Source organism: Methylocystis sp. (genome assembly GCF_050246715.1).
Classification (GTDB): Bacteria; Pseudomonadota; Alphaproteobacteria; order Rhizobiales; family Beijerinckiaceae; genus Methylocystis.
In genome coordinates, this window is sequence record NZ_JBFWVN010000019.1 from 1 (window position 1) to 49,753 (window position 49,753).

General features: G+C 60.5%; 49 protein-coding genes, 2 tRNA genes and 1 pseudogene. 42 read left to right on the forward strand and 10 right to left on the reverse strand.

Going from position 1 to position 49,753, the window contains the following annotated elements; all coding sequences use genetic code 11:
- Window positions 1-122 precede the first annotated feature (122 nt).
- Window positions 123-230 (forward strand): annotated as a pseudogene (locus AB7I51_RS08265) (IS5/IS1182 family transposase); the annotation flags it as partial.
- Between the two features lie 196 nt (window positions 231-426).
- Window positions 427-1,164, forward strand: a complete 738-nt coding sequence (locus tag AB7I51_RS08270; protein ID WP_428405021.1) for a hypothetical protein — start codon at window positions 427-429, stop codon at window positions 1,162-1,164.
- A gap of 116 nt (window positions 1,165-1,280) precedes the next feature.
- Here AB7I51_RS08270 and AB7I51_RS08275 read toward each other — a convergent pair.
- Together AB7I51_RS08275 and AB7I51_RS08280 are read right to left on the reverse strand one after the other, a co-directional pair.
- Window positions 1,281-1,357: transfer RNA gene (locus tag AB7I51_RS08275), tRNA-His, on the reverse strand.
- An 84-nt stretch (window positions 1,358-1,441) separates the two neighbouring features.
- Complete coding sequence (locus tag AB7I51_RS08280) at window positions 1,442-2,005, reverse strand: DUF721 domain-containing protein (protein ID WP_428405022.1); 564 nt, start codon at window positions 2,003-2,005, stop codon at window positions 1,442-1,444.
- Window positions 2,006-2,068: 63 nt separating this feature from the next.
- On the opposite strand from AB7I51_RS08280, the gene AB7I51_RS08285 reads away from it, so the two are divergent.
- Window positions 2,069-3,130: an A/G-specific adenine glycosylase gene (locus AB7I51_RS08285; RefSeq protein ID WP_428405023.1), complete on the forward strand. Its 1,062-nt coding sequence runs from the start codon at window positions 2,069-2,071 to the stop codon at window positions 3,128-3,130.
- 26 nt (window positions 3,131-3,156) lie between these two features.
- A complete protein-coding gene (locus AB7I51_RS08290) occupies window positions 3,157-3,423 on the forward strand; it encodes an Imm74 family immunity protein (protein ID WP_428405024.1) in 267 nt (88 codons plus the stop codon).
- Between the two features lie 6 nt (window positions 3,424-3,429).
- Here AB7I51_RS08290 and glpK read toward each other — a convergent pair whose 3' ends face one another.
- Window positions 3,430-4,926 (reverse strand): glycerol kinase GlpK, encoded by a 1,497-nt coding sequence (glpK, locus tag AB7I51_RS08295; protein ID WP_428405025.1) that lies wholly within the window; start codon window positions 4,924-4,926, stop codon window positions 3,430-3,432.
- A 96-nt stretch (window positions 4,927-5,022) separates the two neighbouring features.
- Here glpK and AB7I51_RS08300 point away from each other — a divergent pair, with 96 nt between their 5' ends.
- The 3 genes from AB7I51_RS08300 to bfr all read left to right on the forward strand — a co-directional run bounded on the left by AB7I51_RS08300 (window position 5,023) and on the right by bfr (window position 6,416).
- The gene (locus AB7I51_RS08300) at window positions 5,023-5,379 is read left to right on the forward strand and encodes a hypothetical protein (RefSeq protein WP_428405026.1); all 357 of its coding nucleotides are present in this window, start codon (window positions 5,023-5,025) and stop codon (window positions 5,377-5,379) included.
- A 294-nt stretch (window positions 5,380-5,673) separates the two neighbouring features.
- Window positions 5,674-5,910, forward strand: a complete 237-nt coding sequence (locus AB7I51_RS08305; RefSeq protein WP_409980284.1) for a (2Fe-2S)-binding protein — start codon at window positions 5,674-5,676, stop codon at window positions 5,908-5,910.
- Window positions 5,911-5,936: 26 nt separating this feature from the next.
- On the forward strand, window positions 5,937-6,416 hold the full coding sequence (bfr, locus tag AB7I51_RS08310) for a bacterioferritin (RefSeq protein WP_428405027.1): 480 nt from the start codon (window positions 5,937-5,939) through the stop codon (window positions 6,414-6,416).
- A 72-nt stretch (window positions 6,417-6,488) separates the two neighbouring features.
- Here the strand turns inward: bfr and AB7I51_RS08315 are convergent, their stop codons facing one another.
- Entirely contained in the window at window positions 6,489-7,106 is a 618-nt protein-coding gene (locus AB7I51_RS08315) for a helix-turn-helix domain-containing protein (protein ID WP_428405028.1), read from the reverse strand.
- 188 nt (window positions 7,107-7,294) lie between these two features.
- Between AB7I51_RS08315 and AB7I51_RS08320 the strand changes: the two genes are divergently transcribed.
- The 3 genes from AB7I51_RS08320 to AB7I51_RS08330 all read left to right on the forward strand — a co-directional run bounded on the left by AB7I51_RS08320 (window position 7,295) and on the right by AB7I51_RS08330 (window position 10,163).
- Entirely contained in the window at window positions 7,295-8,188 is an 894-nt protein-coding gene (locus AB7I51_RS08320) for a UDP-2,3-diacylglucosamine diphosphatase (protein ID WP_428405029.1), read from the forward strand.
- The gene (locus AB7I51_RS08325; protein WP_428405030.1) at window positions 8,188-9,288 is read left to right on the forward strand and encodes a glycosyltransferase family 4 protein; all 1,101 of its coding nucleotides are present in this window, start codon (window positions 8,188-8,190) and stop codon (window positions 9,286-9,288) included. The genes AB7I51_RS08320 and AB7I51_RS08325 overlap by 1 nt, the downstream gene beginning before the upstream one ends.
- Before the next feature lie 95 nt (window positions 9,289-9,383).
- On the forward strand, window positions 9,384-10,163 hold the full coding sequence (locus tag AB7I51_RS08330; protein ID WP_428405031.1) for a HesA/MoeB/ThiF family protein: 780 nt from the start codon (window positions 9,384-9,386) through the stop codon (window positions 10,161-10,163).
- 67 nt (window positions 10,164-10,230) lie between these two features.
- On the opposite strand, the gene AB7I51_RS08335 is transcribed toward AB7I51_RS08330, so the two are convergent.
- A complete protein-coding gene (locus AB7I51_RS08335; RefSeq protein WP_428405032.1) occupies window positions 10,231-10,584 on the reverse strand; it encodes a RidA family protein in 354 nt (117 codons plus the stop codon).
- Between the two features lie 257 nt (window positions 10,585-10,841).
- Here AB7I51_RS08335 and AB7I51_RS08340 point away from each other — a divergent pair.
- Window positions 10,842-10,917, forward strand: a tRNA-Phe gene (locus tag AB7I51_RS08340).
- A gap of 771 nt (window positions 10,918-11,688) precedes the next feature.
- Here the strand turns inward: AB7I51_RS08340 and AB7I51_RS08345 are convergent.
- Window positions 11,689-11,916, reverse strand: coding sequence for a NepR family anti-sigma factor (locus AB7I51_RS08345; protein ID WP_428405033.1), 228 nt, complete (start codon window positions 11,914-11,916; stop codon window positions 11,689-11,691).
- A gap of 720 nt (window positions 11,917-12,636) precedes the next feature.
- Here AB7I51_RS08345 and AB7I51_RS08350 point away from each other — a divergent pair.
- From AB7I51_RS08350 to AB7I51_RS08375, 6 genes are all read left to right on the forward strand, one after another.
- Window positions 12,637-13,917: an APC family permease gene (locus AB7I51_RS08350; RefSeq protein WP_428406176.1), complete on the forward strand. Its 1,281-nt coding sequence runs from the start codon at window positions 12,637-12,639 to the stop codon at window positions 13,915-13,917.
- Window positions 13,918-14,106: 189 nt separating this feature from the next.
- Window positions 14,107-14,844 (forward strand): YfdX family protein, encoded by a 738-nt coding sequence (locus tag AB7I51_RS08355; protein WP_428406177.1) that lies wholly within the window; start codon window positions 14,107-14,109, stop codon window positions 14,842-14,844.
- A gap of 545 nt (window positions 14,845-15,389) precedes the next feature.
- Window positions 15,390-15,644: a hypothetical protein gene (locus AB7I51_RS08360; RefSeq protein ID WP_428405036.1), complete on the forward strand. Its 255-nt coding sequence runs from the start codon at window positions 15,390-15,392 to the stop codon at window positions 15,642-15,644.
- A 249-nt stretch (window positions 15,645-15,893) separates the two neighbouring features.
- A complete protein-coding gene (locus AB7I51_RS08365) occupies window positions 15,894-16,160 on the forward strand; it encodes a hypothetical protein (RefSeq protein WP_428405037.1) in 267 nt (88 codons plus the stop codon).
- Window positions 16,161-16,654: 494 nt separating this feature from the next.
- Complete coding sequence (locus AB7I51_RS08370) at window positions 16,655-19,282, forward strand: magnesium-translocating P-type ATPase (protein ID WP_428406178.1); 2,628 nt, start codon at window positions 16,655-16,657, stop codon at window positions 19,280-19,282.
- A 401-nt stretch (window positions 19,283-19,683) separates the two neighbouring features.
- Window positions 19,684-20,517 (forward strand): PAS domain-containing protein, encoded by an 834-nt coding sequence (locus AB7I51_RS08375; protein ID WP_428405039.1) that lies wholly within the window; start codon window positions 19,684-19,686, stop codon window positions 20,515-20,517.
- 145 nt (window positions 20,518-20,662) lie between these two features.
- Here AB7I51_RS08375 and cysN read toward each other — a convergent pair whose 3' ends face one another.
- The 3 genes from cysN to AB7I51_RS08390 all read right to left on the reverse strand — a co-directional run bounded on the left by cysN (window position 20,663) and on the right by AB7I51_RS08390 (window position 24,102).
- Window positions 20,663-22,549: a sulfate adenylyltransferase subunit CysN gene (gene cysN, locus AB7I51_RS08380; protein ID WP_428406179.1), complete on the reverse strand. Its 1,887-nt coding sequence runs from the start codon at window positions 22,547-22,549 to the stop codon at window positions 20,663-20,665.
- Complete coding sequence (gene cysD / locus AB7I51_RS08385) at window positions 22,549-23,451, reverse strand: sulfate adenylyltransferase subunit CysD (protein ID WP_428404765.1); 903 nt, start codon at window positions 23,449-23,451, stop codon at window positions 22,549-22,551. The genes cysN and cysD overlap by 1 nt, the downstream gene beginning before the upstream one ends.
- A gap of 273 nt (window positions 23,452-23,724) precedes the next feature.
- Window positions 23,725-24,102 carry an ATP-binding protein gene (locus AB7I51_RS08390; RefSeq protein WP_428404766.1) on the reverse strand — a complete coding sequence of 126 codons (378 nt, stop codon included), beginning with the start codon at window positions 24,100-24,102 and terminating at the stop codon, window positions 23,725-23,727.
- Window positions 24,103-24,401: 299 nt separating this feature from the next.
- On the opposite strand from AB7I51_RS08390, the gene AB7I51_RS08395 reads away from it, so the two are divergent.
- The 21 genes from AB7I51_RS08395 to AB7I51_RS08495 all read left to right on the forward strand — a co-directional run bounded on the left by AB7I51_RS08395 (window position 24,402) and on the right by AB7I51_RS08495 (window position 43,852).
- A complete protein-coding gene (locus AB7I51_RS08395) occupies window positions 24,402-24,839 on the forward strand; it encodes a hydrogenase accessory protein (protein ID WP_428404767.1) in 438 nt (145 codons plus the stop codon).
- Between the two features lie 3 nt (window positions 24,840-24,842).
- Window positions 24,843-25,700 carry a hydrogenase expression/formation C-terminal domain-containing protein gene (locus AB7I51_RS08400; RefSeq protein WP_428404768.1) on the forward strand — a complete coding sequence of 286 codons (858 nt, stop codon included), beginning with the start codon at window positions 24,843-24,845 and terminating at the stop codon, window positions 25,698-25,700.
- The gene (locus tag AB7I51_RS08405) at window positions 25,697-25,915 is read left to right on the forward strand and encodes a rubredoxin (RefSeq protein WP_428404769.1); all 219 of its coding nucleotides are present in this window, start codon (window positions 25,697-25,699) and stop codon (window positions 25,913-25,915) included. The genes AB7I51_RS08400 and AB7I51_RS08405 overlap by 4 nt, the downstream gene beginning before the upstream one ends.
- The gene (gene hybE / locus AB7I51_RS08410; protein WP_428404770.1) at window positions 25,899-26,423 is read left to right on the forward strand and encodes a [NiFe]-hydrogenase assembly chaperone HybE; all 525 of its coding nucleotides are present in this window, start codon (window positions 25,899-25,901) and stop codon (window positions 26,421-26,423) included. Before AB7I51_RS08405 ends, hybE begins: the two co-directional genes overlap by 17 nt.
- 14 nt (window positions 26,424-26,437) lie before the next feature.
- Window positions 26,438-27,505 (forward strand): nickel-dependent hydrogenase large subunit, encoded by a 1,068-nt coding sequence (locus AB7I51_RS08415; protein ID WP_428404771.1) that lies wholly within the window; start codon window positions 26,438-26,440, stop codon window positions 27,503-27,505.
- Window positions 27,498-27,839, forward strand: coding sequence for a hydrogenase maturation nickel metallochaperone HypA (gene hypA / locus AB7I51_RS08420; RefSeq protein WP_428404772.1), 342 nt, complete (start codon window positions 27,498-27,500; stop codon window positions 27,837-27,839). The genes AB7I51_RS08415 and hypA overlap by 8 nt, the downstream gene beginning before the upstream one ends.
- The gene (hypB, locus tag AB7I51_RS08425) at window positions 27,839-28,771 is read left to right on the forward strand and encodes a hydrogenase nickel incorporation protein HypB (RefSeq protein WP_428404773.1); all 933 of its coding nucleotides are present in this window, start codon (window positions 27,839-27,841) and stop codon (window positions 28,769-28,771) included. Before hypA ends, hypB begins: the two co-directional genes overlap by 1 nt.
- A 5-nt stretch (window positions 28,772-28,776) precedes the next feature.
- Window positions 28,777-31,059, forward strand: coding sequence for a carbamoyltransferase HypF (gene hypF / locus AB7I51_RS08430; RefSeq protein ID WP_428404774.1), 2,283 nt, complete (start codon window positions 28,777-28,779; stop codon window positions 31,057-31,059).
- The gene (locus AB7I51_RS08435; RefSeq protein WP_428404775.1) at window positions 31,050-31,280 is read left to right on the forward strand and encodes a HypC/HybG/HupF family hydrogenase formation chaperone; all 231 of its coding nucleotides are present in this window, start codon (window positions 31,050-31,052) and stop codon (window positions 31,278-31,280) included. The genes hypF and AB7I51_RS08435 overlap by 10 nt, the downstream gene beginning before the upstream one ends.
- Window positions 31,277-32,422: a hydrogenase formation protein HypD gene (gene hypD / locus AB7I51_RS08440; RefSeq protein WP_428404776.1), complete on the forward strand. Its 1,146-nt coding sequence runs from the start codon at window positions 31,277-31,279 to the stop codon at window positions 32,420-32,422. Before AB7I51_RS08435 ends, hypD begins: the two co-directional genes overlap by 4 nt.
- On the forward strand, window positions 32,419-33,471 hold the full coding sequence (gene hypE, locus AB7I51_RS08445) for a hydrogenase expression/formation protein HypE (protein ID WP_428404777.1): 1,053 nt from the start codon (window positions 32,419-32,421) through the stop codon (window positions 33,469-33,471). Before hypD ends, hypE begins: the two co-directional genes overlap by 4 nt.
- Window positions 33,472-33,500: 29 nt before the next feature.
- Window positions 33,501-34,943, forward strand: a complete 1,443-nt coding sequence (locus AB7I51_RS08450; RefSeq protein WP_428404778.1) for a sigma-54-dependent transcriptional regulator — start codon at window positions 33,501-33,503, stop codon at window positions 34,941-34,943.
- Entirely contained in the window at window positions 34,930-36,312 is a 1,383-nt protein-coding gene (locus AB7I51_RS08455) for a sensor histidine kinase (RefSeq protein WP_428404779.1), read from the forward strand. The genes AB7I51_RS08450 and AB7I51_RS08455 overlap by 14 nt, the downstream gene beginning before the upstream one ends.
- Window positions 36,309-37,316, forward strand: coding sequence for a HupU protein (locus AB7I51_RS08460; RefSeq protein ID WP_428404791.1), 1,008 nt, complete (start codon window positions 36,309-36,311; stop codon window positions 37,314-37,316). Before AB7I51_RS08455 ends, AB7I51_RS08460 begins: the two co-directional genes overlap by 4 nt.
- Window positions 37,313-38,764 (forward strand): nickel-dependent hydrogenase large subunit, encoded by a 1,452-nt coding sequence (locus tag AB7I51_RS08465; RefSeq protein WP_428404780.1) that lies wholly within the window; start codon window positions 37,313-37,315, stop codon window positions 38,762-38,764. Before AB7I51_RS08460 ends, AB7I51_RS08465 begins: the two co-directional genes overlap by 4 nt.
- Before the next feature lie 216 nt (window positions 38,765-38,980).
- Window positions 38,981-40,063, forward strand: coding sequence for a hydrogenase small subunit (locus AB7I51_RS08470; RefSeq protein ID WP_428404781.1), 1,083 nt, complete (start codon window positions 38,981-38,983; stop codon window positions 40,061-40,063).
- A gap of 24 nt (window positions 40,064-40,087) precedes the next feature.
- Window positions 40,088-41,950, forward strand: a complete 1,863-nt coding sequence (locus AB7I51_RS08475; RefSeq protein ID WP_428404782.1) for a nickel-dependent hydrogenase large subunit — start codon at window positions 40,088-40,090, stop codon at window positions 41,948-41,950.
- Window positions 41,951-41,961: 11 nt separating this feature from the next.
- Window positions 41,962-42,681: a Ni/Fe-hydrogenase, b-type cytochrome subunit gene (gene cybH, locus AB7I51_RS08480; RefSeq protein WP_428404783.1), complete on the forward strand. Its 720-nt coding sequence runs from the start codon at window positions 41,962-41,964 to the stop codon at window positions 42,679-42,681.
- Between the two features lie 3 nt (window positions 42,682-42,684).
- Window positions 42,685-43,368, forward strand: a complete 684-nt coding sequence (locus AB7I51_RS08485) for a HyaD/HybD family hydrogenase maturation endopeptidase (RefSeq protein WP_428404784.1) — start codon at window positions 42,685-42,687, stop codon at window positions 43,366-43,368.
- A gap of 4 nt (window positions 43,369-43,372) precedes the next feature.
- Window positions 43,373-43,504 (forward strand): hypothetical protein, encoded by a 132-nt coding sequence (locus AB7I51_RS08490; protein ID WP_428404785.1) that lies wholly within the window; start codon window positions 43,373-43,375, stop codon window positions 43,502-43,504.
- A gap of 21 nt (window positions 43,505-43,525) precedes the next feature.
- Entirely contained in the window at window positions 43,526-43,852 is a 327-nt protein-coding gene (locus tag AB7I51_RS08495) for a HypC/HybG/HupF family hydrogenase formation chaperone (protein WP_428404786.1), read from the forward strand.
- Window positions 43,853-44,104: 252 nt separating this feature from the next.
- Here AB7I51_RS08495 and AB7I51_RS08500 read toward each other — a convergent pair whose 3' ends face one another.
- Window positions 44,105-44,779, reverse strand: a complete 675-nt coding sequence (locus AB7I51_RS08500; RefSeq protein WP_428404787.1) for a DUF6156 family protein — start codon at window positions 44,777-44,779, stop codon at window positions 44,105-44,107.
- 248 nt (window positions 44,780-45,027) lie between these two features.
- On the opposite strand from AB7I51_RS08500, the gene AB7I51_RS08505 reads away from it, so the two are divergent.
- The 4 genes from AB7I51_RS08505 (at window position 45,028) to AB7I51_RS08520 (ending at window position 48,823) form a co-directional block, all read left to right on the forward strand.
- Window positions 45,028-45,849, forward strand: coding sequence for an aldo/keto reductase family protein (locus AB7I51_RS08505; protein ID WP_428404788.1), 822 nt, complete (start codon window positions 45,028-45,030; stop codon window positions 45,847-45,849).
- 72 nt (window positions 45,850-45,921) lie between these two features.
- Entirely contained in the window at window positions 45,922-46,401 is a 480-nt protein-coding gene (locus AB7I51_RS08510; RefSeq protein ID WP_428404789.1) for a hypothetical protein, read from the forward strand.
- Between the two features lie 233 nt (window positions 46,402-46,634).
- The gene (gene nifA, locus AB7I51_RS08515; RefSeq protein ID WP_428404790.1) at window positions 46,635-48,440 is read left to right on the forward strand and encodes a nif-specific transcriptional activator NifA; all 1,806 of its coding nucleotides are present in this window, start codon (window positions 46,635-46,637) and stop codon (window positions 48,438-48,440) included.
- Window positions 48,441-48,625: 185 nt separating this feature from the next.
- Window positions 48,626-48,823 (forward strand): 4Fe-4S binding protein, encoded by a 198-nt coding sequence (locus AB7I51_RS08520; RefSeq protein ID WP_409980230.1) that lies wholly within the window; start codon window positions 48,626-48,628, stop codon window positions 48,821-48,823.
- Window positions 48,824-49,753 lie beyond the last annotated feature (930 nt).

Genomic DNA, 49,753 nt, shown 5'->3' on the forward strand with positions numbered 1-49,753 from the left:
GGCGGGCGTGGCTGTGAGGTCGAAGCGGAACGGGTTGGTGTCAGCAACCGAATCCTACGCCGTTTCAGCCACCTATGCTATGCTCGCCAGCCTTCGAACGGCGCCGTCACGAATAAGATGGGCTAGTAAAAGACTATGAGCGTTATGCCGAGACCTTGGCAGGATTCCACGTAGTCGCCTTCGTCTGCCTCATGCTCAAACGCGCCGCAAACATCATGCAAGGTGCATAACACCCTCTAGCCCAATAAGCCATTTCTCTATCTCTTGCCAAACCGCGGTTACCGCGATGAGCAGTGGTCAAGAATGTTGCTGTAGCTGGTGGCTGGGGATGGGGCCGGGCCAAAATTTCGCTCGCTGACCCTCGCAATCACCCTCTCAAAACGAAATATGAAATTTCGGAAACCTGTCCCGCCTAGAAATCGCCGTATGGAATTTTCGCTGTTCTGGGGAGGGGCATATGACAATAGTTACATACGCCGTGTGGCTGATAGTGTGTGTTTTCTTCCAAAAAAGCTTGTGAGGGTTGAGATGTCTGCGGAGTCACTGCGTAGGTACACTAACCTCGCCGCAACGATTCATTTGCTCTCGTGCCGTAAAATAACCCTTCTCGACCCATCAAATTGGGATGATAAGAACGATGCGTTCTTTTTGGCGGAATACAAAAGACGAAAGAAAGTAAATACCGTATTAGCGCTTTGTTTTGCCAAGTCGCCTGAGACATACCATCACTGGCGGGTATTTTCGCATGGCTGCGACGGAGTCTGCATCGAGTTTGACAAAGAAGCTTTGACCGACGCTTTCAGCGGTGATGGGCGCGTTACGGCAGACTTCGTGAACTACAAAAAATTGAACGATTTGGATTCGCTTATGTCAGGCGCATCAGTTGATCATCTTCCGTTCCTGAAGAGATATCCGTTCAAAGATGAGCATGAATTCAGGGTAGTGTTCACGGACAAGCGCGCGCGAGACGAATTAAAGCAATATGAAATCGCCCTGGAAGGCATAAAACGCATCACTCTCAGCCCTTGGATGCCAAAGCCATTCATTGAGCCCGTAAAGGACACCATTCGTAAGCTCGCTCGCCAAGAAAGTATCCAAATCTACCGATCAACACTTATTGAAAACGAAAAGTGGAAGAGTTTCGCTTCTCACATCGGAACTTGATTCGATCTGTTGTGGGGATTGAGATATCCCGCAACGTCAAATTTTGAGCTGGTTGCTAATTGGTAGCTAAAGCCGCTGCGTTGACCGCGCAGATTTCGCTAATTATTTGATTTTGCTGGTACCGCCACCCCGGCTCGAACGGGGGACCCCCAGATCCACAATCTGGTGCTCTAACCAACTGAGCTATGGCGGCATGAAGCGGAGTTTACCTAAAAGCATGCGTTCGCGATTGCAAGCCTTTGCAAAGGCCTTTCCAAGGGCCTCGCAAAGCGCGCGGTCAAGCGTCGCGGGGCGCGTGGTTTGAGCCGGCAAGCGCGCGTTCGCCTAGCCTGACGAGCGCGGCGCGCAGGCCCGCTTCGGCGACGCCTTCGGTCGCCTTCATGGCGCGGGCGCGGGCGGCGGCGTCGGCCGCGGGCGGGCGGGTTGAGACCGGCCGCTGCGATGCGGGCGCCGGCGCCAGCGCCTCCTGCCGCAGCGCGATCCGCGCGACGCAGCGCCAGCCGAGATGGGCGTTCACCCGGTCGATGATGATCGGGGCGAAATGCTGCGCCTCAAGTCCGAAGCCGGGGTCGACCCGCAACACCAGCGTCGCCGGCTCGGGCGGCGTCTTGTCACGGCGTTTGGGTGTCGACGCGTCGATCGGCTTCGCCTTCGCCCGCACCGGCCATTTCAGAGCGTCCGGCGCGCAGATTCGCGCGATTCGCGCGCCGACGATCTCACGCCAGCATAAGAGCAGCGAGGCCTCGCTAAAGCCGCGAGCGGCGACGAGCGGGTCGAGTTCGCGCAGCACGTAATCGGCGAGCGGGCGCGCGAAGCCTTTGGCGCGCGAGGGAGCGCTCATTAGTTCTAGCGGCTAAGCCGCCTCCTTGCGAGGGCGAGGCTTCGCCCCCTATCAATCGCTCTCATGATAAAGCCTCGCGCGAGATCGACCAAACCGGCGGAAGCGCTCCTCGCCTGGTATGACGCCGAGCGGCGCGATCTGCCCTGGCGCGCGCGGCGTGGCGAAGCGCCGGATCCTTACCGAGTCTGGCTCTCGGAAATCATGCTGCAGCAGACGACCGTCGCCACGGTCAAAGACCGCTACGTCGCGTTCCTGTCGCGCTGGCCGACGGTCGAACAATTGGCGGGCGCGCCGCTCGACGACGTTCTCGCGCAATGGGCTGGGCTCGGCTATTACGCCCGCGCCCGCAATCTGCACGCTTGCGCGCGCGAGGTCGCGGGGGCTTCCGGCGGATTTCCGCGCGAGGAAGCGGCGCTGCGTAGGCTTCCGGGCGTCGGTCCCTATACGGCGGCGGCGATCGCCGCGATTGCTTTCGATCAGCCCTGCGTCGCCGTCGACGGCAATGTCGAGCGCGTCGTCGCCCGTCTCCATGCGATCGACAAGCCGCCGCGCAAGGTCGCGCCGCTGATTCGAGAGAAGGCTGCTGCCCTGGCGACGCCTTCGCGCGCGGGCGATTCGGTCCAGGCGCTGATGGAGCTCGGCGCGCTGGTTTGCATGCCGAAAAACCCCGACTGCCCCGCCTGTCCGCTGTCGTTCATCTGCGCGGCGCGGCGTCTTGGCGCGCCGCTCGACTATCCGGCGCGCCCGCCCAAGCCGCAAAAACCCAGACGCCGGGGCGCGATCTTTATCCTGCGGCGCGGCGACGAAGCCTTGCTGCGCCGGCTGCCGCCCAAGGGACTTTTTGGCGGCATGAACGCTTTTCCGTCGACGCCATTGACGCAGGATGTCCCGGCCGCGGCTTTCGCTGGTTTTGCGCCTTGCGCGGCGCGCTGGCGGGCGCTCGAACAGCCGGTGACCCATGTTTTCACGCATTTTGCTTTGGAGGCGACAGTGTTCGTCGCGCATACGCGCGCCAAATTTGCGCCTTCAGATTGCCGCTGGGCGGCGCGCGCCAATCTCGATAAAGAGGGATTGCCGACGCTCATGCGCAAGGCCGCCGCTCGCGCCGGGCTTGTCGATGCGTAAAATTTCGCAAGGCTGAAGGGGAAGCCATGGCGCGACGCTCAGGCGGCTATCAGGTTGAGGTGACGGAGGGCGCGATTCGCGTGCGCTGCGCCGGCAAAACGCTCACCATTCCCGCCGCGCCGCCAGACGCCGAATCGGGGGAAGACGCCGATTTCGTCGTGCGTCTTGACGATCTCGATCATTGGGACCCGCCCGACGACGAAATCCCCATCGACATCGAGGAACTGCACAAAATCCTCGACGCGGTCGAACAACAGCTCGAAAAACACGGTTTAAGCGTCGATTTCGATTAGCGCCGGTCAAATCGCCCAGCCCAGCGACCGCTCAACCGCTTTTTCCCAGGATGCGATGAGCCGCGCGCGCTCTTCCTTCGGCATATCGGGCGTAAAGCGACGAGACTCGCGCGCATGCGCCGCGATGTCGTCCAAGCTTTCGTAAACCCCGACGGCGAGCCCTGCCGCATAGGCGGCGCCGATCGCCGTCAATTCCAGTTGGTGCGGCCGAACGACGGGCGCGTCGATGACGTCCGCCTGAAACTGCATTAACAGGTCGTTCGCCGCCATGCCGCCGTCGACTTTGAGCGCGCCGATCTCAAGGCCGGAATCCGCTACCATCGCCGCCAGCACTTCGCGGGTCTGAAAGGCCGCCGCCTCGAGCGCCGCCCGCGCGATGTGGCCCCTGTTGGAGAATCGCGTCAGCCCCGCGATGAGCCCGCGCGCGTCGCCCCGCCAGCGCGGCGCGAAAAGCCCCGAGAAAGCCGGCACGAAATAGACGTCGCCATTGTCCGGCACGCTTCTCGCGAGCGCCTCGATCTCGCTGCTCTCCCCAATGATCCCGAGATTGTCGCGCAGCCATTGCACCAGCGCGCCGGCGATCGCGATCGAGCCTTCGAGCGCATAGCAGGGTTTGGCGTCGCCGAGCTTGTAGGCCAGCGTCGTCAGCAGACCTTTGGTCGAGACGCGCGGCGTGTCGCCGACATTCATCAAGAGAAAGCATCCGGTGCCATAAGTATTCTTGGCGTCGCCGGTCTTGACGCAAGCCTGTCCGAGGAGAGCGGCGTGCTGGTCGCCGAGCGCGCCCGCGAGCGGAACGCCGGCCAGCGCGCCGACACAGTCTCCATAGACTTCGCTTGAGGAGCAAATTTTCGGCAGGCAGTCCGCCGGAATGTCGAAGATTTGCAGAAGCTCTTCGTCCCAGCTCAGCGTTTCGAGATTCATCAGCTGCGTGCGCGATGCGTTGGTCGCGTCGATGATATGTCGGCCGCCGGCGAGGCCGCCCGTCAAATTCCAGACAATCCAGGAATCGATCGTGCCGAAAAGCGCCTCGCCTCGGGCTGCGCGGGCGCGGGCGCGGGGAATTTCATCTAAGAGCCAACGGAGCTTAAGAGCCGAAAAATAGGTCGCGAGCGGCAGGCCGGTTTTTGTGCGGACGAGGTCGCCTAAGTCTTGCGCCGCGAGTTGGTCGACTCCCGCCTGCGTGCGCGTATCCATCCAGACGATGGCGTTGTGAAGCGGCGCGCCGGTCGCGGCGTCCCACAGAACCGTCGTCTCGCGTTGATTGGTCACGCCGACGGCCGAGAGATCGCGCGCCGAGACTTTGGCCTCGGCGAGAGCCGCCTCGATTACGGTCTGCGCATTTCGCCAGATTTCCCCCGCGTCATGCTCGACCCAGCCGGGGCGGGGATAGATCTGGCGGTGCTCGCGCTGCGACTGGGCGATGACGTCGCCGCCAGCGTCGATGAGGACGAATCGGGTGCTCGTCGTGCCCTGATCCAGCGCGCCCAAGAGTTTCGACATTCATAACCTTCTGATGAACGCAAGTTTCAGCACCGGTTCAGCGCAGGCGTTTTAGCCTGAAAATCGTTCCAACATTTCTCCCAAGGAGGATGCTCCATGAGATCGGCAGCCGTCAAAATCCTTTCGGCGCCCGTCAAGCCGGCCGTCGTCGCGCTTATCTTCGTTGTCGCCGTCGGCGTCTTCGCGCCGGAGGCTTACGCGCTGCCGGGCGTCGACCGAGCACCTGCGGCGCAGGGGGAGCAGGGTCTCCAAAAAGCGCGCTGGGTTTGTGGGCCCTATCGTTGCTGGCGGCAGCCGAACTACGGCTGGGGACCCGGCTACGGCTACGGCTATGGCGGTTGGGGCGGCTCCGGTTATGGCGGCTGGGGCCGAGGCTACGGCTGGGGTTCCGGCTATGGCGGCGGGGGCCCGGGCTATGGTTGGGGTGGAGGCTCGCGGCGCGGCTATTGGTAAGGCGGCAGGACGAGAATGAAAGCTTCGAGCCGCGAAATTCAATCGCGGCTCATTTTTTTGCGCTTCCTGCCGCCGGACCGGTCCATCCGAACCTAAATTAGGTAAACCGGCACGGTCCTTGCCAATCAGACCGCGGCGGCGCGCTTTCTGTCGGAAAGCCGACACGCGGGAGTTGGCAAATCGGGGGAGATGTTGTAACTTACTGATAGGAAAGGTAGTTTGCAATCTTTCCAAAGAAGAAAGTTTGCCGCCTTTCCGAAAGTAGTTTGCAACCTTTCCAAACTAGGCTAAGCAATGATCGTCTGTTCGTGCAACGTCCTTTCGGACCGCGATGTGCGCGATACGCTCGGACCACGGAGCGACCGGCCTTCGGTCGCCGCAGTGTTCCGGCACATGGGTTGCGAGGCGAAATGCGGGCGCTGCGTGCGCAGTATCGTCGCCATCGTCGACCAGCACGCCGCGCGAGGACTGGATGAATGCTCCGGGCACGGCGATTGTGAGGGCTGTCGCGCCGACGAACTGGCGGCCTAGGTCGAATTCATGGAAAGGACGCGGACATGCGCGGTGACGCGAAGGTCATCGAGTATCTTAATCGCGGGTTGCGCGCAGAATTGACGGCGGTTAATCAGTACTGGCTGCACTACCGCATCTTCCACAATTGGGGCTTTCTCGAACTCGCCAAGAAATGGCGCGAAGAGTCGATCGAGGAAATGCATCACGCGGATCATTTCGCCGAGCGCATTCTTTTCCTTGAAGGCTTTCCCAATATGCAGGTGCTCGATCCATTGCGCATCGGCCAGTCGGTCGAGGAAATCATCAAGGCGGATCTCGCCACCGAGCTCGACGCCCGCAACCTCTATCTCGAAGCCGCGGCCTATAGTCTCTCGATCAACGATCGCGTTTCCGAGCAGCTTTTCGAGGGCGTGGTCAAGAGCGAGGAGCGGCACATCGATTTCCTCGAAACGCAACTTGAGTTGATCAAGCAGCTCGGCGTGCAGCTCTATTCGCAAAAGCACGTCGGCGAGCTGCATTCCTGACGCGTCAGGCGGCGCTCGACGCGTTTTCATCGACCGCCGCAGGCGCGCGTTGACGCCCTGCGGCGGCGAAGCTCATTCCATCACCGCGGCCTTCAGAATGCAGACCATCGTCGCCAGCGCCGGCGTTTTGCCGAGATTGCGGATGACATGGGGCTTGTCGCAACGATAGCGCAGGGTCTCGCCCGCTTTCACGCTCGACTTCGCGCCCGCCACTTCGACCTCCAGTTCGCCCTCGCGGACCGACAGGCTCTCAACCGATCCGCGCTGATGCGCGTCCGATTCGAGCGCGCCGCCGGGGTCGGCGGCGAATTCATAGCACTGCAGCCATTCGACGGTTTTAATCCAGCCGATGATCGCCAGGCGGCATTTGCCGTCGTCGGAGACCAAGATGGGCGTGTCCGCCTTGCTCGTCTTCTCGAGGAAGGGTTCCTCTTCATTCGTTTGCAGCACCCGCTCGATCGAGACATCCAGCGCCTGGGCCAGGCGCCAGATCGTGGCGAGCGTTGGATTCGTTTCGTTGCGCTCGATCTGGCTGATGATCGATTTGGCGACGCCCGACTGCTGGGAGAGTTCGGACAGCGACAAATTATAGGCCTTGCGCAGGCGCTGCACGGTCGCGCCAAGCTGACCCGAAAGCGCCAGTGCGCCCGCCTCCAGCATTTTCTGCTTATCCTGGCCTTCGACGCCCATACTTCCTGCGCGTTAGCCGCGCCCGTCTGTTCAGAATCGAACCGGCAAGATATCCGTTTTTGTTCGAAATATCGAACGCGGCGAAGTCAGCCCCGCTGCGGAATTATCGCCAAAGCTTCCGTGTCATCTCGCTGTGATCCGAATCTGGTCAATCAGCCCATGCGGCGAAGCGAGAGGCGAACAGGCTCATGCTCGACAGAAACGCCAGGGTGAATGTCTCCCAAGCGGCGCGCTCAGACAGGGCGCATTTGTCGGATCCAGCAGGCGAACATGCGGTCAAGCGCTATCGGACATTGTTTTTGTCCGATCTGCATCTCGGCGCGAGAGGCGCGCAGGCCGAACTGCTGGTCGATTTCCTCAAATATAATGACGCCGACACATTCTATCTCGTCGGCGACATCGTTGACGGTTGGCGTCTGAAGAACGGCTGGTACTGGCCGCAGGCCCATAATGACGTTGTCCAGAAGCTGCTCCGCAAGGCGCGGAAAGGCGCACGCGTCATCTATGTGCCGGGCAATCACGACGAATTCGCGCGTGACTATACCGGACTCAATTTCGGCGGCGTCGAAGTCGTCGAAGACGCGCTGCATGAGACCGCCGACGGCAAGACCATGCTGGTCATTCACGGCGATCAGTTCGACATTGTCGTGCGCAACGCCCGCTGGCTCGCCTTCTTCGGCGACTGGGCCTATGATTTTGCGATTGTCGTCAACACTTGGTTCAACCGTGCGCGCCGCATGTTCGGCGTCGGCTATTGGTCGCTTTCCGCCTGGGCGAAGCTGAAGGTCAAGAACGCCGTCAATTTCATCGGCGATTTCGAGAACGCTTTGGCGTCCGAGGCCGCGCGGCGCAATGTCGACGGCGTCATCTGCGGCCATATCCATCACGCGACGATCAAGACCATCGGTGGCAAGCTCTATGTCAATACCGGAGACTTCGTCGAAAGCTGTACCGCGATCGCCGAACATCAGGATGGCGCATTCGAGATTTTGCGCTGGCATAACACCGCGGCTGAACGCGAGGCGGCGGAGGCCGCATTAAGCGCCAAGGCCTTGCAGAACGAGAGAGCAGTGGCGGCCTGATGAGAATATTGGTGGCGACGGACGCTTGGCGTCCGCAGGTGAATGGCGTCGTCCGATCGCTTGAAACCATGGCGCAATCAGCCCGCGCGCTGGGCGCCGAAATCGACTTTCTGACGCCGCGCGACTTCAATTCGCTGCCGATGCCGACCTATCCCGAAATCGGGCTGGCGCTTGCCTCGCCGCGCGCGGTTCGACGGCGGCTCGAGGACGGCTATGATCACGTCCATATCGCGACGGAAGGCCCGATCGGGCTGGTGACCCGCGCCGTGCTGCTGAAGGCGCGCCGCTGCTTCACGACGAGCTTTCATACGCGCTTTCCCGAATATATTCAGGCGCGCTTCGGATTGCCCGTGGGACTCTCCTATGCGGCGTTGCGCCGTTTCCACAACGCCGGCGCCGGCGTCATGGTGTCGACGCCCAGTCTCTCGCGCGAATTGTCGGAGCGCGGATTCCGGCGGATTTTGCGCTGGTCGCGCGGGGTGGACCATGCGCTGTTCACGCCCGACGCGGAGACGCCGCTCCCCTTTGAGCGGCCGATTTTCCTTTATGCGGGGCGGCTGGCCGTCGAGAAAAACATCGAGGCCTTCCTGTCGCTCGATCTACCGGGCACGAAGCTCGTCGCCGGCGACGGCCCGGCGCGCGCCGGGCTCGAAGCGCGATTTCCGCAGGCGCAATTTCTTGGCGTGAAAACAAGCGCCGAACTTGCGGCGCTCTATGCCTCATCTGACGTGTTCGTCTTTCCGAGCCGCACCGACACATTCGGCATGGTGATGCTCGAAGCCATGGCCTGCGGCCTGCCGGTCGCGGCCTATCCGGTCATGGGTCCGCTCGACGTTATCGGCGCAAGCGGCGCCGGCGCGCTCGACGAGGATTTGCGGACGGCGGCGCTTGCCGCGCTCGACATCAGCCGGGAGGCGGCGCGCGCCCATGCGCTGACCTATACTTGGGAGAATTGCGCCCGGCTGTTCCTCGACAATATCCATTACGCCCGCGGCGCGGCCGCGCTCGGCGGCGTCGGTCTGGCGGCGCTGCGCGCGACAAACCATGATTCGTCGGGCGAGCGACGCTCCGAGAAAAAGCGCCAGCCCGTCCAGCCCTGAAGCTCTCCGCGTCTGCTGTCGTCAAACTGGAGGCGGGCGGGTGAAGCGGCTATGGTCGCCGGCGCTGCAATTCTGCCGCGCGCCGGAGCGCCTTGTTGAGCCTTTCGCCTGAAGAGATCGAACGCTACGCAAGGCATCTCGTGCTGCGCGACATCGGCGGTCCGGGTCAAAGCAGGATCAAAGAGGCGCGGGTTCTCGTCATTGGCGCGGGCGGCCTCGGCGCGCCGCTCCTGCAATATCTTGCAGCGGCCGGCGTCGGCGCGCTCGGAATCGTCGACGACGACGCCGTTTCGCTGTCCAATCTCCAGCGTCAAGTGATCCACGCGACGCAGGACGTCGGCCGCCTGAAGGTCGAAAGCGCGCAGGATGCTGTCGCCCGCATCAATCCGCATGTCGTCGTCGAGCCGCATGCCCTGCGACTCGATGAGACGAACGCGAGAGCGATTATCGCGCGCTACGATATTGTGGCCGACGGGTCGGACAATTTCGCGACGCGCTATCTCGTTTCCGACGCCTGCTTTCTTGAAAGAAAGCCGCTTGTCACTGGCGCGCTCGGCGGCTTCGACGCGTCGCTGACGACGCTGCGGCCCTTCGAACGCGGCCCCGATGGACCGAATCCAACCTATCGCTGCCTGTTTCCGACGCCGCCGCAAGCGGACGAAATCCCGACCTGCGAAGAGGCCGGCGTTCTCGGCGCGCTTGCCGGCGTCGTCGGCGCGATGATGGCGCTCGAAGTCGTGCGCGAGATCGTCGGTTTCGGCGAGGGGCTGGTCGGCCGCCTGTTGCTGATTGACGCCCGCGACATGCGCTTCGAGACCGTGCGTTACGCCTTTGACCCGCACAACCCTCTGAGCGGCGCTGGCGCGCATCTATAAATGCGCGCCGTATCCTAGTAGCGCATTTTCAGCGCAGAACCGGCGTCCCACTTCGGCGCAAAATGCGCTATAGCGCCGCGATGACCGCGATTTCGACCTTATAGGCCGGCGCGACGAGCTTCGCTTCGACGGTGGCGCGCGCAGGCGGATTGGCCTTGTCGACCCATTCGTCCCAGACGCTATTCATCTCCGCGAAGGACGAAATATCGGCAAGATAGATCGTCGCCGAGAGAATATTCGCCTTGGCGCTGCCGGCTTCGGCGAGCAGCGCGTCGATCTGCGCGAGAATTTCGCGAGTCTGGTCGGCGACCGAACCGCCCTTGGTCTTGTCGGCCACCTGGCCGGCCGTATAAACCGCGTTGCCGCGCACGACCGCCTGGCTCATGCGCGGTCCCGCGCCGATCCGTTTAATGTTGCTCATCTCGCCTCCCTCACTGCCGCGCTGGCATAGAGCGCGCCGCGAAAAAATGGAACCGGGCTTTTGCATCGAGCGCGCGGCGAACTCTCGACGCCGATCGCGCGCCGCTTGAGCGATCGCGCCCAAAGGTGGGGCGACCGTTCGGCTTCGGCCGTGGGGACCATGGAGCAGAATCGCCGGTCTCTTCCCTCGAGCGGCGCGCGGGTCTGGACAAGTCGCGGCGCGCTTTCTATAAGCCCCGACACATCGCGCCCGCGCGAGCCCAGGTAGCTCAGTTGGTAGAGCATGCGACTGAAAATCGCAGTGTCGGTGGTTCGATTCCGCCCCTGGGCACCAGAAATTCAAAATGAATCAATGTATTGCATAATCTGGCCTTGGTAAGGGGCGCGCTTGGTTTTCCAAGAATTTCGGAAAATCTTGCGAGACGCCGCAAAAAGCCCGTCGCTTGCGCCTTTCATAGAGTTTTGAGGAAGACGTCGCCGGCGCTGCGGGCGGCTCGATTTGCCATCGAGGCGTCGCCAGCGCAGTTCTCAATACGGCGGCAACATCGCCACGCTTGCCGCAGATGCATGACGAAGAGAGAGTTGGCGAATCTTCGACGTGTTGAGAGGCAATCCCGGTGGCGATCCATAAGCGTATTCTCGAATGGCAAGCGGCCCACCCCAACATCACCTGGATCGGCTGGGGTATCGTTTGGGCGATTGTGCTGGCGATCCTCTTTTGGCCGCGAACGGCTGGAGGGTAGGAGGCGTGATCGCATGCAACGCCAAAACGCCTTCAAAAGCCGTCAGAGGCCCGATGAGTTTCGATCTGTCGACGCTCGAGAGCTAGATCGCGCTCAGCCGCCAACTTCGATAACGATTTGGCTGTCGGCGTCTCTCCGTAAGGATGATCGTGGCGCTGCGTATGTTTCTTTCCGGCGTTGGCCAATGCGCTGCATTGATTGGTGGCGCAGTGAGCGTCAACGCGGGCAAAACACAAGTCGCGCGGGTAGACTCGCCAAGCCGGCGCATGCAGGATTACGCGGCGGCGATTTGTGTTGGTCTATTTCTTCGCCTGAGAGGCCTCTGCCTGAATCGCTAAAATAGTTCTCCTCTTAGCTCGCTTTCAGGCTGCGACGGACGACTCGGAATCCTGTTCCGTTGGAAAATTTATTGAGGCGTCGAAATTTTTTTGGCGGTCCGTAACGCGGAAAACCAAGACCCTTTCCGTTTCCAGCCTCTCCAAAAGATCAAGAAACCGATCTGGAAGCGGCTCGCTAAGGACGGAATCGTACATGGCGCGGAGTTCTTCGCCGATTGGGTCCTTTTGCGGGAGTAAGCGAGGTCGATGCATCTGACACCCTCAAGCGACATTAATTGGCGGTCTCACGGTCTGCTTGGGTTGCGGCCACAATATGGAGAAGCGATCGTGGCGGGTGAGCGAGCGTTGATTTTTAAAATTTATGGTAAATTGGCCACATAAGGATGCGCGCATATGTCAGGGCGCGGATACCCGCCGCCAGCGGAGTTGCGCCCCCGCCGCGGAAGCAACGGTGGGGGGTCATGATTTCAGTTACTTTGTCGCCGCTTCCAGATTCGTCTCAGCCTCTTCGGCGCGCTTCGTCGCAACTTCAGCGTGCTTTTACGTGCCGTGGTCGATCGCCGCCTCGGCATGGCTGATGGCCTCCGCCAAATGATCCTCGGCCAAAGCGAAGCGAGGCATAAGCAAGGCAGCGACATCCAGCCTCGCCGAAAGCGCAAGAATACGACGACTCAGTTTATGGCGCTCCCCAGTTCCGTTCTTCTGACAGGAATGTGAGCAGGATGACAAACGACGAATTGCGAGAGCCGATTGCGGCAATGGACGCGGCTTCGTTGTGCAAGGGGGCTTTGTGGCGGATGTAACAGTTGGGAAAGACATCAACCCGATCCGGATCACACATGGATGCCGTTGAAGCGCAGCGGGCGAACGTTAAGTTGCCGAAGACTGAAACCGAAGAGGCCGCTGCGCGCCGCTTGCGGCGCCCGCGAATGCGCAATGAGTGAAGTTGAAGCGAGGGCTGACGCCCGTAAATTGAACTTTGCCGAAGTGACTGCGCTCGGCGTTGGCGGAATGATCGGCGGCGGCATATTTGCCGTTCTCGGCCTAGCTATCGCTGTCGCCGGCCACGCAGTCGCGCTGACCCTCGCTGGCGGCGGCGCAATCGCATTATTGACAGGATTCTCATATGCTCATCTCGGCCTCGCCTTCCGCGGCGATGGCGGCAGTTTCACCTATATCGAACGGGCCTTCGCGGCGCCTGCGATCGCAGGGGTGGCGGGTTGGCTTTTGATCGTTGGTTATATCGGAACGCTTGCGCTGTATGCGTCGGCCTTCGGAGACTACGGCTTCGCGCTTTTGCGAGAGGCGGGTCTTGTGGCGCCTTCGGCAGACGCATTGGCGAGTCTGGTGATGGCGGCCTTCTTGGCGGTGAACCTAATCGGCGCGAAATTCTCGGGAGGCGTCGAGCTTGCAGTCGTGGCTGGCAAAGTGGCTATTCTCGGTCTTTTTGTGGTCGTCGCCGGAACTGGAATGGAGGCAAGCCACTTCATTCCGTTATTTGATCATGGGTGGTTCACGCCCCTGGCTGCGGTGGCGTTGATCTTTGTCGCATTCGAGGGATTCGAACTGATTCCCAACGCCATCTCTGAAATGCGGGACCCTGAGCGCAATCTCCGGCCCGCAATCCTTTGCGCCATTCTGGTCACGACGGCGATCTACATCTTGGTGGCGATCGTCGCCCTCGGCAATCTGACGCCCGCTGAGATTCAGCATGATCAAGAGTATGTCCTTGCCGTTGCGGCAAAGCCGAAGCTGGGTCACGCGGGCTTTGTGATGATCGCCGTCGCCGCCCTTTTGTCTACTGCCTCTGCGATCAACGCCACCTTATTCGGCGCGGCGCGGCTTGCCATGGTTATGGCCCAGGAGCATGCGCTGCCTCGCGTCTTCGCCCTTCGCGCCCGAAATCGCCCGGTGCCCTATGTGGCGCTGCTTGTTTTAACCATAGTGTCGCTGGCGTTTGCCGTGACCGCCAATCTCGCCGCCATCTCCACCTTGGCCAGCGTGACTTTCCTCTTGATATTCGCTGCGGTGAACCTCGCTGCTTTCCGCCTTTCCAAACGAATCGGACTGCACCCGCTGCTGTCATTAACGGGAACGCTGCTTACAGCGGGAAGCTGCGCGATCCTTCTCTGGAATTTATGGCGGACTGATCGGGGAAGCATCGGCTGGATCGCCGCGTTTTATGGAACGGCGATATTGATTGAGATGGCGCTGGTTTGGCGTCGAGGAGTGCGACGCGACAAAATGAATTGAGGCCGCGCTGGCCCAAATCGTTGTCAGGATAGGCGTAGACGAGCGCGACGCCATTGCCGGGCATCCCGGTTGTAACAGTCGAGAAAAGCGGCGGCAAAACTGCGATGCCAGACTTTAGCAGGCGGCGTTGGGACGAGTCACCGTCATTCAGCGCGCCTTCTTGAAATCAACAGCCGTAGAGAGATCGAGATGACGTTGAGCAATCAGACGAAAAAAGCGCTGTTCACGGCCGTTTTCACTATTTTCTGCTCATTCTCGCCATTCGCGCTCGCGCAGCAAGACAACGCCGCACAGAGCGGGAAGACCAAAGACTCGGTGGTTTCAGCCTCCAATCCAAAAAACGAAGCAGAAAAGACGCTGATGAAATTGTCTCAGGACGGGTTCTCCGCCATGCGCTCGGTGCGCGCAGCAAGAATCGCCCTGTTCAACGGGAAAACGGAATCGGTTTCGGAACTAATGAACGCTGCGAAGGTTTCCCTTGAGGCAGCCGAAAAGGAAGCGCCGTCCTTCGCGGTCAAGGTCAATGAGACCGTCAACGGAAAGAATGTGGAGAATGAAACTGAGACCGCGAAGGTCGATTTAATTCCGATTGATGCGACTTTGGCGGTCGCCGACGATTATGTTCCGACCAACGAAAAGAAGTTGCACATCGCCAAGGCGAACGAGCACTTCAAGAAGGGTGAACACAAGGAGGCGATGAACGAGCTGCGCCTTGCCGAGGTGGACCTCAATTACACCCGCACCTTGATGCCGATCAAGGCGACGATAAAGCGCGTCGATCAGGCAATCAAACTCCTTGCGGAGCACAAATATTACGAGGCCAACCTAGCCCTGAAGGCGGCAGAGGATGGGCTGACCGTCGAAACGGTCAACCTCGCGGAACCCGTCGCCAAACATAAGGCGCCGGCGAAGCCGGCAAAGAAGTAGCGGCTGTTTCTAAGCGGCGGCGGCGACACTTGCTGCTCAGTTCCAGGGCCGCGGCCGAGCTGGGTGAGAGGCGGAGGTTCCGGACAACCAATAAAGGTAGGAAAAACCATAAGGGAGGAGATCAAGTGAAAAATCATCTTGCTTTGTCTTGTCTCGCTGTTCTGTGCCTCTGCGCGCCATCCTTTGCTGGATCCTCCATTGCGCGAAGCGATCCTGTCGACAACGCTCGCGGAATGGAGACGCGGGTGACGATGCTGCTCAAAGGGGGATCGACCGTCAATTTGCCAAGCTACATCTTGGCGAAGGGAGGCGGCTCTTCCAATCTCGCCGCTTGCAAAGCCCAATGCCGGAAGGCCTATCGGCGCTGCTATAGTCAAGGAAATCAAATCGGCAAGCCATATGTCACGGGCGGCGAGCCGTGCAGCGAGCAAAAGGTAATGTGCCTGCGGGCATGCCAGCAACATTGATAGGATTGTGGCGAGAGCCGGAATCATGGGGGCATCCCGCTCCGTCATACGAAATCGGCGCCCGCTTTCACGTAAGCCATGATCGATAAAGCCAAACATATTGCAGCCGCGAGCGAGGCGGTTCGCATCTATCAACAAAGCTGCGGAACCATAGAAGAACATGTGATCGCGGACCTCATATGCGATCTCGGGCATCTGGCCGAACTGCGCGGTCTCGACTTTCTAGGCGAAGCCAAGCGCGGTGTGGGCCACTGGTTCGCAGAGCGTCACACGAACGATGGCGACTTGATGGGACCGGACGCCATCGTCGAAATAAGCGTTTGCGCTCGTTAAACTGGCTGGCTTCCCTGTTTACTTTCCTCGATCGCTTTCATCGTTGTGGATGACCGACCCGGCGAATTGTCGGCCACAGGCGACCCGTCGTGCTCGGGCGGAAGCGGCGCCGTCAGTCTTCGATAACGCCAATCCGACGTTGTCTTGTTGGGCGATCCAGCGGTAGAGCGAAGAGATCGCCTGCCTCGCTGCGAGGGGATATTGTCGTCTTTCGAGATAGGCCTTTGAGATGAGCAGGGAGCGCAATCAATGAACCACAAGCATCGGACAACCCTGCATGCCTTATTCGCGCATCCAATGAGCAGCAACATTGATCCAAAGATCGTCAAGTCAATGTTGGAAGAGCTTGGAGCTGAGATAACCCACACTCGGCACAACCATTTATTGGTGACGCTGAACGGCTATACCCATGGCTTCCATGACGTCCATCATAGTCTTCCAAAAGACGAGATTGCCGCCCTGCGCAAATTTCTGACGGATGCCGGGATCGATCCCGCGCGCGATTATCCCCTTTAAAAGTGTGATGCGGCGCATCCGGAGAGTTTGCGATGCAGCACAACTCGCCGCCGGAGCGGGGCGACCCGACATTAAACGTTGCTTGGGACGGCGACGCTTTGGCGCGTAAGCGGAGCTAAATGTTAATCGCTAGACGCCAAATCGCGTCTCCATCATCATGTCCCGCAAATCGTCCTCAATGGCGTCGACAACGATCGTCGTAGCTGGCCCCGATTTGACGGAGTCGCTCCCATTCACAAGATCAGCTCTCAAGGAGCTTGGATTGCGCTGGGCTGCTTTTGAGCTCAGGATTAAGAAAAATCGATTGACAACAGAATTGACGCAAGACCAGTAATTGCCTGAGAAAAAGGATAACGCCAGACGTGTGAGCAATTGGGTTCATGAACGACTCGGCCATGCCGTCAGGCATAGACTTTCTTCGCAGAGCGTCCGCGCGCATTCGACCCGACAACCAAGGCGCCGAGCACACTCGAGAATTGCTCGCAGTAGCGAGCATGGATGAGAACGAAGTTCTGGCGCATCTCAACGCCTCGCTTGAAGGTCTGGACGAAGTCGACGCAGCAATTCGACTTGCTGCAGTCGGCCCCAACGTCATCGCTCAACATCGCGCGCCAAGCGCGCTCAGCGAATTTATAGATCGCGCCCGCAATCCGCTCAACGCGCTGCTGCTCTTTCTCGCCGCGGCGTCTTATTTTCTTGGCGATCTCCACTCCGCCATCGTCATTCTCGTGATCGTCGCCCTCGCCGTTATGTTGGCGTTCGTCCAGGAACATCGTTCCAACGCCGCCGCGGCGCGGCTGCGCGCGATGGTGAAGATCACAACAAGCGTGCGACGGCGCGACGGCGCCCTTAATGGCGAGAGGGGAGCGACGGCGGAATTTCAGGAGTGCGCCAGCGCAAGCCTTGTTCCCGGCGACTTGGTGCGCTTGTCAGCCGGCGACATGATTCCTGCTGATATGCGGCTGCTCGCGGCCAAAGATCTGTATGTCGATCAATCAGCGCTGACTGGCGAATCCATGCCCTGCGAAAAGCGCGCGCAAGTTGGCCCTGATGTAATTCTAAATCCGCTTGAGGCGCCCAACATCGCGTTAATGGGCGCTAGCGTCGTGAGCGGGTTTGCCGTCGGCGTTATTATCTTTACCGGACCAAATACTTATTTGGGACAATTCGCGGATCAGCTCACCGGCCAGCGTCAACTGACAAGTTTCGATAAGGGCGTAAATCGATTCACTTTGTTGATGATCCGCTTCATGCTCGCACTCGCGCCGACTGTCTTTTTGATCAACGGACTGACAAAGGGCGATTGGGCGGAGGCGCTGCTGTTTGGGCTTGCGGTGGCGGTTGGCTTGACGCCTGAGCTGTTGCCGATGATCGCCACCGTCAATCTCGCCAAAGGCGCGATCGCCATGTCGCGCAAGCGCGTGATCGTAAAGCGGCTTAATGCAATTCAAAATTTCGGCGCGATGGACGTGCTCTGCACGGACAAGACCGGAACGCTGACGCGGAATAGGATTGCGCTCAGTCTGCATCTCGATATTCGCGGATCTCGATGCCAGAAGACGCTGGAATACGCCTATCTGAATAGTCATCATCAGTCTGGATTGAAGAGCCTGCTTGACGAAGCTGTGCTTCAATATGTCGAGGATAACCGCGTTTTCCCGCCAACAAATTACTATCGGTGCGTGGACGAGATTCCATTCGATTTTGAGCGACGACGATTGTCAGTCATACTTGAACGCGACAACAGCGCACAGGGCGCCTTACGTCGGGGAATCACCGGAATTATACAACGCGTCGCGACGCCGATGACCGGCGGCGCGCGCCTTTTGATCTGCAAAGGCGCTGTTGAGGAGCTATTATCAACATGCGTGCGTTGTGAGGTCGCAGGCCGTGTCGTAAAGCTCGATCAGGCCCGCCGCGAATTGGCGTTACGGAACGTGCAAGCGCTCAACGAGGATGGGCTGCGCGTTATCGCGGTTGCTTACAAGAAAATCGGTTTGATACGTGGTGGCTATTCCACAGCGGATGAGAAAGGACTCATCCTGCTTGGTTTTATCGCGCTTCTCGATCCACCGAAGGGAAGCGTCGGGGAGACGCTGGCGGCGCTTAAAAAATCGGGCGTCGTCGCCAAGATTCTCACTGGCGACAATGAGGTCGTTACTGGCAAAATCTGTCGGGACGTAAATCTGCGAGTGGATGGATTAGCTCTGGGCCCCGATCTGGATGAATTGAGTGACGAGGAGCTGGCCGAACTTGCCGAGCGCGTCACCGTTTTCGCAAAAGTCTCTCCGAAACAGAAAGCACGGATCATCACTGCACTGCAGGCTGGAGGCCATGTCGTCGGCTTTTTGGGCGACGGCGTCAATGACAGTCTCGCGCTACGAGCAGCCGACGTGGGGATTTCCGTCGACACCGCTGTGGATATCGCCAAGGAATCAGCCGACATTATTTTACTCGAAAAAAGTTTGCTGGTTCTTCATCAGGGGATCGTCGAGGGACGCAAAGTCTTCGGCAACCTGATAAAATATATTAAGATGGCGGCGAGCTCCAACTTCGGCAGCATGTTCAGCGTGATCGGAGCAAGCCTACTCTTGCCATTTCTCCCGATGATGCCCATTCAAGTTCTCGCTAACAATCTTCTCTATGATTTTTCGCAGACCGCTATTCCAAGCGACAATGTCGACGAGGAATATGTCGCAGTTCCAAGAAAATGGGACATCGGCAATATTTTTCATTTTATGGTGATCATTGGACCAATTAGTTCGATATTCGATTACACGACATTTTTTATTATGCTCACGGTCTTCGACGGCTGGAACAATCCATCGCTTTTTCAGACAGGATGGTTCGTGGAGTCGCTGCTAACGCAAACGCTTATCATTCACGTCATTCGCACGAATAGGATTCCGTTTCTCGAAAGCCGCGCCAGCGTGGGCTTGATCGCAACATCGGTCATCGTCAGTGCGATCGGCGCCGGCCTGCCTTATACGGAAATTGGCGACGCGCTGCACTTTACGCCCTTGCCGGCGCTGTATTGGCCGATCCTCGCCGCGACTCTTTTTAGCTACGGCTTATTGACGCAGTCCGTGAAGAATTGGTTTATCCGTCATTACGGAACATAGACGGCGGCAATTGCCGTCAGCGCGTTGCGACAGCGTGGCGGTTGGATTCGGCAGAGAGCGCTTGGCAAACATGGCGCCAGGATATTTTTTTCGCGGGCCAGTCGCGAAAGCGTCCGCTTCGACCCTGATTTCTCTATTCATGACCGTCCCTCCTTGGACGATCAATTCAATAAGAGGATGGATGCGGGCCTGTCGGGCAAAACCGCGCCGACCGTGGCGGGTCAATCCGGCTAGTCGATTCCACGAGAGGCGTTAAAGCGGAGCTTTCGCTGACAGTGCAGTATCGAACTCCAGCATAAACCACGAGCGCGCCACTCGCTGGGCAATAGCTTGATATTGCCCTACGATTCGCATTAACTGGATTTAATGGACGATCGGAAAACTGCTACGACAAAGCTTCGATGACGCAACTTCGGCGACAACTGAGTTTCGGATATACGGCAGCGCGCGACGAGCGGACGCGACGTAATCAGCTTGCGCTACGCTTAGCGTTGCGCATGGTTCCCGTAATAAGCTTCGAATGGGACATCGTGCGCGATATTGTGCGGCGGTTCGATCCGTTTGACTCCGACAATTCCTCGAGCACAGGCATGTTCAGCCGTTTCGCTGCAGTCCGAGATGCTGTGCATCCAGAAGATAGAGAGAAGTTTTGTACGGACATTAAAGCAGCGCTGCGCGGCGAGACTGAACGGTTTCAAACCGAGATCCGCGTCCTTAGTCCGGACGGAATAGTGACATGGTTTCGGGAGCTGGGGATCGTCGAGCGAGACCAACTCGGCCAACCGCTTCGGATGATCGGAGTCGCACACGATATTACGGCTCAGCGCTACAGGCATGCGCTCGAAACGGCGACCGCTCCGAACGACGAGACCTCAATACTGCAGCTCAAAGCTCTGGTCATCGATAACAATCGTGACGCCGCCGATCGGCTTGCGCTGCTCCTTGGGACGGTCGGAATCGGTGTCCGGGTCGCTTGCAGCGGCTCAGATGGCGTGGGCGCGCTTAATGAGTTTAGGCCCCAATTGGTGTTTGTCGAGATCGACACTCCTTACATCGACGTAATCGACATGATGCGCCGCATTCGAAAGTTGCCCGGCGGCAACAAGGTCTCTTTGATAGCCCTCGGCACGTCGCACGTGGAGACAGCGAGTCTTTCGGGATTCGACGGTCTGCTGACTAAGCCAGTTCGGTTTGGAGCGCTGCTTGACCTATTGGAAGAATTGCCTTTGTCATGAGACGGCGCAAGCGTAAAGGGGCGCGCCTCGTGTAGAGCGTTGGCGAAAAGTTCGGCCTCGCGACGCCCTTGTCGCCGACACGCCGGCAAAGCCAATTGAATGCAAATCGGCATTAAAGGCGGCGTCAATTCACGCTTGTGCCGAATCAGCCATGGATCACGTTTCTCGTTTCGAGTTCCTTAATGATCCGGTCCGCGATCTCTTCCGGCTTTTCATTCATGAATCGGACATGCATCTCGGGCGACGTCGGAAGTTCGTAGGTCTGATCGACGCCGGTGAAATTCTTGATCTCGCCCGCGAGCGCCTTCTTATAAAGGCCTTTCGGGTCGCGAGAGATACAGACGTCAAGCGGCGTATCGAGGAAAATTTCGATAAATTCGCCCTCGCTGACGAGCGAGCGGGCCATTTGTCGCTCGGCCCGGAAGGGCGAAATGAACGCGCAAAGCACGATGAGCCCCGCGTCGACCATCAACTTCGCAACCTCGCCAATACGGCGGATATTTTCGACGCGGTCGACGTCGGTAAAGCCCAAATCCTTGTTCAAGCCATGACGGATGTTGTCGCCATCCAGCATGGCGGTATGCGCATGACGCGCCAACAATTTCATTTCGACAAGATTGGCGATCGTCGACTTGCCGGCCCCCGAGAGACCCGTGAACCATAGAACGGCGGGTTGTTGATGCTTGATATGGGAGCGCGCCGCTTTTGAGACCAGTTGGGCCTGTAGATGAATATTTTTCGCACGGCGCAGTGGAAAGGCGATCAAGCCCGCGCCGGCCGTTGCATTGGTGAATCGATCAATGAGAATAAACCCGCCTGTCGCGCGATTGGCGTCGTAAGGGTCCACCGCAACGGACGAACCGAGAGCGATATTGCAAAATCCGATTTCGTTGAGGCTCAGCGTCTTGGTTGCGATATGCGCGTTATTATCAACGTCGAGCTTGTATTTGATCTCTGTCACGCTTCCCGCGAGGGAGCGGCCATTGATCTTCATGAAGTACGAGCGGCCCGGCAGCAGCTTCTCGTCGCTCATCCAAATGATGTGCGCCGCGAATTGATCGGCGACGTCGGGACGCTGCTTGGGATGGCACAGCACATCGCCGCGCGAAATGTCGATTTCGTTGGCGAGCGTCAGCATGACCGAATCGAACGCTGCGGCGCTTGTCGAATCGCCGTCCATAGCGACAATGCGCTCAACCCGAGACGTGCGGCCGGAGGCGGCGACAAGGATTTCATCGCCGACGCTCACGCGACCGGAGACAAGCATTCCCGCATAACCGCGAAAATCCTGCTGCAGACGATTGACCCATTGTACGGGCAAGCGCATCGCCTGATCGGCGACCGCGTTTTCGACATCGACCGTTTCGAGATAGGAAAGGAGATGCGGTCCCGAATACCACGGCATTTTGTCCGATAGGGAGATGACATTGTCGCCATAGCGCGCCGAAATCGGAATTGCGGCGATGGAGGCGAAATGCAGCTCAGACGCGGCATGGGTGAAATCCGCGACGATCCGATCAAACGTAGCCTGACTGTAGTCGACGAGATCCATCTTGTTGATTGCCAAGACGACATGGCGGATGCCAAGCAAAGACGCAATGGTGGCGTGGCGACGCGTTTGCGTGAGCAGTCCTTTCCGCGCGTCGACTAGCAGAATTGCGAGATCGGCGTTCGAGGCGCCGGTCGCCATGTTCCGCGTATATTGCTCGTGACCGGGCGAGTCGGCGACGATAAAGGCGCGCGCCTCCGTCGAAAAATAGCGATAGGCGACATCAATCGTGATGCCTTGCTCGCGTTCCGCCTCGAGTCCGTCAACGAGCAGCGCGAAATCGATTTCCTCTCCAACGGCGCCGTGCTTCTTGGAATCCTTCTCCAGCGTCGCCAGTTGATCGTCGAAAATCAGCTTGCGTTCATAGAGCAGACGCCCGACCAGCGTCGACTTTCCGTCGTCGACGGAACCGCAGGTAAGAAAGCGCAGAGTTGGGCATGACGATTTTGTTTCGACTGACGCGTCTCGAGTATTGGCCGACATCAGAAATAGCCCTCGCGCTTTTTCCTTTCCATGGACGCCGCTTCGTCGAAGTCGATAAGCCTGCCTTGTCGCTCGGACATCGACGACAGACGCATCTCCTCAATGATCGCGTCGAGCGTATCGGCCTCCGACTCGATCGCGCCGGTGAGCGGATAGCAGCCGAGCGTTCGAAAGCGTATGCGCCGTATTTCCGCGACCTCGCCGGGATTTAACGGCAGGCGCGCGTCATCAACCATGATGAGCGCGCCGTCGCGTCGCACCACCGGCCGCTTGCGGGCGAAATAGAGCGGCACGACGGGGATGTTTTCCGCCGCGATGTAATCCCATACGTCGCGCTCCGTCCAATTGGACAGCGGGAAAACGCGCATCGACTCGCCGGGCCGGATCCGCGTGTTGAAAGCGCGCCACAGCTCGGGCCGCTGATTTTTCGGATCCCAGGCGTGCGTACTGGTGCGGTGTGAGAAAACGCGCTCCTTGGCGCGGGATTTCTCTTCATCCCGCCGCGCGCCACCGAAGGCGGCGTCAAACTTATATTTGTCTAACGCCTGACGCAGTCCTTCCGTCTTCATCACTTGCGTGTAGGCGGACGACCCGAAGGTGAAAGGTGAAACGCCGCGCGCTAGCCCGTCGTCATTGACGTGCACGATCAAATCCATGCCGAGGCGCGCCGCGGTCTCGTCCCGGAAGGCGATCATTTCGCGAAATTTCCAGGTCGTATCGACGTGAAGCAGCGGAAATGGCGGTTTGGCTGGATGAAACGCCTTCATTGCCAGATGAAGCATGACGCTCGAATCTTTGCCGATCGAATAAAGCATGACCGGGTTTTTGAACTCCGCGACCACCTCCCGCAAAATATAGATCCCTTCGGACTCGAGACTTCGAAGGTGCGACGGCAACCCCATTCCTTACCTCCACGCCAGTCTATGGCCGACTCTCATCGCAAGGCGATCCACTGATTTCGCCGGCGCGGGTCGCCCGAATCTATCCCGCTGTTACCGGAGCCGATCACGCAGTTGGCCTGAAGGCTGCGAAGTCCGATGAAGCCGCTCGGCTGAAAAAGGGATAATGCCGCCCATGACTCCTGAAAGATGTCGCCCGCCGCAAACGCAATGACGCCGTCGGGCAGCCGAAGCTTGCTGGTTGATCGATTTTGTCTCACCGGCGAAGTCGTTTGGTCAAGCCGTTTTACTTCGCACGCCGATCTTCGTTTGCCGATCGCGGCGCAGGGTTTCGCTGGAAAGCTCGATAGGATGAACATGGTGAACGAGGCGATCGAGGCGATCGAGGAAGTTGTCGGCGCAGGCGGGATCGCGAAAGACTTCACGCCAATGATTCGTAGGGAGCCAGGGAGTCTCGACCGTCGAGCGGGGGCCCGATCGCGCTTCGAGAATTTCGAGGAGATTTAAGACGAGCGATTGCGTCGAAGGAATCGAACCAAATATCGTGCGCCGTCTCGGCTTGAGAATATCGAATGTTGCGGCGATAACGCGATCAAATGCGAAATCCGACCGAACGGCGCGCGCGCGACCCTTCGCGTCGCAGGGCCGCCTCATCTGCTCTTGGCCGGCCGGCGACGCTTATGGGGCAGAAGTCCTTTGCGACTCTCGGCATGTGCGAGGAAAGGCGGTGTCTGAATGAAAATGAACAATGTTCACATGGTTCGGATGGCATATGCCAATTTGGAAACATTCTTGTCATAGAAAGAAAGAAAGATTCCAAATTGGAAGCGGCGCACAAATATTCTGTCCAATAAATGCATTTTATTTCAATACTATATGTTGAATGAAAGGTCATTCCGGCCTTGGCGCCCTCATTGCAATTTCTCCAAAAAAGAAAGCGGGAGGAGATGCCAATGTCGCCTTTGCTGCGGCGCCTGATCGAACGGGCGCGGCTGCCGGTCGTCGACGACCTCAGTCTCGATGATTTTCTCGACACCGCATCGAAAGAGCGCGTCCAGGTTCTCCTGTTCCTTTCCGGCGATGGCGCGAACCGGCCCGAGACAGGCGATGTCGCAGTCGTGCTGCCGGAGCTGCTCTTGCATTTTTCCGATCGCCTGCGCGGCGCCGTGATCGCGCCCGAAGCTGAAGAAAGATTGCGCGCGCGGCTCCACGCCTATGTCTCGCCAAGCCTCGTCGTCATGCGCGGGCCCGAGCCGGTCGGCGTCCTCCCAAAAATCTGGGACTGGGCCGACTACATCGCAAAAATCGAAGGCTTTCTCGACCTCGACGCGCCCGCGATCGCCGGCCCGAACGGGCCGCAGGTCGAGATTGTTTTCAGCCGCGGAGCCTGACCCTTGAAAGCAGGATTTTGGGTGGCGCCCGAAGGCGCCGAAGAAGCGATGACGATCATGCCGATCGGCCTCGATGAGGGCGTTGCCGCCGGCGAAACGATGGGTCTCGGCCGGCTCGCGCATAAGTCTTCGGAAGACCTCATTCGCCGCTGCGCCAGCGTTGGCGATCTTCTTCTCGAACTCGCCGACGCGCTCGCACGCCAGAAAGCCAGCGAGACGGGCCGCCTGTTCGACATTACCGATCGCAGCGCGGATGAGCGCGAACTTCTCGATCAGGCGCTCGGCGCGGGCGAGGTGAGCGGCGTCGTTGCGCTGCCCGACGGCGTCACGGCGCAAATTTCGGAATCGACGATGGCAGGCCTCTGGCGCGTGCGCTTTAGCGACGTGGACGATCGGCTTGTCGGCGACTATCTCGAAATCGGCGCCATTCCCGAGGTTGTGACGCGCGCGGCGATCGTAAATGCCCGCGACGTTTCCTTCGGCGAAGCGCCTGAAGGCGCAATGAACGTCATGCCGCTGCTCGCGGAAATTCGCGCCCGGGTCGCCGCTTTCGCGCCAGGAGACAAGTCTCACATCGTCAATTTCTCGCTGTTTCCAATGACGGCCGCGGACATGAGCTTTCTGCAGGCGTCGCTTGGCGAGGGGCCTCTATCCCTCCTGTCGCGGGGCTATGGCAAATGCCGCGTTCATGCGACGGCGACGCGCCATGTCTGGTCGGTGCAATATTTCAACGCCATGGACGAGATCATTCTCGATACGCTCGAAATTGGCGGCGTGCCCGTCGTCGCTTTGGCGGCGACCGAGGATTTCCGCGATTCAAGCGAGCGGCTCCGCGAAATTCACGAGGCCTATTTCCAATGAGCTTCGAGAATTTCGGCGCGCCTCGCGACGCCGGCGTCAGCGCAAAAATGGAATGCGGCGTCTGCTGGCATGTCTATGATCCCGCAATTGGCGATGACGTCTGGCAGATTCCGCCAGGCGTATCCTTCAGCGCATTGCCGGCGGATTGGCGCTGTCCCAATTGCGACGCGCCGCAAGCGAAATTCATGAGGCTCGCCGATGAGCGCGACGACTGATCCGGCGCGCGAAACCGCGGCGGTCTTTGCTGGCGCGCGCCTCGCCGATCACTATCGGCGCGTCTATCAAGCGATGCGCGATCTGCCGATCTGCAATCCGTCGTTGGATATAGAGGCGATCGGCTTCCGGTCCTATGGCGACCATGCGATCGGCGTCATTCTTACCCCGTGGTTCATGAATCTTACGGTTTGCGCCGCAGGCGCCGAGGAGCTTCCGCTGAGACCTCTCGGCGAGACCGCGCATTGGTCGCTGCCCGCCGGGCGCGTAAGCTTCATTGTCGGGCGGCTTGATGGTTTCGGCCGCATCGACTCTTGCTCACTCTTTTCTCCGATGAATGACTTTGCCGATCATGCCGCCGCGCGCGCCGTCGCCGTCGCTGCGCTCGACGAATTGTTCGATCCCGGTTCGGCGGATCGGCGCGAAGCCGCAGGGCGAAGTCCTGCCGGTTTGGATCGGCGCTCGCTCATTTTCGGCGCGAGGCGCGGAGCGGCGAATGTCGCGCCATGAGCGATCCAGGAAGGATGTCGACCAGCATCGGCGTCGAGGTGACGCGTATCGCAGATAGGGTAGGAGAGGCGAAGATCATGCCGCGACAACGAGTCGACGTCACGCGGCTGCTTCATCGGAAAGCGGCGAATGAAGCGCCGCGTGTGATCGGCTCGGTCTTTACCCTCTGCGCCGCCGCGCAGCGCATCGCCTGCGAAGCCGCCATGGCGGCGGCGCAATCACAGCCCACGCCAGACGCCTTGCGTTGGCGCTGGAGGCGCAGGCTCTATGCCGAGCGCGTCGCGGAGCATTTGCGCGCGAGCGTGCTCGACTGGCCTGGAGAGAAGAACGACCCACGGCGTCTCGCGCATCTGCCGGCCTTGCGCAAGGCGCTGGCGGTCTCCAACGCAGCCGACAGGGAAGACGACGCGTCTCTTCACGCCACGTTGAAAGAGGCGGCCGTCGACATCGGCGCGCCGCTTGACGCGGATCGACGCCCGCAAGGGTGGTTCGCGGAAATGTGGCGCGATGCGTCCCAATATTCGCAACTCGTGTCTTCGCAGAACGGCGACGGCTTTCTTGCGCTTGGCGACGCAGAGGCGATACATGGCGCCCTGCGCGAGCGAAACGCGGATTTCCTGAGCGCGCCGAATCTGCCGGGACGCATTGTTGAAACAGGCGCTTTCGCGCGGCGTTTCACTTTCCTGCGCCGCAACGTCGGACTATTGGCGGCAAGGCTTCAGGCGCGCCTTTTTGACATCGCTGACGCCTCGGACGCCTTGGCGAGCAAGGAGCCCTTGCCGGGCGAGGAAGCGCTCGTCGTCACGCGTTCGAGCCGGCCGGGCGAGGGCTTCGCCATGGTGGATTCGCCGCGCGGCTTTCTGTTTCATCGCGTCGAACTCGACGCCTCAGGCGCCGTGACGACTTATGAAATTCTCGCGCCGACGGAGTGGAACTTCCACCCCGCCGGCCCCTTCGCTCAGGCGCTTGCGGCTGCGAAGCTCAACGTCGCCGATCCGCGGCAGTTTGTCGCAACGCTTGCGGCGCTCTTCGATCCCTGCGCATCCTGCGAGATCAGCCTTCGGGAGGCGCAGCATGCATGAAATGTCGCTGATGGAAGCCCTCGTCGACCTCGCCGAGGAGGAAGCCTCCAAGGCTGACGCGCAACGCGTGTCCGTGCTGCGCGTCGCCGTCGGCGCGTTGAGCCATGTCGATCCGCACGCCTTGCGATTCTGCTTCGAGGCTGTGGTTCGCGGCTCGATTTGCGAAGGCGCCATGTTGGACTTGCTTAATGTCCCAGGCGCCGGCTGGTGTCTCGATTGCGGCAGGGAAGTCGCGTTGACCGAGCGGTTCGGCGCCTGTCCGGAATGCGGGCGCCATCGCGTTCAAATGACCCGCGGCGATGATTTTCGCCTCGTCGAACTGGAGGTCGCCTGATGTGCACGGTCTGTGGATGTGGAACGAGCGCCGTTGAGGATCCGAACAAGGCCCAAGCGCCTGGCGCGCATACGCATGCTCAAGCGCACGCTGGTCATAACCATCAAAGTCACGACCATCATCATGGGCATGATCACGGTCATCATCATGATCACAGGCACGATCATCGCCATGACCATGATCATCATCATCATGACGGCCATGGCGCCGACCCGATTCATTATGGCGCTGGACTTGCCGGCGTCCACGCGCCCGGCCTGAGTCAGGAACGCATCGTCAAGATCGAGCGCGACATTCTCTCCAAGAACGACGCCTATGCGCGCGAAAACCGTCATCGTCTCGCGGGGAACGGCAATTTCGCGCTGAATTTCGTCTCCAGCCCCGGTTCGGGGAAGACCAGCCTTCTCGTGCGCGCGATCGAGGATTTGAAGGCGCGACGCGAGATCGTCGTGATCGAGGGAGATCAGCAGACCTCGAACGACGCCGACCGCATTCGCGGAAGCGGCGCGCGTGCCTTGCAGATCAACACTGGCAAGGGCTGCCATCTCGACGCACACATGGTTGGCCATGCGATCGACACGCTCGCGCCGGAGAAGAACGCGCTGCTCTTTATCGAGAATGTCGGAAACCTCGTCTGCCCTTCGGCCTTCGATCTCGGCGAAGCGCATAAGGTCGTCGTGCTGTCGGTGACCGAAGGCGAGGACAAGCCGCTCAAATATCCCGACATGTTCGCCGCCGCCGATCTGATGCTGCTCAACAAGGCCGATCTTCTGCCGCATCTCGATTTCAACGTCGGCGCCTGTATCGCCGCCGCGCTCACCGTCAATCCGGATTTGCAGACGTTGGTCGTTTCGGCTCGGACAGGCGAAGGCATGGAGGCCTTCTACGCCTGGATCGAAGCGCGCGCTGCGCGCATGGCGGTCGCGGAGTAAGGCGAATGGCCTATGCGGACGCCGCCCGGACAGCGCCGCAGCGTCTGCGGGTGCGCGTGCGCGGCGCGGTGCAGGGCGTCGGCTTCCGGCCGTTTGTCCATGATCTTGCGACGCGCCTGCGGCTCGACGGCTTCGTCAAGAATGACGCCGCCGGCGTGCTGCTCGAAGTGCAGGGCGAGCGCGTTGACGCTTTTCTTGATGCGCTGTCACGCCGTCCGCCGCCGCTCGCGCGCGTCGAGTCGATAGAGGTCGAGGAGCTGCCATCGCGCAAATCCTCGCGCTTCGTCATTCTCGACTCGGTCGGCGGCGCAAGCTCGACACGCATCGTTCCCGACGCGGCGGTTTGCGAAGACTGTCTCGACGAGCTTTTCGATCCGGCCAGCCGCTTTTATCTCTGTCCATTCGTCACCTGCACCCATTGCGGGCCGCGCTATACGCTAACGCGGCGGCTGCCTTATGATCGCGCGCAGACTTCCATGGCGTCTTACGCCATGTGTCCGGCTTGCGCGCGCGACTATCGCGATCCGGCAAACCGGCGCTTCCACGCCGAACCCATCTGCTGTCCGGAATGCGGACCTAAGCTTTCCGCTTCGCCAGCGGAGATCGTCAGGGCGCTGCGCGCCGGCAAGATCGTCGCGACCAAGGGCGTGGGCGGCTTTCATCTGATGTGCGACGCGCGTAACGGCGCGGCGGTGGAAGAATTGCGTCGTCGCAAGGCGCGGGACGCGAAGCCCTTCGCGGTCATGGCGGCCAATCTTTCCTCCGTCGCGTCGATCGCGCGCGCCACCGAGCAAGAACTCGCTTTGCTCCAGGATGTGGCGCGGCCCATCGTCCTGATGCAAAGCACGGGCGTCCTCGCCAAAGCCATTGCGCCGCGCTTGAATCGCATCGGCGTCATGCTGCCCTATGCGCCGCTGCACCATCTCATTTTTCACGCGGCGGCGGGCGCGCCCGCGACGCGCGCCTGGCGCGACGCGCCGCAAGAATTGGCGCTTGTCGCGACAAGCGCCAACCTCGGCGGCGACCCCCTGGTGAAGGACAATGCCGAGGCGCAGGCGCGCCTCGGCGACATCGCCGATCTGATCGTGACGCATGACCGCGAGATCGTGACGCGCATCGACGATTCGGTGATGAGCGTCGTCGTCGGCGCGCCAGCCTTTCTGCGCCGAGCGCGCGGCTTCACGCCCGAGCCGATCGAACTTGGGGCGGAGGGACCTTGCGTCGTCGCCGCCGGCGCGCATCTCAAGGCGACGATCACGGTGACGCGCGGCCGCGAGGCGTTTGTCTCGCAACATGTCGGCGATCTCTCAAACGCCGCGACGGCGCGCTTCTATCGCGAGACCGCGCGGCGGCTCATCGATCTTCTCGACGTGAAGCCGGAGTTTGTCGCCTGCGATCTCCACCCCGATTATTTTTCGACGCGCTGGGCCGAGGAGCAGGGCTTGCCGCTCATTCGTGCGCAGCACCATGCGGCGCATCTTGCCGCCGTTCTCGCCGAGCATCGCGTCGAAGGGCCGGCGCTTGGCCTGGCGCTCGACGGACACGGTCTTGGCGACGCCGGGCAGTCATGGGGCGGCGAATTGATGCGTCTTGGCGGCGCATCGTGGCGACGGCTCGGCGGTCTTGCGCCGCTGCCGGCGCCGGGCGGCGATCGCGCCGCGCGCGAACCCTGGCGGATGGGCGTCGGCGCGCTCGCAAAGCTCGGCCGTCTCGACGCGGCGGAGCGGCTCTTCGCTGATGAGCCGCGCGCAATCGAGATGGCGCGGATCATCGGGCAGGGATATGCGCCGCCGGTGACGAGCAGCATGGGCCGGCTTTTCGACGCCGCCGCGGCGCTCCTCGGACTCTCGACGCGCCAGCATTACGAGGCGCAGGCGGCGATGGAGATGGAGGCGCTCGTCGTCACGCCGCGCGCGATGGAAGGAGCTTTCCACCTTCTGGATGGAGAGCTCGATTTCTTGCCGCTTCTCGGCGTGCTTGCCGAAGGACGACTGAGCCCGCGCGAAGGGGCGGAATTGTTTCACGGCGCGCTCATCGAGGGCCTTGCGCAACTCGTCTCGCAAGTCGCCACAACGCAGGAACTCGATCTTGTCGCGCTCGGCGGCGGCTGCATGATAAACCGAATTCTCGCCGAAGGGCTGACAGAGCGTCTGCAAAGCCTCGGCTTACGGCCTCTGCGCGCGCAAAAGCTCCCGCCGAACGACGGCGGCCTTTCGCTCGGCCAGGCGGCTATGGCGCGCGCTCTCGCGCAATCTCGAAATTCGCAGGATTTCGTGCGATGTGTCTAGCAATCCCCGCGCAGGTGACGGAACTTCTCGAGGACGGCATGGCGCGCATCGATATGGACGGCGTGTCCAAGGCCATCAGCATCGCGCTCGTCGACAATGTCGGGGTGGGCGACTTTGTCGTCGTTCACGTCGGCTACGCCCTATCGAAGATTGATGCCGAAGAGGCCGAGCGCACACTGGCCTTGTTGCGTGAAGTTGCGGCGATGGAGACGTCGTCATGAAATATGTCGATGAATATCGCGATCCCAAACTCGCGAAAGGCGTGGCGGCCACGATCGCCGCCGAAGTCGATCCCGGCAGAAACTACCGTTTCATGGAGTTTTGCGGTGGGCACACGCATGCGATTTCGCGCTATGGCGTCGAAGACATGTTGCCGAAGAATGTCGCCATGATTCATGGCCCCGGATGTCCGGTCTGCGTCCTGCCGGTGGGGCGCATCGACGACGCGATCAGGCTCGCGACCAACCCGCGTGTGACGCTTTGCACTTACGCCGATCTGATGCGCGTGCCGGCGTCTCGCGGGGCGAGTCTGCTGAAAGCGCGCGCGGCGGGCGCCGATATCCGTATGGTCTATTCGACGCTCGACGCGCTACGGATCGCCGAGGCTGAGCCCGATCGCGAAGTTGTCTTTCTCGCCATTGGCTTCGAAACCACGACGCCGCCGACGGCGCTCGCGATCAAACAAGCGAAAACGAAAGGGCTGCGTAATTTTTCCGTCTTCTGCAATCATGTGCTGACGCCGATCGCCATGCGCGCCATATTGGCGGGAGAAGCCGATGAAGCGACGTCGCTCGACGGGCTAGTCGGTCCCGCGCATGTCAGCACCGTGATCGGCGCGCGGCCTTATGAATTCGTCGCGCAGGACTATCGCAAGCCTGTCGTCATCTCCGGCTTCGAGCCGCTCGACGTGATGCAGTCGATCCTGATGCTGATCCGCCAGATCAATGAAGGCCGCTGCGCTATCGAAAACCAATATGTACGCGCCGTGACGCGCGACGGCAACGCCAAGGCGCAGAAGGAAATGGCGGAAGTCTTCGACTTGCGCGAAAGCTTCGAGTGGCGCGGCCTTGGGGAAGTGCCGCACAGTGCGCTGCGCCTCGCCGACGCTTTCGCCGATTTCGACGCGGAGAGGCGATTCGACATTCACACTGTCGCAGCCGCCGACAATCCCGCCTGCGAGTGCGGCGCCATATTGCGCGGCGCGAAAAAGCCGACGGACTGCAAGCTTTTCGGCTCGCTTTGCACGCCGGAGACGCCGATGGGCTCCTGCATGGTGTCATCGGAAGGCTCCTGCGCGGCGCATTACGCCTATGGGCGCTTTCGCGACCGCAGCCGCGCACGCATCGAAAGGGCGGCGTCATGAGCCTCATCATGAAACCGGTTCGACGCAAACTCGACATGCGAAATGGCCGCGTCGATCTTTCGCATGGCTCTGGCGGGCGCGCCATGGCGCAGCTTATCTCTGATATATTTCACGACGCCTTCGACAATGACTGGCTGCGCCGCAACGACGATCAGGCGTCGCTCGACGCGCCGGCGGGGCGGCTGGTGATGACGACCGACGGTTATGTGGTTTCGCCGCTGTTTTTCCCTGGCGGCGACATAGGCTCGCTGTCCGTCCATGGCACGATCAACGACATCGCCATGGCTGGCGCGACGCCGAAATATCTTTCCGCGAGCTTCATCATCGAGGAAGGATTCTCTCTCGCCGACTTGCAGCGTATCGCCCAAAGCATGGGAGAAGCGTCGCGCGCCGCCGGCGTGCCGATCGTCACGGGCGACACCAAGGTTGTCGAGCGCGGAAAGGCAGACGGCGTCTTCATCTCGACCGCCGGCGTCGGCGTCTTGCCGGATGGCTTGTCGCTCTCGAGCGACAAAGCGCGCCCTGGCGACGCCGTCCTTATTTCCGGCTCGATGGGCGATCATGGCGTCGCCATCATGTCGCGACGCGAGAATCTCGAATTCGGCGTTGACATTTTTTCCGATTCGGCGGCGCTGCACGGATTGACCGCGGCTATGATCGCCGCAGCGGGCGACGCCCTGCGCGTGATGCGCGATCCAACGCGCGGCGGCCTCGCCGCCGCGCTCAATGAAATCGCGCATCAATCGAACGTCGGCTTCATGATCGCCGAGGAATCAGTTCCCGTGAAGCCGCAGGTTGCCGCCGCATGCGAGTTCCTGGGACTCGATCCCCTCTATGTCGCCAATGAAGGAAAGCTGATGGCGATATGCGCGCCTGAAGCCGCCGATGCGCTGCTCGACGCCATGCGCGCTGATCCGCTGGGATGCGACGCGGCCCTGATCGGGCATGTCGTCGAAGACGAGCGCAATTTCGTCGAGATGACGACGCGCTTTGGCGGCGGGCGCATCGTTGATTGGCTGTCTGGAGAACAGCTTCCGCGCATTTGTTAAACCGCAAGACCTGCGGACCGGATGAGGCAATGACTTCTTCTTCGACCGTGCTGGTGATCGACGACGAGCTTCGTTCGCGCGAGGCGCTGCAACGTGTCCTTTGCGACGAATTCGACGTGATCTGCGTCTCGAGAGCCAAGGAAGCGGAAGGTGTGCTCGACGGGGAGCTCGTGCAAGTCATTCTCTGCGATCACAGGATGGCGGGCGAAAGCGGCGTCGATTTCCTCAAGCGGGCCCGTATCTCCTGGCCCGATCCGATTCGCATCATCATCTCCGGCTATACCGAGTCCGAAGATATCATTGCCGGCGTCAATGAAGCCGGCATCTATCAATATATCACCAAGCCGTGGGAGCCGGAGAAGCTGCTGGCCAGCGTGCGCGACGCGGCGCAGCTCTATCGCTATCAGAAGGAGGTTGGCGCCGGTCTCGACAATAAGCCCGCCGCCAAGGTGCTGAACGAGCAGATCGCGACGCGCCGCCGCAAGGAGCGGCGGCTCTTTGAATTCAGCCGCATCATCCACCATCCGGATAGTCCGGTTGCGCCTGTCGTCGCACTGGCGCGCAAGGCGACGGAATATGACATTTCGGTGCTGATCACCGGCGCGTCGGGAACTGGCAAGGAGCTTCTGGCGCGCGCGATTCACTATGGCTCCGACCGCGCCGACAAGCCTTTCGTCGTGCAGAACTGTGGCGCGCTGCCGGACGAGCTTCTGGAGAGCGAACTCTTCGGCTGCAAGAAGGGCGCTTATACTGGCGCCTATCAGGATCGAGTCGGCCTCTTTGAACTCGCCGACGGCGGCTCGATCTTTCTCGACGAAATTGGCGAAACCTCGGCCGCTTTTCAGGTACGCCTGCTGCGGGTGCTGCAAGACGGTGAAATACGCCCGCTCGGCGCGCAGCGACAGCGCAAAGTCAATGTGCGTCTGATCGCGGCGACCAACCGAAGCCTTGAAGACGAAGTCGCGGCGGGACGGTTCCGGCGCGATCTCTATTATCGCGTCGCGGCCTTTCCGATTCATCTGCCGCCGCTCTGCGAGCGTCCGCAGGACATCGAGCTGATCGCCATGCGTATCCTTGCTGACGTCAACCGCAGCTTCAAACGTGGGGTGAAAGGCTTCACGCCAGAGACGCTGGCGCGGCTTGCAAGCTATGACTGGCCGGGAAATGTGCGCGAATTGCACAATGAAATTCAGCGTATGGTGACGCTCTCCGAAAATGATAGATTGCTGCCGGCAAACTTGTTGTCGCCGCGCATTCTCGCGCCGCGATTGGCGAACGGGCATGCAAGCGCGGGCCGTATGCTCAAGACGCGCGTCGAGGCGCTGGAGCGCGAAATGATCGAGGACGCGTTGCGCCGCTTTGACGGCAATATCAGTCGCGCGTCGGAGGAGCTTGGTCTTTCCCGAGTCGGTATGCGCAACAAGATCGAACGCTATGGCGTCGAGCGAGATCTGCGCGATGACGACGAGTAAAATTTCTCGTCCGGCGAATATGATCGATCTCCTCTCGGAGAGCGCCGGCCTGCCGGAAGACGCGCAGACCGAGAATATGTGGCTCGAAGTCATTCATCGGGTCGACGAGGTTTATTCTGATCTCATTCGCTACGAGTCGGATCTCGAAATCAAAAACGCCGAACTCGAGGAAGCGCAGCAGTTCATTTCAAGCGTTATCGCTTCCGTTTCCGATATCCTCGTCGTATGCGACGAGAAGGGCCGCATCCTTCAGGTCAATCCCGCCTTTCAGCGCATCACCGGCATGAGCGAGATACAAATGCTCGGCGCGAGCCTTGCGGAGTTCCTGATCGAGGAGGATCGCGCCGGCGCCCTGCAGAAGATTGCTGAAGGCGTTGCTGGCAGGGTCACGGAATGCGAGCTGCGCTTTCTTGCAGCGGATGGCGCCTCCGATCTCATGGCGATCAATTTCTCCGCCCGGTTCGATCATGCCGGGCGGCGTGTCGGCGCCGTCCTCACCGGACGCCCGATCGGCGAGTTGAAACGCGCCTATGAGGCGCTGCACCGCGCGCATCTTGAATTGCAGCAGGCGCAGCGCAAACTCGTCGAGCAGGAAAAGATGGCGAGCCTGGGTCGGCTCGTCGCGGGCGTCGCGCATGAACTCAACAATCCCATCAGTTTCATTTACGGCAATATCCACACGCTCGACAAATATCGCGGGGCGCTTTCCGAATTTCTCGAAAAGTCCCACGCGAGCGCGCGGAACGACGAGTTGCGGCGCCGTTACAAAATCGACGCCATTCTTGCCGATTTGCCGTCGCTCATCGAAGGCATGATGGACGGCGCGGTTCGCATCAGCGACATTGTCAGGAATTTGCGGCGGCTGTCCTTCAGCCGGCCGGCGGAAACGCAGCGCGTCGATCTTGAGCGCATCGCGCGTACGGCGGCGAATTGGGCGGCGCGCAGCAAGAAGACACGGGCGGAGATTTGCTTCGACTGCGAGAAGGGCGTCGTCATCGAGGCGCATGAGGGGCAGATTCACCAAGTGCTCGTCAATCTCGTCGACAACGCCTTCGATGCGACGAAGGATGTCGCCTCGCCGCGCATCCGCGTCGCAATCCGCAAAACGAACGCGCGCGCGGAAATCGTCGTGGAGGACAATGGTCGCGGACTGTCGGATGTCGTGCTCGACAAAGTGTTCGAGCCGTTCTTCACCACCAAGGTGGTAGGGGAGGGGACGGGCCTTGGCCTTTGGATCAGCTATTCGATCGTCAAGGAACATGGCGGCTCCATCGTCGCGGCCAATCGGCCGGATGGAGGCGCGATTTTCACGGTGCAGCTTCCGATGCAAAGCGCGCCGCCGCAGTTAAGGGCGGACGAATGCGGATGAGCACGGGCGCCTTCAATATCTTGTGGCTTCAGGCCGGAAGTTGCGGCGGCTGCACCATGTCGATGCTTGAGCATGGCTCCGGCGGACTGTTTCAGGAACTCGGAACGCTCGGCGTCAACCTTCTCTGGCATCCGAGCATCAGCGAGGAGACCGGATTGGAGGCGCGCGTCGTTCTGGAGCGCATCGAGACGGGAGAAACGCCGCTCCACGCGCTTTGCATCGAAGGCGCGATTCTCTGCGGACCGGACGGAACAGGTTTCTTTAATCGTCTCGCCGGTACGGATCGCGCCATGCTCGATTGGGCGCGCGCTCTCGCAGCCAAGGCCGATTATTGCGTGGCCATTGGCTCCTGTGCGACCTTTGGCGGCATTCCCGCCGCCGACCCCGATCCCACCGACGCCGTGGGCCTGCAATATCGCAAGGTGGCGCCGGGAGGCGCGCTCGGCGCCGATTATCGCTCGCGACGCGGCCTGCCTGTCATCAATGTCGCGGGCTGCGCGCCACATCCCGGCTGGATCATGGAGACACTCGCGGCGCTGGCGCTCGACGCCATGACGGCGGAAGACCTCGACGCGCTCGGGCGTCCGAAATTCTATGTCGATCATCTCGCGCATCATGGCTGCAGCCGTAACGAATTCTATGAATTCAAGGCGAGCGCGGAAACATTGTCGCAGCGCGGCTGCCTGATGGAGCATCTCGGCTGCAAGGCGACGCAGGCCGCTGGCGATTGCAATCAGCGCGGCTGGAACGGTTCCGGCTCTTGCACCAAAGGCGGCTTCGCTTGCATCGCCTGCACCTCGCCGGGTTTCGAGGATATTCGCGACTATCACCGCACGCCCAAAATCGGCGGCGTGCCGATTGGCTTACCACTCGACATGCCGAAAGCCTGGTTCATGGCGCTCGCCGCCCTGTCGAAATCGGCGACGCCGCAGCGCGTGCGAAGGAACGCGACGGCCGACCATGTCGTCGTGCCGCCGCGCGGCGCGAGAAAGCCGAAGGAATGACGCGCCTTCTTGTCGGACCTTTCAATAGAGTCGAGGGCGATCTCGAAGTCGCGCTCGACATCGAAGACGACGCCGTCGCTTCGGCGCGCGTGACGACGCCGCTCTATCGCGGCTTCGAACAAATACTGATTGGCCGTCCGATACCGGATGCGCTCGCCATCGCGCCGCGAATCTGCGGCATATGCTCGGTTTCGCAATCCATGGCGGCGGCGGCGGCGCTGCGCGCGCTTTATGGAACCGTCCCCGCACCTAATGGGATTGTCGCGGCCAATCTCGCGCATGCGGCCGAGAACATGGCCGATCATCTCACGCATTTTTACATATTCTTCATGCCGGATTTCGCGCGTGCGCAATATGCGGGGCGCAGTTGGCACGGTGCCGCCCTGCGCCGCTTCAAGGCGATCGAAGGCGCGGCGGCGAATGAAGTTCTGCAGGCGCGCCGGCGTCTTCTCGAAATCATGGGGCTCCTTGCCGGCAAATGGCCGCATAGTCTTGCGTTCCAGCCGGGCGGAACGACGAGCGCCATCGATCTTGGGCAGAAGGCGCAACTCGTCGCGATCGCGCGCGAGTTTCGCCGTTTCCTTGAGACGACGGTCTTCGCGGCGCCGCTTGACGCTCCGCTCGGCCTCAAGACTCCTGACGAATTGGAGCGCTTTTGCGAAGGGGAGGGCGCCGAGGGCGATTTCGCCGCCTTTTGCCGCATCGCGCGCGCGCTCGATCTCGAACATCTCGGCCGCGCCGCCAATCCATTGCTGAGCTATGGCGCCTATCGCGGCGAGGCGGGCGCCTTCTTGAACGAAGGCCTGTTCGATCCCGTTACCGGCGCGCTGTCGCCGCTCGACGCCGCCGCAATCCGCGAGGACGTCTCGCACGCCTATATGCGCGACGGCCCGGAAGAGCCGTCGCTCGCGCGTACCGAGCCCTATGTCGATAGGCCCGGCGCTTATTCCTTCGCAAAGGCGCCGCGCCTTCACGGGCGTCCGGCGGAGGTCGGCGCGCTTGCGCGGCTGGCGGTTCATGGCCATCCGCTGGTGCGCGCCCTGCTCGAACGTTCGCGCGGCTCTAATGTTTTCGTGCGCGTCGTCGCGCGTCTCCTCGAGCTTGCGATGGTGGCGTCAGCGACGGAAGACTGGGCGAAGGCGCTGGCGTTGAACGAGCCTTTCTGCGCTGTGGCGCCTCACGATGGGGAGGGCGAAGGCGTCGGCCTCGTCGAAGCCGCCCGCGGTTCGCTCGGACATTGGCTTGGCGCGCACAAGGGAAAGATACGCGCCTACCAGATCATCGCCCCGACGACATGGAACTTCTCGCCGCGCGACGCTTCCGGCGCGGCCGGTCCCGTCGAACAGGCCCTTGTCGGCGCGCCGCTCGAAGGCCATGGCGCGCGCGCCGCTTCCATTCAGCATGTCATCCGATCATTCGATCCCTGCATGGTTTGCACGGCGCATTGACGAGGCTGGCAAGCACCTTTCCGCCGACTGAAAATCGACTAGCCGCCATCGCGCGAAGCTTCCCGTCGGGGCGTCGGTCGATCGCGCTTAGCACCTTGGAATTAAATCAATTTCAATAATTGGCGACGCTTGGCCCGGACCTTGCTCACCCTTTGAAAACAAAGCGCGACGCGAGATCGCGACGAAGGGAAGAAGACGCAGTCAGGAGGAGCGGGAATGGCCGCAATCGAGACTTTTTACGACGTCATTCGCCGACAGGGGGTGACGCGCAGAAGCTTCACGAAATTTTGCAGCCTGACCGCCGCCAGTCTCGGCATGGGCCCGATCGGCGCCGCGAAGATCGCCAATGCGCTCGAAACCAAGGAGCGCACGCCGGTCATCTGGATGCATGGGCTCGAATGCACCTGCTGTTCGGAAAGCTTCATCCGCTCGGCGCATCCGCTGGTGAAAGACGTCGTTCTGTCGATGATCTCGCTTGATTACGACGATACGATCATGGCCGCCGCCGGCCATCAGGCCGAAGCGATCCTCGAAGAGACGAAGCAGAAATATAAGGGCAAATATATCCTCGCCGTCGAAGGCAATCCGCCGCTCAACGAGGGCGGCATGTTCTGCATCGACGGCGGCAAGCCTTTCGTCGAAAAACTGAAATGGATGGCGGATGACGCCATGGCGGTCATCGCCTGGGGCGCCTGCGCCTCATGGGGATGCGTCCAGGCGGCGAAGCCCAATCCCACACAGGCGACGCCGATCGACAAGGTCATCCATGACAAGCCGATCATCAAGGTGCCGGGATGTCCGCCGATCGCCGAAGTCATGACCGGCGTCGTCACCTATATTACGACCTTCGGCAGACTGCCCGAACTCGACCGGCAGGGCCGGCCGAGCATGTTCTATTCGCAGCGCATCCACGACAAATGCTACCGCCGTCCGCATTTCGACGCTGGCCAATTCGTCGAGCAATGGGACGACGAAAGCGCGCGCAAGGGCTACTGCCTCTACAAAATGGGCTGCAAGGGGCCGACGACCTATAACGCCTGCTCCACGGTGCGCTGGAACGGCGGCGTGTCCTTCCCCATCCAATCTGGCCATGGCTGCATCGGCTGCTCGGAGGAAGGGTTCTGGGACAAGGGTCCCTTCTATGAACGGCTGACCAACATTCATCAATTCGGCGTGGAGAAGAACGCGGATGAGATCGGCTTGGCGGCGGCGGGCGTCGTCGGCGTCGCCGTCGTCGCACATGCTGCGGCGACTGCCGTCAAGCGCGTCGTCTCGAAGAACAATGATCACTCGGCCTGAGGCCGCTTCTCCAGGACCATAGCCATGACGCAGCAGCCCATCTCTCAAATTCGCTCGGCCCAGGCGGCTCCGGACGCCGCCCCCGCAATCGCTTCAGCCGGCGTCGACACGCCTAACGGCTTCAAGCTCGACAACAGCGGCAAACGCATAGTCGTCGATCCGGTCACCCGCATCGAAGGCCATCTGCGAGTGGAGGTGAATGTCGATTCGAATAATGTCATCCGCAACGCCGTCTCGACCGGAACGATGTGGCGGGGGATTGAAGTTATTCTCAAGAATCGCGACCCGCGCGACGCCTGGGCCTTCACGGAGCGGATTTGCGGCGTTTGCACCGGCACCCATGCGCTCACCTCGGTGCGCGCCGTCGAAGACGCGCTCGGCATCACCATTCCCGAGAACGCCAATTCGATCCGCAATCTCATGCAGCTCGCGCTGCAGGTGCACGATCACATCGTGCATTTCTATCATCTTCATGCGCTCGACTGGGTCGACGTGGTTTCGGCGCTCAGCGCCGATCCCAAGGCGACTTCGGCGTTGGCGCAATCGATTTCGAGCTGGCCGCTGTCCTCCCCCGGCTACTACAAGGACTTGCAAACGCGCCTGAAAAAGTTTGTCGAGTCCGGCCAGCTCGGTCCCTTCAAGAACGGCTATTGGGGCAGCAAGGCCTATCGGCTGCCGCCCGAAGCCAATCTCATGGCGGTCGCGCATTATCTCGAAGCGCTCGACTTCCAAAAGGAGATCGTGAAAGTCCATACGATTTTCGGCGGCAAGAATCCGCATCCGAATTGGCTCGTCGGCGGCGTTCCCTGTGCGATCAATATCGACGGGACCGGCGCGGTTGGCGCGATCAATATGGAACGCCTGAACCTCGTCGACGGCATCATCGACCAACTGATCGAATTCAACGACAAGGTCTATATCCCCGACATCATGGCCATTGGCTCCTTCTATAAGGATTGGCTCTATGGCGGCGGACTTTCCGGCAAGTCGGTGCTTGCCTATGGCGACGTGCCGGAGCGCGCCAATGACTATACGGACCAAAACCTGCTCTTGCCGCGCGGCGCGATCATCAATGGCAAGCTCGACGAGATTCATCCCGTCGATCATCGCGATCCGGAGGAGATTCAGGAGTTCGTGACGCACTCCTGGTACAAATACGGCGATGAAACCAAGGGGCTGCATCCCTGGGACGGGGTCACCGAGCCGCATTACGAGCTCGGACCCAACGCCAAGGGCACGAAGACCAATATCATCGAGCTCGACGAAAGCGGCAAATACTCCTGGATCAAGGCGCCGCGCTGGCGCGGCCATGCGATGGAAGTCGGCCCGCTGGCGCGCTGGGTCGTCGGCTACGCGCAGGGCAAACCGCAATTCAAGGAGCCGGTCGAGAAAGTGCTGCATGATCTCGACCTGCCGACCTCCGCGCTCTTCTCGACGCTTGGCCGCACGGCGGCGCGCGCGCTCGAGAGCCAATGGGCCGGCTATCAGATGCGGCATTTCTTCGACAAGCTGATCGCCAACATCAAGGCCGGGGATCTGGCGACCGCCAATGTCGAGAAGTGGGAGCCCAAAAGCTGGCCCAAGGAGACGAAGGGCGTCGGCTTCACCGAGGCGCCGCGCGGCGCGCTGGCGCATTGGATCAAGATCAAGGACGGCAAGATCGACAATTACCAATGCGTCGTGCCGACCACCTGGAACGGCTCGCCGCGCGATCCCGCGGGCAATATCGGTGCATTTGAGGCGTCGCTGATGAACACACCGATGGTCGATCCTTCGCAGCCGGTCGAAATCCTGCGCACGATCCACTCCTTCGACCCCTGTCTGGCCTGTTCGACGCATGTGATGAGCGAGGACGGACAGGAGATGGCGAAAGTGCAGGTGCGCTAAAGGAGAGGTTGATGACCGACATTTCGCGTATCGATGTCGCCGACTCTCACGGCGAAAGAGCCGTTGCGCGGCCGACTGTCTATGTCTACGAGGCGCCGGTGCGGCTCTGGCATTGGATCAACGCTCTCGCCATCCTCGTCCTGATCGCCACCGGCTATCTGATCGGCTCCCCCTTGCCGACTGTCGCCGGCGAGGCGTCGCAGCATTTCGTCATGGGCTATATCCGCTTCGCCCATTTCACCTCCGGCCAGATTTTGGCCGTCGGCTTTCTGCTGCGCGGCTATTGGGCGTTCGTCGGCAACGAACATTCGCGGCAAATCTATTACGTGCCGATCTGGCGGGCCTCCTTCTGGAAGGAGCTCGCGCATGAAATTCGCTGGTACGCCTTTCTTGAAAAGGCGCCGATGAAATATGTCGGCCATAATCCGTTGGCGCAGACCGCGATGTTCATCATGTATACGCTGACCGCGGCCTTCATGATCGTCACGGGTTTCGCGCTCTATTCGGAAGGCGAAGGCGCCGACAGCTGGGAGGCGAAGCTCTTCGGCTGGGTCTTCTATATCTGGCCCAATAGCCAGGAAGTGCACACCTGGCATCACCTCGGCATGTATGTGATCGTCACTTTCATCATCATCCACATCTACGCCGCCGTGCGCGAAGACATCATGTCGCGCCAGAGCATCATCTCCTCGATGATCTCGGGCGAGCGTCAGTTCAAGGATGGAGCGTGAACCGTGGCGCGGCGCGTTCTGGTCCTTGGCATCGGCAACATCCTCTGGGGAGATGAAGGCTTTGGCGTGCGCGCGGTGGAGACGCTCCACCGGCGCTACACCCTCCCCGATCACGTCACTGTGCTGGATGGCGGAACGCAGGGACTTTATCTCGTGCAATATGTGCGTGAAGCCGATGACCTTCTCGTGTTCGATGCGATCGATTACGGCCTCCCGCCCGGAACGCTGAAGATCGTGCGCGACGGCGACGTGCCGAAGTTCACCGGCTCGAAAAAGATGAGCCTGCATCAGACCGGCTTTCAGGAAGTGCTGAGCGCCGCCGATCTTCTTGGCGATTATCCTTCGCGCCTAGCCCTTATCGGTTGTCAGCCGCTCGATCTTGAAAACTGGGGCGGCCCATTAACCGCGCCGGTGCGCGACGCGATCGACGAAGCTGTCGAGACGGCGCGTGACATTCTGTTGGGATGGGGCGTCGACTGCGTCCCGCGCGCCGAGCCGCTGTCGCCGGAACAGGCGCTGCTTGGGCATGACATCGATCATCTAAATTACGAAGTCAAAATAAGCGCGGACGCCGCTGGAGAATGGAGGGATCGACATGATCTTCTTGCGAATGATCGTCGTTGCGACGGCGCTCGCTCCTCTCGCGGTGAAGGCGCATCCGGGCGCGCATCCATTCGGGTTCGCTGAGAGCTTGACGCATATTGCGACGCAGTCGGATCATCTTCTCGCGCTGGCGTTCGCCTTCGGCTGGATTTCCATCGTCGCGATCTGCGCCATCGGCGTCGCCTATGCGAGCCGCAAGGCCTTGCGCGTGGACGATTGAAGCGGACGGAGCCGATCCGCCATGTGTCTTGGCGTTCCGATGCGCGTGATCGAGGGCGACGACATGTCGGCGCTTTGCGAAGGCGCCGGACGGGCCGAACGCATCTCCATGTTGCTGATCGGCGCGCAGCCCGCTGGCGTACATGTGCTGGTTCATCTGGGCACGGCGATGCGCGTGCTTGAGGAAGAGGAAGCCGGTTTAATCGCGGCCGCGCTGGCCGGTCTCGACGCGGCGCTCGCCGGGCGGGCCTTCGAATCGCATTTTGCAGATCTTGTGGCCCGCGAGCCGCAGTTGCCCGCCCATTTGAGGCGGGACGAGGAAGCCGGACGCGATATTCCTGAGCGATAAGTTCAATCGCCCCGAACTGAGCGGCTGCAATTAATGCGCAAAGCGCATGGGAAGCGAGGCGATCGGCAAATCATACGGATTCCGGTTGATCCGTTCGCTGGGGCCGTGTCATTCCCGGCAGGCCGAAGGCCTGACCAGGAATCCAGAGCCAATCCAAGAACGCTGGTTTTGCTCTGGATTCCCGACGCGCGCGTTGCGCGCGTCGGGAATGACATCCGAGCAGATCAAACGGATGTCGTATCATTCGGCGAATTATTCGGACAGCAGCTGGCCATCGGCGTCGAAGCGCATTTCGGTTTCGTCGCCGCCCATTTCGATCAGCGCGCGGCTGAGCGCGCCATTGGCGTGATACTCATAGTCATGCCGCAGTTCGACTTCGCCATAGACGATTTTTTCACACCGCAGCAGCCTTTCTTCGGCGTCATAGCTCGCGCGAATATAGGTGTTGCGATGGCCGAGCGCTCCGGACTCGATCGGCGAGACGAGTTTGAGCGGCAGTTTGACGCCCGAATAAGAGAGAAAATAGCGATAGTTTGAAGCGTCGGCGGTCATCGCGTCCCCCGTCATGGCGTCCCCCGTTTCATTATTCGCCATTCCCGCGTCGATTTGAGAACCCCGCCGCTCTGGCGATTCCCGGTCCTTTAAAATTCGAGCCGCGGCTTCGGCGATTAGTTGTGTTATCTCGATAGCGGCTTCCCGGTCCTTTACATGGAACAGTTCGTCATACAGCAGGCGATCGTCGAGCCAATCACGAAATTCCTTTTCGCTCTCCGCGGTGAATGTCCCGTCCTCGGTCACGAATCCGCTCAACGGACCTTCAACCACATAATCGGACGTATAGGGCGAGGACTTTGCGCATTGCGCCCAGATGCGGCCGTCCTGATCGACAAAAGCCAATACGCCATGTTCGCGTTCATCGAGTTTCATCGTCGCCTCATGCGCCGAGAAGCGTCACAGGATTGAGTGATCGAATATCCGGAACGCTCGTTGCCCCGGGGCCGAGAATCCGGCACGGTCATTGCTGGCCGCACGTCTCAGCGCGGCGTAATGTCGTCCGCGCCCGCAAATGAGACAATCAAAAAATTGTCCCCACCCTTGCCGACGCGATGGTCGCGCTGAACCCGAACCAAGAAACAACTGACGAGCGCAGCATCGTCTCCGCCTTTGGAGTAGCCATGCCCCGGCTGCTTTACGGCTCCGCCTGGAAGAAGGAGCGCACCGCGGAGCTGGTGGAATTGGCGCTGCGCTCGGGGTTTCGGGGCGTCGACACCGCCTGTCAGCCACGGCATTACCATGAGCCGGGCGTCGGCGAGGCGCTTTCCGCAGTCTTCAGCAGCGGGCTGGCGGCGCGTTCGGAGACTTACGTTCAAACCAAATTTACGCCCTTCGCCGGGCAGGATCCAAGCAATGTCCCCTACGAACCCCAGGCGGGCCTGACGCAGCAGGTCCGGCAGTCATTTGAGGCGTCGCTCCGCAATCTTCGCGTCGCTCACGTCGATGGCCTTGTGCTGCATTCTCCCTATCCTGACGACAAGGATACGCTCGAAGTCTGGAGGGCTATGGAAAGTCTCTATGATCAAGGGTTGGTCCGTCAGTTGGGGGTGAGCAATTGTTATGAACTGACGCGGCTCGACGCCCTGTGCCAAAAGGCCCGGATCAGGCCGGCGACGATCCAGAACCGCTTTCACGCAAAATCGCATTACGACCGGGAGATACGGGCGTTCTGCGATGAAAGCGGGATCATTTATCAAAGCTTCTGGACCCTCACCGCCAATGCGGAAATCCTGGCCTCGCCCGAGGTGGCCGATCTCGCTGCCGGGTATGTGCGAAGCCCGGCCCAGATATTTTTCCGCTATCTGACGCAGCGCGACATCGTGTGTCTGACGGGCACGTCTTCGAAGACCCATATGGCGCAGGATCTGTCGATCTTTGAATTTCGCTTGAGCCCGGCGGAATGCGAAACATTGGATGCCCTGCTGCGCCGATCCGCCCCATAGGCTCGGCGCGCGGCTCAGGAACATTTGGACGGCGTTTACAATTGTTGGCCCGAGAGTTGCTTGTCGCGGCGCATGGACATAGCCATCGCCGACGGTGAACGGATCAATTTCGGCGCGGTGGCGCCGGAGATCGACGAACTCCTACAGCAAGGGGTCGCCGCCTATCGGCGCGACCGAGCGGCCGCCGACAGGCTCTTCAAGCAAGCTCTTTCAGTCAATCCCGGCGAATTGGCTCCCTATTACTGCCTCTACAAAATCCACACCTATATGGGCAGCCTCGACTTCGCGGCGGATATTGCGACGGAGGGCCTCAAGGAAGCGGTGAAACAGGCGGGATGGCCCGAGGACGCGCGCGAATGGCCGGAAGCGACGCATGCCCAGGACGGGCCGGGGCGTTTTGCGCTCTATACGCTGAAAGCGCTCAGCTTCATCGAGTTGCGCCGGGGAAACCAGGAGGCCGCGCGCGAATATCTCGATCTTCTGTCGAAGAAGGATCCCTATGGCAGCGTCGGTTGGAAGGTCGTTGAGGAGCTTGCGGACCGAACGGCGTGAGCGCGAGGCGCGGCCTTTGCTCGTGAGCCATGGGTCTCTTCGCGACATTTTGCGGAGTCATCGCGAATTTGCCGGCGCCCGGTTGTGCACTGCATTTAAGCACAACGGACGGTGATTTGTATGGAATTTGAACAGGACAGCAGGGAAAACTGGAGTCACAATAATTCCATGTTTCGCATATGCGAAAAGGGGGCCCGGTCTGGCGCGGCGTGGCTGTTCAAAGGAGAACGGCTGTGAACGCGAACAGCGCCACCGAAGGCAGAACAGGCGCTACGTCATCGAGCCTGACGCAACGCGGGACGGCTTTGCGGACGCCCTCTCCCGACGTGGCTCTGTTTGGCATTTACGAAATCTCCAAAATTCTAACAGCGCCGGCGCGCCTCGAATATGCGCTGACAAATGTCGTGAGCGTGCTCAGTTCCTTTATGGACATGCGGCTCGGCATGATTGTCGTGCTGGATCAGAAAGGAGATCCAGAGATCGTCGCAACCTCCGGCTGGGCCGACCCCGGCGGACGGCCCGCGATCGATATATTGCCGCGCAAGATCATCGACCGACTTGTCGCGACGGCCGTGCCGATCGTGATCCAGGATGTGAGCAGCGAACCTTTGTTCGCCGACTCCGTCGAAATCGTTACGCAGCGCCTCGGCGACAAAGTTTCTTTCGTCGGGGTGGCGATCAAGGCCGATGGCGGCGTGATCGGAACTTTGTCGATCAACAGGCTCTGCGAGCGGCCTCCTGGTCACAGTTTCGACGGCGATCTTCGTTTTCTCACGATGATCGCCAATCTCATCGGCCAGACCGTTAAGTTACACCGCATGTTGTCGGCGGACCGCCAGCGCCTGTTGAACGAACAGGCGAGTCTGGAAAAGGCGTTGACCTCGCGGTCGCGAAAGAAACCGCGCGCCCCTTCGCCGGAATTCGCTGGAATCGTGGGAGAGAGCCCGGCGATCGTCGATGTGCTGGAAACGATCGCAGTTGTCGCCAAGTCGAATACGACGGTCCTGCTGCGCGGCGAGAGCGGAACGGGCAAGGAATTGTTTGCCCGCGCGGTTCATGATCTTTCGCCGCGCAGGTCCATGCCTTTCGTCAAGCTGAATTGCGCGGCCTTGCCCGAGAGCGTGCTCGAATCGGAATTGTTCGGGCATGAGCGCGGCGCCTTCACGGGCGCAGTTGCGCAGCGTGCGGGTCGGTTCGAGATGGCGAATGGCGGAACCTTGCTGCTCGACGAAATCGGGGAGATTTCCACTGCGTTTCAGGCGAAGCTGCTGCGCGTGCTGCAGGAGGGCGAATTCGAGCGCGTTGGCGGCACGCGCACGCTGAAGGTGGATGTGCGCTTGATTTTCGCGACGAACAAGAATTTGGAGGAAGCCGTCGCGAAAGGCGAGTTTCGCGCCGATCTATATTACCGCATCAATGTGGTTCCGGTATTTCTGCCGCCACTTCGCGAACGTCCGGGAGACGTTGCGCTGCTCGCCCAGAAATTTCTGGATCGGTTCAATGTCGAAAACGAGCGCAGCCATGTTTTTTCCTCGAGCGCCATCGAAACGCTGCAGCGCTGTTACTTCCCCGGCAATGTGAGAGAGCTGGAGAATTGCGTGCGTCGAACCGCCACTTTGGCGCATGACGACAGCGTCATCGGCGAGGACTTTGCCTGCGCTTCAGGAAAATGTCTCTCCGCGCTGTTGTGGACAGGGAGCGGCAGCGGCGCCTATCGCGGCGCTCAAAACCCGCAGGGTCTGCATGCGGCGGCGACGACGCCGGCAAAGGCCGCCGAGAGAGAGATTAGCCTTGGCCTTCCGGGCGGAGAGACGTCCGCGTCCAAGCACGATGAGTTCGCGTCGGCGTCCGAAAGAGACGAATTCAACGATGGTCCGGGCTATCCGCCGGTGCGACGGATGATCGACAAGGACAAGCTGATTGAAGGGATGGAGAAAGCCGCCTGGGTTCAGGCCAAGGCCGCCCGTCTTCTTGGTTTGTCGCTCCGTCAGGTGAATTACGCGCTCAAGAAATACAATATTGAAGTCAAGAGGTTCTGACACAAGGTCAGAGACCGGTTTGAGCAGGGCGCCGATCGACTCTTGTCTGTCGAATAACAAACATTTGTCGAAAACCATACGATCCCGGCGCGATTTGTCGCCGATCCTTGCGCATAATGCGCTGTCACGTCTGGCATGCGAATTGAAAGCTGGAGATTGGCATAGAACCAGCGAGGAGTCGCGTCATGGCCTATAAGATTGTCGCGTCGCAATGCACGGTGTGCGGCGCCTGCGAGTTCGAATGTCCGAATGCCGCGATTCGCCTAAAGAACGACATGTATATTATCGATCCCAAAAAATGCACCGAATGTGAGGGGCACTTCGACACGCCGCGCTGCGCGGAAGTTTGTCCGGTGGAAAACACCTGCGTGCCCGCCGGCTGATCGCCGGATTAAGGGATGGCGTCGGTCCGACGACGCAGGCCCGCGGATTGGCTTGGCGCCCTGACGTCACATCGCGATAGCCCACACCGAAATTGCCGAGAAAGCGCATTGCGATCCGGGCCGGGCTTATGCGCACGTGGCGGCGCTTGGCCGATTGATCTTTTCCTCTCGGCCAATCCGCTCGAGTCCGTCAATTAATTGAAGCCCCCTTTTGCAGCGCGCCGACCGGCGTTGCGAATACGCCGGTCTCTTCCTCAGCTCTGCGCGGGGGCAATGAGCAGGATATTCTGGAGTGCGCCTTGTCACGCCGCGTCGCGGCCGACGGCCCAACTCGCAGATGCGTCGTCAATGCGCGGTCGCGCGAACAGCCGAACCAAAATTGAGAATTAAGAGAGACAGTCGCCTGCGATCAATCGACCAGCAAGGGCGCGCTTGCCTCATGCGTAGCGATCCGCTCATTCGAATTCGTCGACGCGGTCGCGCTTTTCCTGAACCATCTAGAGCGTGCGCATAGATTTTCGGATCGTCGGTCCGATCGATGTTTTTTTGAAGCAGTCGAAGGTCGAATCCATGTCGAGTTCATAACAGATACAAACTGACGTAGCTTGTATGTTTATATACGGACATATGCTGTCCTGCTATAACCTATTGACAATTAAAGCATTAAACAGACAAGCTCGCTGGCACGCTAGTTGCGATCCGAATGTTAGAGCTTTTTTCAAAGCGCTCCCTGCGCTCGAAATGCAGCGCAAGGTCCAGCGGCCAGAGGGGATCGTCACATGGAATCGCTAGGGACTGAAGCCGGCGTCGCGTCTGAGGAAGTATCTTCTCCGGCGCTTGAAGGGATTATGCAGCAGATTGCGGAGCATAAGGGTTGCGGGACGTCTGGGGGGAGCGGGAAGGCGAGCTGCGGCTCCGGGGCGGGTCAGG

What these genes read in the sequence shown, in the direction of transcription:
- AB7I51_RS08270 (WP_428405021.1), top strand. Translation starts at nt 427, where the DNA reads ATGGAATTTTCGCTGTTCTGGGGAGGGGCATATGACAATAGTTACATA.
- AB7I51_RS08280 (WP_428405022.1), bottom strand. Translation starts at nt 2,005, where the DNA reads ATGAGCGCTCCCTCGCGCGCCAAAGGCTTCGCGCGCCCGCTCGCCGAT.
- AB7I51_RS08285 (WP_428405023.1), top strand. Translation starts at nt 2,069, where the DNA reads ATGATAAAGCCTCGCGCGAGATCGACCAAACCGGCGGAAGCGCTCCTC.
- AB7I51_RS08290 (WP_428405024.1), top strand. Translation starts at nt 3,157, where the DNA reads ATGGCGCGACGCTCAGGCGGCTATCAGGTTGAGGTGACGGAGGGCGCG.
- glpK (WP_428405025.1), bottom strand. Translation starts at nt 4,926, where the DNA reads ATGTCGAAACTCTTGGGCGCGCTGGATCAGGGCACGACGAGCACCCGA.
- AB7I51_RS08300 (WP_428405026.1), top strand. Translation starts at nt 5,023, where the DNA reads ATGAGATCGGCAGCCGTCAAAATCCTTTCGGCGCCCGTCAAGCCGGCC.
- AB7I51_RS08305 (WP_409980284.1), top strand. Translation starts at nt 5,674, where the DNA reads ATGATCGTCTGTTCGTGCAACGTCCTTTCGGACCGCGATGTGCGCGAT.
- bfr (WP_428405027.1), top strand. Translation starts at nt 5,937, where the DNA reads ATGCGCGGTGACGCGAAGGTCATCGAGTATCTTAATCGCGGGTTGCGC.
- AB7I51_RS08315 (WP_428405028.1), bottom strand. Translation starts at nt 7,106, where the DNA reads ATGGGCGTCGAAGGCCAGGATAAGCAGAAAATGCTGGAGGCGGGCGCA.
- AB7I51_RS08320 (WP_428405029.1), top strand. Translation starts at nt 7,295, where the DNA reads ATGCTCGACAGAAACGCCAGGGTGAATGTCTCCCAAGCGGCGCGCTCA.
- AB7I51_RS08325 (WP_428405030.1), top strand. Translation starts at nt 8,188, where the DNA reads ATGAGAATATTGGTGGCGACGGACGCTTGGCGTCCGCAGGTGAATGGC.
- AB7I51_RS08335 (WP_428405032.1), bottom strand. Translation starts at nt 10,584, where the DNA reads ATGAGCAACATTAAACGGATCGGCGCGGGACCGCGCATGAGCCAGGCG.
- AB7I51_RS08345 (WP_428405033.1), bottom strand. Translation starts at nt 11,916, where the DNA reads ATGCATCGACCTCGCTTACTCCCGCAAAAGGACCCAATCGGCGAAGAA.
- AB7I51_RS08355 (WP_428406177.1), top strand. Translation starts at nt 14,107, where the DNA reads ATGACGTTGAGCAATCAGACGAAAAAAGCGCTGTTCACGGCCGTTTTC.
- AB7I51_RS08360 (WP_428405036.1), top strand. Translation starts at nt 15,390, where the DNA reads ATGATCGATAAAGCCAAACATATTGCAGCCGCGAGCGAGGCGGTTCGC.
- AB7I51_RS08365 (WP_428405037.1), top strand. Translation starts at nt 15,894, where the DNA reads ATGAACCACAAGCATCGGACAACCCTGCATGCCTTATTCGCGCATCCA.
- AB7I51_RS08370 (WP_428406178.1), top strand. Translation starts at nt 16,655, where the DNA reads ATGGATGAGAACGAAGTTCTGGCGCATCTCAACGCCTCGCTTGAAGGT.
- AB7I51_RS08375 (WP_428405039.1), top strand. Translation starts at nt 19,684, where the DNA reads ATGACGCAACTTCGGCGACAACTGAGTTTCGGATATACGGCAGCGCGC.
- cysN (WP_428406179.1), bottom strand. Translation starts at nt 22,549, where the DNA reads ATGTCGGCCAATACTCGAGACGCGTCAGTCGAAACAAAATCGTCATGC.
- cysD (WP_428404765.1), bottom strand. Translation starts at nt 23,451, where the DNA reads ATGGGGTTGCCGTCGCACCTTCGAAGTCTCGAGTCCGAAGGGATCTAT.
- AB7I51_RS08390 (WP_428404766.1), bottom strand. Translation starts at nt 24,102, where the DNA reads ATGAGGCGGCCCTGCGACGCGAAGGGTCGCGCGCGCGCCGTTCGGTCG.
- AB7I51_RS08395 (WP_428404767.1), top strand. Translation starts at nt 24,402, where the DNA reads ATGTCGCCTTTGCTGCGGCGCCTGATCGAACGGGCGCGGCTGCCGGTC.
- AB7I51_RS08405 (WP_428404769.1), top strand. Translation starts at nt 25,697, where the DNA reads ATGAGCTTCGAGAATTTCGGCGCGCCTCGCGACGCCGGCGTCAGCGCA.
- hybE (WP_428404770.1), top strand. Translation starts at nt 25,899, where the DNA reads ATGAGCGCGACGACTGATCCGGCGCGCGAAACCGCGGCGGTCTTTGCT.
- AB7I51_RS08415 (WP_428404771.1), top strand. Translation starts at nt 26,438, where the DNA reads ATGTCGACCAGCATCGGCGTCGAGGTGACGCGTATCGCAGATAGGGTA.
- hypA (WP_428404772.1), top strand. Translation starts at nt 27,498, where the DNA reads ATGCATGAAATGTCGCTGATGGAAGCCCTCGTCGACCTCGCCGAGGAG.
- hypB (WP_428404773.1), top strand. Translation starts at nt 27,839, where the DNA reads ATGTGCACGGTCTGTGGATGTGGAACGAGCGCCGTTGAGGATCCGAAC.
- hypF (WP_428404774.1), top strand. Translation starts at nt 28,777, where the DNA reads ATGGCCTATGCGGACGCCGCCCGGACAGCGCCGCAGCGTCTGCGGGTG.
- AB7I51_RS08435 (WP_428404775.1), top strand. Translation starts at nt 31,050, where the DNA reads ATGTGTCTAGCAATCCCCGCGCAGGTGACGGAACTTCTCGAGGACGGC.
- hypD (WP_428404776.1), top strand. Translation starts at nt 31,277, where the DNA reads ATGAAATATGTCGATGAATATCGCGATCCCAAACTCGCGAAAGGCGTG.
- hypE (WP_428404777.1), top strand. Translation starts at nt 32,419, where the DNA reads ATGAGCCTCATCATGAAACCGGTTCGACGCAAACTCGACATGCGAAAT.
- AB7I51_RS08450 (WP_428404778.1), top strand. Translation starts at nt 33,501, where the DNA reads ATGACTTCTTCTTCGACCGTGCTGGTGATCGACGACGAGCTTCGTTCG.
- AB7I51_RS08455 (WP_428404779.1), top strand. Translation starts at nt 34,930, where the DNA reads ATGACGACGAGTAAAATTTCTCGTCCGGCGAATATGATCGATCTCCTC.
- AB7I51_RS08460 (WP_428404791.1), top strand. Translation starts at nt 36,309, where the DNA reads ATGAGCACGGGCGCCTTCAATATCTTGTGGCTTCAGGCCGGAAGTTGC.
- AB7I51_RS08465 (WP_428404780.1), top strand. Translation starts at nt 37,313, where the DNA reads ATGACGCGCCTTCTTGTCGGACCTTTCAATAGAGTCGAGGGCGATCTC.
- AB7I51_RS08470 (WP_428404781.1), top strand. Translation starts at nt 38,981, where the DNA reads ATGGCCGCAATCGAGACTTTTTACGACGTCATTCGCCGACAGGGGGTG.
- AB7I51_RS08475 (WP_428404782.1), top strand. Translation starts at nt 40,088, where the DNA reads ATGACGCAGCAGCCCATCTCTCAAATTCGCTCGGCCCAGGCGGCTCCG.
- cybH (WP_428404783.1), top strand. Translation starts at nt 41,962, where the DNA reads ATGACCGACATTTCGCGTATCGATGTCGCCGACTCTCACGGCGAAAGA.
- AB7I51_RS08495 (WP_428404786.1), top strand. Translation starts at nt 43,526, where the DNA reads ATGTGTCTTGGCGTTCCGATGCGCGTGATCGAGGGCGACGACATGTCG.
- AB7I51_RS08500 (WP_428404787.1), bottom strand. Translation starts at nt 44,779, where the DNA reads ATGAAACTCGATGAACGCGAACATGGCGTATTGGCTTTTGTCGATCAG.
- AB7I51_RS08505 (WP_428404788.1), top strand. Translation starts at nt 45,028, where the DNA reads ATGCCCCGGCTGCTTTACGGCTCCGCCTGGAAGAAGGAGCGCACCGCG.
- AB7I51_RS08510 (WP_428404789.1), top strand. Translation starts at nt 45,922, where the DNA reads ATGGACATAGCCATCGCCGACGGTGAACGGATCAATTTCGGCGCGGTG.
- AB7I51_RS08520 (WP_409980230.1), top strand. Translation starts at nt 48,626, where the DNA reads ATGGCCTATAAGATTGTCGCGTCGCAATGCACGGTGTGCGGCGCCTGC.